The following is a 57,671-nucleotide window of genomic DNA, read 5'->3' as shown; positions in this document are numbered from 1 at the left end:
GCTGCATGTGACGTAATAAAGGCTGCCGTACGAATACTGTGTTTTTTAAAGCGTTCACTACAGCGAATGAAATAATCATACGGAAGACCAGTAAATTTTTGCGGATAGAAATTATGACAACCAATTAAAGCTGGTTTATTCGCCTGATGCGAAAGAATATTTTCTAAGTATGCAATATCGTTACTTACGTTTAGCTCAATTTTTAAGCCGTACGGATTATTCGTCATTTTTGCTTCTGTTAATCCGTCAAAACCTAAATCTAAACGAATACCATCTGCACCTAACTCTGCAAAGAATGATAGGTCGCTATAGCTAATACCAAGTTGATCAAATACTGCCGGAGCTACATCTAAAATAACTTCCATATTGTTATCTTTTGCATGATTAATAATTTCTTTAAATTCAGCTACAATTTCTTCTTTCGGACGATTCACAGATAATAGACATGTGAATATTCTTGAAAAACCGTGGCGTGCCGCTGCCGAAATGTATACCATATCTTTTTCTTTCGTTGAATGCTCTGGATAAAGTGAAATCCCTAATTTACGCTCCATGCTTTTGCATCTCCTTCACACGTTGTATTAATGCCATGCTCGTAAATCTATATTTTGCAGATAAACATGTTGCACATAAAATCGTTGGTACAATGATTACGTACGGTGATTGTAACCCTAACATTACATAGGCACCCATTGAACTACCGATAAATACAATTGATACGAGTAGTAACACTAATAAAGATTTACTTTGTACCCATTTTGAATAATGTGCAATACACTGCCCCGCTACGAATGTAATTAAGATGATAATGGCTCCGAGCATTCTGTTTTCTCCTCTCCTGCTAATTGTTGTTTCTCATACATTTTGAAGAATGGGTAGTAAATAACGAATGAGATAACAAAGTTAATAAGTACAAGTACACCAGCCATAATTGTCCAGTCTGTACTAATAATCGCTGCAATTGGTGCTAACATCGTAAATGGCAACTTCGCCATCATGAGCGGAATCATGCCTGAAACAACTGCGAAATATGATACTGTCGTTGTCACTAACGGTGTTATAACGAATGGAATAATTAAAATTGGGTTCATTACAATTGGTGCCCCGAAAATAATCGGTTCGTTAATATTGAATAAACCTGGCACGAATGATAATCTACCTAACTCTTTTAGGAATTTAGATTTAGAGAACATAAACATAATAACTAAAGCTAATGTTGAGCCTGATCCACCGATCCATACGAACCATTGAATAAATTGTTCTGTAAATAAGTTTGGTAATTGATGTGCATTTCCTGTAGCTGTGAATACTTCCATATTTTCAAGAATTGCTGAATCCCACATCGGACGAATAATTGGTCCTAAAATCGCAGGGCCATGTATACCGAATGACCAGAAGAACACGATTAAGAATACTGTTAATAAACCGCCGAATAAATTATTTCCTACTAATACTGATTTTAGTGGTGCGATTAAATATGTGATTGTTGTATTCACATCGAATTTTAAACCGTAACGAATACCCCAGAATAAAAGAATAACTACTAAAGTTGGGATTAATGCTGCAAACGAGTTTGCAACTGCTGGTGGTACACTGTCTGGTAATTTAATCGAGATATTATGCTTAATCATAAAGTGATAAATTTCTACTGCAATTAATGCTGTAACAATTGCGCCGAATAAAGACGTTGCACTTAATGTTCCTACTGAAATGTATCTTCCTGCATCAATAACACCTGGTACAGCTTTCGTAATTTGAATTGGTTCAACTGATGCTAGTAAAAAGGCGAGTACAGATAACAACCCTGCACTTAACTGATTGAGCTGATAAAAGTTTGCGAGTGAAGCTCCTACCCCAAATGCTGCGTATAACGCCATTAAACCTACTGTAAACCGGAATGGAATATCTAAAATATGGCGAAATGGTGCAATCCATTCCATATATGCATCAATTGGTAAATTTAAAAAGATAACGAAAAATGATCCGACAATCGTTAACGGCAATGTAGAAATAACTCCGTTTCGAATTGCTAATAAATGTCGTTGTCCTGCAATCTTTTGCGTTGTTGGCATAATCTTTTGTTCCATAAAACTCATAAAACCATTCATCAATACCCCTCCTCTTTCTCTTTACTACGCAAGAACAAAAAGTTATAACATTATAATGTTTATATTTAAAAAAATATAATTATGCTAAAACTAATTGTTCTGCTTGTTTCAGTACTTTTAAACCGTCACACATGCCATAATCTCTTTGTTCTATTATTGCAACCGGTATATCGTATGACTTCGCAAGAAACTGTACCGCTGTAAACAAATACTTCACTTGTGGTCCGATTAAAACAACATCAGCATTTTTTATTTCCAGTTTCACAAGTTCTGAATCAACTGCTTTAATTTTATAATCCTTCCCTTGTTTCTTTGCCTCTTCTTGCATTTTTCTTACAACCATACTCGTTGACATGCCTGCTGCACAACATAATAAAATGTACATCTTATACTGTCACTTTCTCTTCTACTCGTTTATGAAGAGTAATAAATTCTTCAGCAAGTTCTTTCACTGTAATTGCATTCATTAAATGATCTTGTGCATGTACTAACAGTAAACTGATTTCTGCATGATTTCCTCTTGCTTCTTCTTGAATTAAGTCTGTTTGAATGCGATGAGCTGCTGAAATCTCTTCACTAGCAAGTGTCATCTTTTCACTCGCATTCTCAAAATCTCCTTGTCTTGCAAAAGCAATTGCTTCAAGCGCCGCGCTTCTCGCATTGCCACCATGTAAAATTAACGCAAATGGAGTTTGCATATCAGTCATTTTAAATTCCCCCAAGCTATCTTTTTTCTATATTGTTATCTTATTATGAAAACGCATACAATTAAACATAAAAAACTTCCGTTGTGTAACGGAAGTTTTTATATACTTTTTCAAAACGATAGTAAAATCTCTTGAAATTCTTCAATCATTCCAGCCTTAGTTAATTTCTCTATCGTATGCTGACTAGACATAATATCATATAAAAAATCATAAAGCTTTTGTAAATCTTCATTATTATTGCGCTTTACACTAAATAAAATAATAACTTGTACTTTCTTATCTCCCCAGTCAACCGCTTTATTAAGTGTACAAAACATCAAAAATGTTTTCTCACTTAATAACTGCATCGGATGTGGAATTGCAACTAAATTCCCAACGGCTGTAGGAGATGTATTCTCTCTTTCCTTAACAGAATCATAAAATTTTTCTGGTACATAGTTTTTCTCAGCAGCTTTCTCACATAAAAATTGGATAACCTCTTCCTTCGTAGAAGCGCTATGATTTAAAAAGATCAAATCTTCCTTTATATACTGCTGCACACTAGTATTCACATGCGTAAACAACTGCTGACCGATTGACTTAATCTCTTTATCATCAAATATTGAGTTCACTTTTATAACAGGCACAGGCAAACCACTCGGTATATGAATCGTACTAATAATACAATCTATTTTCTCTTTATAAAGGTCTTCCACTTTCAATTGATAATAACCTGTAATCCCTACAATCTCTAATTTATCTCGGAACTGTGATAGAATTTTATATTTCAATAGCTGGGCGCTTCCTTGACCAGTCGCACAAACTAGTAAACATCTTTTCTTTTGATTCTGTTCCTGTAAACGACTCATCGCTCCCCCGAAGTGAGTCGCAATATAACCAATTTCACTTTCCGGAATCGATTCTCCCGTATAATCACCAATTATATCTCCAACGAGAACCGCAATTTCAAAAGCATACGGATAATTCTTTTTCACTTCTGCCAAAAGAGGATTTCTCGTATTTAACTTATACTTCAAACGGTTTAATAACGTTTTTAAATGAACACCAAATCCAAATAATAATTCTTCATCATAATAAAAAATAAGATTCCGTTCTTCCGCTACTTTAAAAAGAATATGTTGCATAAATGCATATAGATCTTTCCCTAATAGTTCTTCCACATTTTCATAACGATCTCTCGCTGTAACAGCAGTACTCAATAAATGCATCGTCACATATAAAACTTCTTCTTCTGGAAATGAAAGATGCAACTCTTTCTCTAAATCCCCTACAATCTCTTTCGCAATTGTATATTCTTTCTTTATTATGAGTTCTGATTGCTCCGTATTCAGTCCTTTCATATAATGTTGATCTTCACAACGCCTTATTGCAATTGCAATATGAATGACTAAATTATCAATTTCAATATCTGATAAATATATCGTTCCTCCCTCAATATACTTTAATATAACCGAACGGATAAGTGGGATATGAGGTAACGATAAATATGTATCCATCTGCTCAAATTGCTCATGAAACGGAGTATGGTCATAACGCGGTAAACCATATTGTGATAAACAAGAACGAATATGAAACTCCTCTCCCACAATACGTATACCATAATACGGTCTCTTTTCGATTTGTAATTGATAACGACCACATATATCTGTAACATCTTTCATAATTAAATTTACAGTCGATTTACTCACATAAATCTCCTCTGCTAACTGTGAAAGCTTCACATATCCCTCTGTCGTTACAATACGTTGCAGGATGTACGCTATCCTTTCTTCATAAGAAGTCGGGATCTTTTCAGTCTGTTTTTGAAATAGATCCACGCAAAACTCTTCAAACTTCTTCGTTTGTATAATTTCTAGTTCGTATCCAGTCCCTCTTTGCGATTCAATTTTCGCTCCGTTTTCTTCCAATATATCATTTAATAATTTTATATCTTTTTGAATCGTCTTCGTTGATACATGTAAACGGCTCGCTAAAAAAGCTCGATTTAACATCGATTTCTCTTCTAAAAACTCCTCTAAAATAGAAATTAATCGCTGATGCACTTTTGTCATAGCTCTTCCTCTCACAATTTATATATAAAAAGGAAAAAGCTGCTGAGGTCAGTAGTTTTTTCCTTTTTCATTTTATCTATTTCTTTAATGTAAATCCGAATTTATCCCATGCTTGTAAATAATCTAATAAGAAAATTTCTTCTTCCACAATTCGGCCAACTACATTTGTTTTTCCTGTATTCACCATATCTTTTAAAGCAATTTGTAATTCACCTTTATATTGACCATACTGTTCATTATCAATTAAAAGATCACCGCGTTTAATTTCGCGTGTATTATGCGGTTTGAACTCTTTTTTCTTATATTTCACACGACTTTGTGTCGAACGAATCATATATTCAGATACATCCCCGCGGTAAAAATGAGGCTCGTCTAATACGATAATTTTTTCTAGTTCTGTTGTTGTATCATATAATCCTATATCAAATGTTTGTTTCTCTTTATTTAATGCACCTAGTGCTTGTAATTCTTCTTCTGATGCATACGCGTTCGCAATAATAACATCATCAATTAATTCTGTCGCAAATAAATGCTTCGCTTGTGTTGTCATCGGTAATTCACGATGCTGCTCTAACGTACATAAGCCTTCTGTTACTGGCCAAGGTCCGTACGTTGCATCAAAGGATGAAATAAACGCAGCCGTTCTCATACCGTAATCTTTAAATTGTTTCGAGCATTTAATGAAATGATCGTATGATAATCCTGAATAACGATGCGGATAAAAATTATGGCAACCAATTAAATTTTCACGGTTTGGTCTATGGCTCATAATGTTATCTACATATTTCGTACCGTTACTCATATTAATTTCAATTTTTAAGCCGTATGGATTGTAAGTCATAATCGATTCTTCTAAACCAGAGAAACCGACATCTAAACGAATGCCGTACGCTCCTAACTCATGGAAGAACGATAAATCATTATATGAAATACCTAATTGTGTAAAGACAGACGGACTAATATCAACTAATACTTGGAACCCTAATGCATTTGCATGAGAGACTGTCTCTTTAAACTCTTCTATAATTTTCTCTTTTTCTCCATCTACAGACAATAAGCATGTGAATACACGAGTAAATCCGTATTTACTTGCTAATGTTAAATATTCCTTATCTTTCTCTACCGTTGAATGTTCTGGATAAATAGAAATACCTAATCGTCTCATATGTACACGCCTCTTTCTTCATTGTTTTGTAAACCTTTTCAAATGTATGTAGTGAAAAAGTATATATCCCCTTCTCATTCACTACTTTTTGAATCCGCTTTCTTTAAAGAAAAAACAATTTCTATCATTCATAACAACTACAAGTCTATACATCTATACTTTACAACTTTTTTTCATAGTTGTGTAGCTTTTACACAAATTTGTCAGTTTTTCCACCTCGAAAATTGTTATACGTTTTCAAGTCACCTTCCTTGACTGTTACATTGACCAATACATATACTCGAAAGAAAAGAGATAAAGTGAAACTTTAATCAGTGAGGGGGGTGTTCATCCCCCACTGATTATTAGTTGAACCGATCGGGCATTTACGGGCAGTTGATCTCCCACCTAACTTCTTTGCTCAAGCCGGATTTTGAGGTGGGAGTTTTACTGCCCGTTAATAGCGGGAAAATTTTATATAGGGGATGAATATATGGGAGAAGCAATACTCGTAAAACGAGAATCGTTATGGACGAAAGAGTTTGTCGCTTTAATTTTTGCAAACTTATGTATGTTTTTAGGGTTTCAAATGTTAATTCCTACTTTACCTGTTTATGTGAAAGAAATTGGCGGCACAAGTTCCAATATCGGATTTGTTGTAGGCATGTTTACCGTGGCGGCACTTTTTGTTAGACCGCTAACTGGAAATGCCTTGCAAAAATTTAATAAAAAAATCATTTTAATGATCGGTACTGCTATTTGTTTACTCGCTATGGGTAGTTATCTTTTCGCTTCAACCATCTTCCTATTGCTTGCCGTGCGAATTTTACACGGAGCTGGCTTTGGTATTACAACGACTACATATGGAACTGTCGTTTCAGATTTAATTCCGCAAGCTCGCCGTGGTGAAGGCATGGGATATTTCGGCCTTTCCGGAACGATTGCAATGGCACTCGGTCCACTTATCGGACTTTGGCTCATGCAAACATATAACTTCACGATTCTTTTTTTATGTGCACTTTCATGTACAATTGTTTCATTAATATTAACGAAACTACTTCAAATCAAAAAATCGCCGCAACCACTACAGCAAACATCTGGTACTTTTCTCGATGGATTTATTGAGCGCAAAGCTTTACTTCCTTCATTATTAATATTATGTATTACATTAATGTACGGCGGAATCGGGAGCTTTATTACATTATTTGCTACGGAAGTCGGAATTGCTGATATAAGCCTCTTCTTCTTATTTAATGCACTTGCAATCGCTGTCACTCGTCCGTTTTCTGGAAAGTTATACGATGCGAAAGGTCATGCATTCGTTATTATTCCAGGGGTTATCATTACGTTTACAGGTATTATTTTATTGTCGTATACAACTACCATTCCGAGTTTAATTATTGCAGCAGCATGCTACGGAAGTGGTTTTGGAGCGATTCAACCTGCACTACAAGCATGGATGATCGACCGAGTAGCACCGCACCGACGAGGAGTCGCAACAGCTACATTCTTCTCAGCATTTGACCTTGGAATTGGTGCGGGAGCGATTATTTTCGGATTCATTGCACATTTTACAAACTATGCGACTGTATACCGTTATTCTTCTCTATTACTTATTGCTTTTCTGTTCATTTACATTACAAGCTTACGAAAACAAAAGCAGAACGATAAAACAAACGAAAAAGCCGTTGGATAGTGTTAAATCGTTCTATTTCAAAGTAATTAAACTAAAACATCATATATATAAAAATGCAAAAGGCAGTGGATTCTCCAAAAATCACACTGCTTTTTGCATTGTATTGAAAGGTGAACCACCGTTCTATTTATTCATGTTGTTCGTATGCTATTAATATATACAACGAATTGGAGGAAATGTTGATGAAAGCAATAGTGTACACAAAATATGGTCCCCCCGACGTTCTTCAATTGAAAGAGGTAGAGAAACCTAGTCCTAAAGAAAACGAAATACTTGTAAAAATAAAAGCGACAACCGTAACAGCAGGAGATATTCGCTCAAGAAGTTTTACAGTTCCCTCTTCTGTTTGGCTACCTGCTCGCATTGCACTTGGTATTAAACAACCGAAAAAACAAATACTTGGAATGGAATTGGCTGGTGAAGTTGAATCAGTAGGAAAAGACGTTACTCGTTTTAAAATAGGAGATCAAGTTTTTGCTGCTACCCAAGCAAATTTCGGTTCTTATGCTGAGTACATTTGTATAGCTGAAGATGGACCAGTATGTATGAAACCCTCCAATATAACCTATGAAGAAGCCGCGGCCATTCCAATCGGGGCACGTACAGCCTTATTTTTCCTGAGGAAAGCTAATGTTCGAAGCGGCCAAAACGTTCTTATTTACGGAGCTTCTGGAAGTGTCGGAAGTTATGCAGTACAAATTTCCAAGTATTTCGGTGCAACAGTTACAGGTGTGTGCAGTACCTCCAATTTAGAATTGGTCAAATCTCTAGGAGCTGACGAAGTAATTGATTACACCACAAAAAAATTTTCTACTACAGACGAAACTTATGATGTTATTTTTGAAGCGGTAAACAGGAGCTCCTTTTCAGAGTGTATTAAAATATTAAAGGAAGATGGTACCTATATAAATATCGTTGAACCGTTACCAAGTGCCCAAATGCTCTGGACTAAATTGACAAGTCGCATGAAACTCATATTAAGTCAAAACGCACCTGAAACTTCCGAAGCATTAAATTTCCTTAAAGAACTTGTTGAGAACGGTAAAATAAAAGTGATCATTGATAGGCAATATACTTTTGAGGAAATTGTTGAAGCTCATATATATGTAGAAAAAGGACACAAAAAGGGAAATGTCGTCATAAATGTGAAACATAACGAACACTCCTAATAAAAGAAGAACACTATACATAGTTTTACAATACGAAGCACTCAAACTTTTTCAACATAAAAAAACAGGGCAAATTCATATGCGAATTGCTCTTTTTTATTGTTGCGAGCATCTCAAAAGAAAACAGTTTAAAATAATTTAATCGTTTTTTACTTTCATTAAATAAACCCATTTCAAACCTCCCCATTTCCCCTACATATTTTTCTAACTTTAATCAAAAAATATGTAAAGAACTATTAGTATAAATAAGGTGATCCTCTACTTAGCGCATCCAATTTGGATAGTTCACCTCTCCTATTTTTACTATCCAAGAATAGTGTGACAACTGTGACTTTTTTACAAACTGATTAGATATATCATCTAAAAAACCAATTAAATCCAGGTGTTTCTTTAAAGATTTGTAAACTTTTTATCACTTTGTAAATTTAGTGTAAATTTTACTAGCAAACCGTTTACAGTGCCTCAAGGTTTAGTTAATAATTACAGCGTACATGAAATTTAAGGAGTGGAATGCGTGGAATATAATGTTCAAGATATGATCTTCCAGTTCATTGGTGGATTAGGTATTTTCTTATTCGGGATTAAATACATGGGCGATGGACTGCAACAAGCAGCTGGTGATCGTCTTCGCGATATTTTAGATCGCTTTACAACAAACCCACTTATGGGTGTACTAGCAGGTATGTTAGTTACTGTATTAATCCAATCAAGTTCAGGAACAACCGCTTTAACAGTCGGACTTGTAAGTGCCGGATTTATGACATTAAGACAAGCAATCGGTGTTATTATGGGTGCGAATATCGGAACGACAGTTACTGCATTTATTATCGGAATTAAAATCGGAGAATATGCGCTCCCAGTTATGGCAGTTGGAGCGATTTTACTATTCTTCTTTAAAAATAAAAAAGTACATTCTGTAGGTCAAGTTGTATTCGGTTTTGGTATGTTATTCTTCGGTTTAGAATTAATGAGCGCAGGTATGAAACCTCTTCGCTCTTTAGAGTCATTCCAAGAGTTAATGGTTAGCATGAGTGACAATCCAATTTTAGGAATTATTGTCGGTACAGTGTTCACTTTAATTGTACAAAGCTCAAGCGCAACAATCGGTATTTTACAAGAACTATTCGGTCAAGGTGCTATTGATTTACAAGCTTCTCTTCCTGTATTGTTCGGTGATAACATCGGTACAACAATTACAGCAGTATTAGCAGCAATCGGTACTTCAATTGCCGCAAGACGTGCAGCATTAGTTCACGTTATCTTTAATATTATCGGTACCATTATCTTTACAATTTTATTGGTACCATTTACAAGTTTAATCCAATATTTCCAAACTTCATTAAACTTAAATCCAGAAATGACAATTGCATTTGCACATGGAACATTTAACGTAACAAATACAATCATTCAGTTCCCATTTATTGCAGTATTAGCATGGATCGTAACAAAAATCATTCGTGGTGAAGATTCATCTATTAACTTCAAACCACAACATTTAAATCCAATCTTTATTGAGCAATCTCCAGCTATCGCTTTAACTGAAGCTCAAAAAGAGGTTGTGCGTATGGCTGAATTTTCATTACACGGCTTAAAAGAAGCGAATCAATATTTAAATACACAAGACAAAAAGCACGAAAACATGGCTACTCAATTAGAAGGAGCTATTAACAATTTAGATAAAAAAATTACCGAGTATTTAGTTTTACTATCAGAAAAGCCGCTTTCACCTTCAGACTCTGAAAAACACTCCGTTTTAGCTGGTGTGGTTGGAGATATTGAACGTGTTGGTGATCATGTAGAAAACCTAGTAGAACTTGTAGATTTCCAAATTTCAAACCGCGTTTCACTATCAGACGAAGCACTAGCTGAACTAAATGAAATGCTTGAATTAACGATTTCAACATTACAAGACGCAGTCGAAGCTTTAACAAACTTCGATACTGAATTAGCTCAAACAGTTATTGCAAAAGAACGCAAAATCGACCAAATGGAACGTGTTCTTCGTAAACGTCACGTATTACGCCTAAACGAACGTAGCTGTTCAGGTGATGCAAGTATCATCTTCGTTGATATGGTAAGTAACTTAGAGCGTATCGGTGATCACGCTGTAAATATCGCTGATGGTGTTTTAGGTGAACAAGGTAAAATCAATTTAAAACAATCATTATAATAAAAAAGAGACGCTAACTTAAGCGTCTCTTTTTTCATTTCATATTTACAACCGTTCTTCCTTTTAACTTTCCTTGCAATATAAGTGTAAACTTTTCATCTAACTCTTCCAATGTACATTCTTCTGTATAAGATAGTAACTCATTATTTTCCCATTCACTTGCTAAGAGCGTCCACACATCTCTTCTCACATCCACTGGGCATTGCACAGAATCTATTCCTAAAAGACTTATGCCTCGCAAAATAAACGGATATACCGTTGTTTGTAATTCCTGCCCTGCCACATTACCGCATGTCGTTACACAACCACCATACTTTACCGTTTTTAAAGCGGTTTCTAGCATATGTCCACCTACAGTATCGATAACTCCAGCGTATATCCCTTTTAACATTGGTCTTCCTGATTCATCATTCAACTCCGTACGATGAATCACTTGTTTCGCTCCTAGACGTAGTAGCATCTCTTCCTCTTCCATTTTCCCTGTCGCTCCTACTACGTTAAATCCTAGCTTACTTAAAATACTAACAGCTACACTCCCTACGCCGCCTGTTGCACCCGTTACTAAAACATCTCCCATACTAGGCGTTATGCCTGCTCCAATAAGCTTATATACTGATAAAGCAGCTGTAAAACCTGCTGTCCCGTACATCATACTTTCCTTTAATGACATTCCCTCTGGTAAAGGGATGATCCAAGATGCTGGCACGCGAATATACTCTCCGAAACCACCAGAAGTATTCATACCTAAATCATATCCCGTTACAATAACTTGGTCTCCTACCTTAATGGTTTCATCTGCACTACTCACAACCACTCCTGCTGCATCAATCCCTGGCGTATGAGGATATGTTCTCGTAACACCTTTATTACCCGTGGCTGAAAGAGCATCTTTATAATTTAATGAAGAATAATGAACCTGTATTAATACGTCTCCCTCAGGTAAACTACTTACTTCTCTCTCTACAACGTTTCTTACAAACTGCTTACTTTCTGTTTCGTTCACAACGATTGCTCGGAATGATGTATGATTCATTATGCTCTCTCCTTTATCCGTAAATTTCTTCTTTATTATATAGAAGAAAGAAGTAAACCTACTCATTTCTTCTTGGCTATATTTCAACAAATCTTACTTCTCTATAACTTTCTCACAATACATGTTTTCATTTTCACTAAAACAACTTATACTTATTCTACATCTGAAAAATAAAATATAGAAATCTGACTTTTTATAAATAAATTGAATTTTTACGAAATGTAAATGATTTGTAATGTTTTTTTTCGCTAAATTTCATTATAATAAGTGGATATGAGTGTCGTATTTCAATTCAAATGAAGGAGTACAAGAAATGGAGCAAAACCCATCTTTGCAAGAAAATACACGCAGTAAACCGAAAAAAAGTAAGAAAAAAACAAAAATTATTATAAGCGTTATTCTATTCTTTTTAATAATAGGTGGCGGTTATACTTGGTTTTTAGTAAATAAAGCATCTTCTGCTGTTCGAAATGCCGCACACGATTTAGCGCGCGGTGATAAATCTGATTTACGTGATAAAGCTGTAAAACCTATCACAAATAACGTCTCCGTCTTAATCATGGGTGTTGATGAAAGCGATGTCCGCGGGAAAGAATATGGAGAAGCTATAAGAACGGATGCACTACTACTTGCAACGTTTAATAAAGATAGCAAAACTGTAAAACTATTAAGTATTCCACGAGATACATATACTTATATTCCAGTGGAAAAGAAAAAAGATAAAATTACACACGCTCATGCATACGGTTCTACTAAAAACGGAAAAGATGGTGGACCACAAGCAAGTATTGATGCAGTTGAAAAATTAATGAATGTTCCCGTTGATTACTTTGTAAAGTTTAACTTCAAGTCATTTATGAAAATTGTCGACGATTTAGGTGGTATTGAAGTCGATGTACCAGTTGAATTTACTGAACAAGATAGTAATGATACTGCTGATGCGATTCACCTGAAGAAAGGTGTTCAAAAGCTAAATAGTGAAGAAGCTCTTGCCCTTGCTAGAACGCGCCACATCGATAGTGATGCAATGCGTGGACAACGTCAACAACTCGTTATTGAAGCTATTTTAAAGAAACTAACAAGCGTTGGATCTGTAACAAAAGTTGGTAACATCATTGATGATATTAACGGACAATTCGTTACTAACTTAACATTCGATGATATGCTTTCATTCTACAAGTACGGATCGGACTCGGAAATTGAGAAATTACAAATTCAAGGTGAAGACTGCTATATGGAAAAAGGTGACGATACATGTAGCAAATCTGCTGGCGGCGGCCGAACGTATTACTACAATCCAGATAAAAAAGAATTAGCAACTGTTACAAACGAACTTCGTACTCACCTTGGATTACCTGCATATACAAAAACAGACTCTGATTCAAAGAAAACAAAAGAATCTAAGTCGGAAAATTCAAGTGAACGCGAATCAAGTAACAACGAATCTAAAAATAAGAATAAAAATAGCAGTGAAGAAACAGAAACATCGTCTAACGACAATGAATAAAAAAGAAGCAGTTCTCTATGGAGGTAGAGTACTGCTTCTTTTTATTTCTCCATAATTAAAAATCAGAACTTTCTAACTATCTTTTTTAATATTTTTAAATTATAATAAATAGTAGCAATCTATTCCAATTATCAGGGGGCTCATACATATGAAAGCTGCAGTAAAACACAACATCTCAGATTTTAAAGACTACTTAAAATCAAACGATATATTCATGGAAGAAAATATAGATGAAAATGATGGTTCTGTTCATTTTTCAGTAGGATTAGAGACAGAAGCTGGCGCAAAAATTCAACTTATCGCTGCTTTCCAAAACGAACATCCTACTGTAGATATATACTGCTTCAATGTTGCTCACGTACCTGATGCAACATCAACAAATGATATTTTGCATGTTATCAATGAATTAAACACATCTTATCGATTTGCAAAATTTACATTAAACAAGCAAAATGCAATTGATATTTCAGCATCTCTTGCATTCTCAGAACCAAACTTTAATCCAGCACTTGTCTTTGAACATACGAGAATGCTATATAAATTAGCAAATGACGAATATAAAAATTTAATGAAAGTTATTTGGGCATAAATAAAAGGATGGGCTGCAAGCAGCACCATCCTTTTATTTCGATATCATATCAATCCACATCTTAACAGCAGTGCCTACAATCAAAATCGATAACATATATTGCAATGCTTTTTGATTGATCCTCTTCCCAACTCGCGCTCCAAGCGGCGCAGCAAAGATACTTGCAACCGCAATAATAAGAGCTGGAATTACAACTACTTGACCAGTTATCACTTTTCCAGTCGTAATCCCTACTGAGGAAATAAACGTAATAGCGATAGATGTTGCTATTGTTGTACGTATCGGCAATTTTAAAATAACTAACATAATCGGTACTAATAAGAAAGAACCGCCAGCACCTATAATGCCTGATGCTCCGCCTACAATAAACGCTAGCAAACTTGCTAACCGTTTATTATATTTCACTTTATCACCATTATTTCGCTTCGGTACGAACATCATAATAGCAGCAATTGTTGCTAACGCTGCATAAGCAACATTGACCGTATGTTCCTCTAATACGTTAGCACCAAAACTCCCTATGAAACTTCCTATTAAAATACTAGCTCCCATATACACAACTAGCGTTTTATCCATATCATTACTTTTCCGATAAGCCCATGCACCTGCAAAAGTTGCAAAGAATACTTGCACCGCTGTAATACCACTCACTTCATGTGACGTATAACCAGTAAATCCTAGCAATACCGGAATGTATAGGATCATTGGATAATTAATAATCGCACCGCCAATTCCAACCATTCCTGATATAAACGATCCTATAAACCCAATTATAAAAAGTAATACGACTAAACTCACCTTATATCCCCCGCCTTCTAAAAAGAAGGTGATTTAAATGAATAAGTTTACATTCCCATCCGAAGCATCTGCTAAATAAGCTCCTACTCCTGCAAACTCTACCCCTTCCATAATCTCTTCCTCTTTTAACCCTAATAAATCTACCGTCATTTGACAAGCTACAAGTTTAATCCCCTGTTCTTTCGCTAAATCCATTAAATCTGGTAAAGGCATCGCATTATGTTTTTTCATAATACCTTTAATCATCTTTTGTCCCATACCGGCAAAATTCATTTTTGATAAGCCCATCTTATCTGCACCACGTGGCATCATTTTTCCAAATACTTTTTCTATGAAAGTTTTCTTTACTTTCACATGTTCATCTTTCCTTAAAGCATTTAATCCCCAAAAAGTATGAAAAATAGTCACCTCTTGATCATACGCCGCTGCACCATTTGCAATAATATAAGCAGCCATCGCCTTATCATAATCTCCGCTAAATAAAACAATTGTTGTTTTATTCTGTTGCTCCATGTTGTGCTCCCTCCAATTACCTATAGGGGTATTTTATTATTTATAAAAAGACTCAAATCATTTATCTCTGTACTATACGACTTTCCCTTCCCACGCTAACATACCACCTACCATATTGATTGCTTGAAAACCGTAGCTCTCTAAAAACTGAACTGCTCTTGCACTTCTTCCGCCAGAGCGACAAACGATAATATATTCTTTATGTTTATCCAACTCATGCATACGAAATTCTAATAGTCCTAGTGGAATATTACTTGCTTCTGGAATTTTCCCCTCGACTACTTCTTCTACTTCACGTACGTCTACGATATTTACTGCCTCTTTACGTAACAATTTTCCTTCTAATTCTTTTACTGTCATTTCTTTCATTTTAAATTGCCTCCTTACAAACCATTCATGCCACTCGAAACATTGATAACGTGCTGAAATCCTAATTTCTTTAATACTTTTGCTGCTTGCTTACTTCTCATCCCGCTCTGACAAATAACGATTACTTCCTTATTTTTATCTAACTGATTTGCCTTACTCACTAGCTCATTTAGCGGGATATTTTGAAATCCTTTCATATGATTTCCTCTATATTCACCTACTGTGCGAACATCGATAAATTGTTTCTCCTTTTTCCCCGCTATACTCTTTAATTCTTTTCCACTTATATTTTGAACATCTTTTACCGGTAAAAAACGTGAAATAACAAACACTGCAGCAAGTACAATGAAGAGCGTACTTAATATTGTATTCATATAACCAACCTCTCTACATTTATAAACATGCTACGCCTTCTTAATCCAAAACTTTAGCACATCAGCTTCTTCTACATGCTTTACGATGTCATGACCACCTTTATTTGCCCACGCTGGAATATCCTTAACTGACCCTTTATCTGTTACATGTACTTCTAACACTTCTCCAGTTTGTAAAGTATCCATCGCTTTCTTCGTTCTTACAATCGGCATTGGGCATGCTAAACCTTTCGCATCTAATACTTGTTTTACATTCATCATCTATTCCTCCATTTTTTATTTATTTTATTATTGATGAACTGCACAACGATTTGGACCAATTTCCATTTCACGTTCTTCATCCACACTCGGATGAATCTTACCCATATTCGTTTGACGAATTTCTTCGTAAGCATTCGGCTGAGGTGGTAAATTCTCCGTTACAACGTTACGAAACTCTCCCTCATCCTCAATATTTAGTCCTGCATTATACGCAAATAAATCTTTTAACTTTGCGCTCACAACACCATTCTCATCCATTTCACTTATTTTTGAATAATGAGCTGGTAACACGATTAATTGTTGAGATAATACTTTATATCGGTCATATAAAGTTTCTCGCAAATCACTCACCCAATCCTCAGCCTTTCCAGCAAGATCTGGACGCCCAATTGAATCTACAAATAAAATATCGCCTGATAATAAATAGAAATCATCTACAATAAATGATGTACTCCCAATCGTATGCCCCGGTGAGTATAATGCGTCAATTTCAATTTTAGTACCCCCCATCGTAATGACAGCTCCTTCAACGAGCGGCTTATATGAGAAAACAACTTCCTCCGCATCTTTTGGCGGTAACCAATACGTACCATCTACTTTTTCCGCTAACTTACGTCCTCCAGAAATGTGGTCTGCATGTAAATGTGTATCCATTACATTCGTAATCGTAACGCCATGCTCTTTCGCAAACTCTTCGTATGCTTCAATTGTTCTGACTGCATCAATAACTGCTGCCTCACCATTTGAAACGACCATATAAGATAAACAGCCTTTTCCAAGGCGGTTAAATTGATATATACTTCCTCCGCCCTGTACATCTCCTACTTTTAACGGCTTCACATATTCACTCCAAGCTTTCATACCGCCAGCTAAATAATAAATATTTTCTAATCCGGCCTCTGTTAATTGCTCTGCCACAAATATAGAAGACCCTTCTTTTGCACATACTACTAAAACATCTTTATCTTTAGGTAATTCACTTGCAATATGATCTACACCATCTAACAAATCAAAATATGGTTTATTTATAGAAGAAATTTGTTTCCCTTCAATTTTCCACTCTTCATAATCCGTCTCATTACGAACATCTAAAATAAACAACTCTCCAAATAAAACTTTCTCTGCGACATCTTTTGTATGCAACGGTTTAACACTCATCTAATTACCCCCTTAGGTATATTTTCATTTAAAAAATTTTACTTTTCCACATCCCCTTGCCACTCTAACATACCTGGAATGACATTTTTCACATTTAAATACCCTTTCTCTTTCAACATTTGGCAAGCTATATCACTACGGTTACCAGTTCGGCAAATAACATATATTTGTTTCATCTGATCTAATACTGCACTATCTAGTTCGCCTATTGGAACTGAAATAGCCGCTGGAATATGAACAAAGGCGAATTCCGCTGCTTCGCGAACATCTAATACAATACACTCTTCACCGCTTAATAATATATTTTGCAATTCCGCATTTGTAATTGTTTGAGGATATTTCACTACTTCATTCACTTCATGCTCGTGTGCTTTTCTAACGTAATGCATCAATAGATCTCCTTCGTGTTTCGTCCCGATATATTGATGACCTACTTTACTCGCCCAACTTTGTATATCTACAGTAGACCCTTTATCTGTTGCCTGAACTTCAATCACTTGCCCTGATGCGAGACTTTCCATCGCCTTCTTCGTCTTCACAATCGGCATCGGACAAGCCAATCCCTTACAGTCTAAACTCCTATTCACTTTTATACTCATAGTCGATTCCTCCATAACTCATATACATATACCAGTAGGGGTATATTAAAATGTTTTTGATAATCTGTCAACACTTACGTTTGACAGATTATCGGCTTTTTACAAGTAATTGAACAGCTTCTTTAATTAACTCTTCATTTGAACCATTACCACTTTCAAACTGTTCACGCAAACATTGCTCTAAATTTGTTCCAACAACAAGTCCAATTGTACGATCAAGTGCAGAACGAGATGCCGTTAACTGTGTAATAACCTCTCGGCAATCTTTTCCTTCTTCCATCATACGAAGTACACCACGAACTTGACCTTCAATACGTTTCAATCTATTTTTCATATCTTGATTATATTCCACTGTAGACCACCTCCGTATTTATAACTATATTATACATTACTTTGTAACTTTGTATAATAACATATACCCTAAAGGGTATATTGTAAAGCGTTTTATTTTTTTGAAACTTTCTAACGTATAGTGAAAATGCAAAAGTCACTGATTTTATTGACTTTTGCATTTCTCAACTACACTGCATTATTATCTTACTTCTTATAAACTCCTTGTAAAACTATAATCCATTTCTCCACCTAGTGCTGCAGCTGTATCACCAGTTTCTCTAAAATCATGTGTATATATTTTTTCAAATGAACCGAAATCTACTTGCTTATAAAATTCAAAACAAGGGAATCCATCATGCTCCCCTTGAATCTCAATACTACCATCCTTGTTCACACATACATGTAATACATAATCTACAGGAGGTGCATATATATTTAATGGATTACTTGCACTCGCACTCATTTTAAATTGCACACCATCAGGATTCCATACGATATTAGTGCACACAATATTTTCAGTACTCGCTTTTCCTGTTCTTTTATTCACAGAACCATCTGGATTCGTAACCTTCTCTGTCGTAATACCCGTGTTCGCATATGAAAACACTTCTTCTTTATAAAAATCCACTACTACCTCTTGCTCCACTCTAGAGCGCATAGTATTTACCGCATGTGGTGTAAATTCGCGTGAATCACCTTCGAATTGAATTATTTTTCCTGTTTCCATATCCTTCCTCGGTTCTGTCCAAGACATTGGAATAAATACGCTGCCTCTAACTTTTACGATATTAGTCATAAGAAACACCTCTATAATTCTAATTTTATATACTGCATTATTTAATAAAAAAACACCATTTCAGCCACATAATTAAAATCTTTCTCTTTTACGTTGGCTACTTCCTTCTTAAAAATGACGCTATATTTATAGCTAGATTTTCGTTTTAAAGCTATATTCCATTTCTCCAGCTAGTGCTGCTGGGGTATCATTCGTTTCTCTGAAATCATGTGTATATATTTTTTCAAATGAACGAAAGTCTATTTGTTTATAAAATTCATAGCAAGGGAAACCATCATGTAAACCTTCAATATGCACAATGCCACTTGTATTAACTCTTATAACCAAAAAATAATCTGCTGCGGGTGCCGCTGCATTTAACGGATTACTTGCACTTGCTCTCATTTCAAATGAAACTTCATCCTCGCCCCATACGATATTAGTACATACAATATTTTCTGTACTTGTTTCTCCTTTTTGATACTCAATTGAACCATCTGAATTTGTAATTTTCACAGTAACGATGCAAGCATCTACATATGTGAAAATTTCTCTTTTATAAAAATCAACAATCACTTCTTGTTCTAATCTTGAACGCTTTGTATTTACAGCGAATGGTGTAAATTCACGTGCATCTCCAGCGTATTCAAAAACTCTTCCTGTTGCAGCATCCTTAATAGGCTTCAGCAACGCATACGGTGCAAATACACTCCCTCTAATTTTTACGATATTAACCATGTGAAACCTCCGTTGATTCTATTTATATAAATCATTATTTGTACTATACAGGATATAGTCAATTTGATTGACTATATCCTGTATAGTACAATAGGTTTTATATATAGTCAACTTAATTGACTACAATTGTGGAGGTTATACATGAATCATCAAACATTTAACGAACTAGACCTTACTTCACTTTTATCATTATCTTTCAGTACATTAATTACTGAACTGCATGACAGATTAAGTGAATTGGGATTTGAAGATATTAGGCCAGCACACGGCTTTATGTTCAAACGTATCCTTCCTAATGGAGCAACCGGTATAGAATTGGCTGAGTATTTAGGAGTTTCTAAACAAGCTGTAAGTAAAATGATCGATTCTCTTGAAAATAGTGGTTATGTCACGCGCAAAAAGCATCCTACTGATAAAAGAGGTAAAATCATTATTTTAACCGAACGAGGTTTAGCTGTAATGAAAGCGAAAGAAGAAATAGTAGCTGAAATAGAGCAACGATGGATTGAAAACATAGGTACTGAACGAATGCAAATGCTCAAGGAAGATTTAACAACATTCGTTACTAAAGAAAATACAGAGAAATTATCATCAAATATACGACCTGTTTGGTAAGCAAAAACTCCATATAAAAACGAATCCATTTTGATCAGTCCCTTTCAAAATGGATTCGTTTTCTACAGTTTTATTAATAATTATTGCTTCTTTTAAATTTCATATCAAATATGCAAGAGTCTATATTTTACGCATTATATAATTCCATAGCTCTCTGCACGACTAATTCTGCCGTATTCTCCTCCGGTGGCATCAATAAATTCGTAACAGGCCCATATACAACAGGGTTTAGCTCTACTTCGTACCCACCATATGCAAACTCTTCTTTTGTCGGTAAATAACCAATATATCCATTCGTATATCCACCTAAAAAAGCTATTTCATTTTGAAGACGCTCTTTCACTTCTAAAGCTGTTTCTGAAAAAGGTTCCATCGGTATACCAAAGAACATACCATCATTAATTTGAAACAGTTGAACTTCTAAATCAATACGTAACTGCCGAATACCTTGCTTATATTTCTCTAAAATTATAGTAAGCCATTCATCCGTATTCACATCCCACTGCTTCTCAGCTAATTGAGCCATGCTTCGTATTTCATTAATTTCAGGAATATCTTTCAACTTCATTTGCATCGTACTTGAAACTGTTCTTAAACTTACAATTGGGCTATATGTAACTATTGGCAACATCGTTAATACATGTCTACTAAGCGTGTAAGCCATTTGTGTTAATGCTTCCCTTGAACCGCGATACTTTGCATTTACATTGCCAGCAGCACCTTGCACAATAATAACAGGACAGTTTACGATTTTCTCAAGAATCTCTCTCGTCATTCCCGGATAATCCGCCGATAGTACATCGCTATCACCTTTTAACACATTCGGATGTGCCGTACAAAATACTATAATCCCAGATAGCTCCTTCGTTTCAGCATTTCTTATGGCTAACATGCCAATTCGTTTATCTACAACACCCTCTATATTTGTTCCCATCTTCGCTCTTCCATCAGATGTTCTCTCTCTTCGGTTTACCCCAATATAACCTGTCGTAACACTCCAGCCAATTTCACATGGCCTCAAGTTGTTATTCGCAGTAACAGCACCGTGCACTACATTATTTACTAAAATCGTTTTATACGACTTTATTAAAGGATGATCACCGACTGTTTCCGGACCAGAGTGTGTATGTGTATAAACAACAGTTATTCGCTCAAATGATATATGAAGCTCTCTCGCTATTTGTTCACGAACCATATTTGTATCTTCTACTAACATTCCAATATTATCAATACTTATAAACACAGTTTTCGTCTCATCTTTTTCAAATACAAAAACTGTCCCATAAATACACTCTTCAATATTATTTATTCCTGTCTCTCTATGGTATCCGACAAAATCAATACCTACAGGCGGCGTAATATCCACCTTGCATACCCCTATTTTGCTCATTTGAATCGCTCCATTTCTCTATGTAACTCCCTTTTTCAAGAATAGCATATTTGACCTTGTTCCAAATAAAAAAGAACGGACATAGCATTCTATGTCCGTTCTTTTTATCACACATACTTCCGATGCACCATCTTCCCATCATAAGAAAACACAACGCCCTTACTCTCTACAATCGACTCCATATGCACCGTTCTTCCCCATAATTGATGAATATATGGCAGTACTTTTTCTAAGTATTTTAAATCGAGCTCAATTCCTTCGTAACTATGTTTAATGTACAACTCTCCGTTCTTTAAGTAGTCACCATCTTCTACTACTAAGTACGGGAAGCCACCATTTGTACGCATATTTACGAGCTGATCACGTACATGTTCCCACTCTTTATCTATTACTTTATATTCTTTTCCTTGGCGCTGGAATAAGTACATATCTTCTCTCATTACGAGGTCTTTATTTAAGTAGTTTCTTAAGAACGATACGTCCCACTCAATTTCACGTACTTCAAAAATTTTGTCTCGACCAGATCCTGGTTTTACACCGCGTCGCTTCATTTCTTCTGTCGGGTTATTGTAGCGTTCTTCAATATCTTCGAACATTTTAATACCGAGGTAGTATGGGTTAATGCTTGTTTTTGATGGTTGAACTACACCTGCATTAAGCTTTGCGAATTCAATCGCTTCAGAAGATGTTAAGTCCATTTCACGGAGTATGCGTTGATGCCAGTACGAAGCCCAACCTTCGTTCATGATCTTCGTTTCAAGCTGCGGCCAGAAATATAACATTTCCTCGCGCATCATCGTTAATATATCGCGCTGCCAATCTTCTAGCTCACGGCTATATTCTTCAATAAAGAGTAGTAAATCTTTCTCTGGTTGCGGCGGAATTTTCTTCTTTTTATGCATATTAGGTCGTTCTCTCTTTTTGTTTCGATCATCTAAATTCCATAAATCATCGTACTGTGATATCCTTTTCTTTTCTACATCCTCTTCTAAATCTTCAATACTCCACGCAAGTTTCGGACGCATAAGCGATGGATCAATATGCTCTTGAATAGCAAGTACGGCATCCAAAAATGTTTCTACTTCTGCCTTTCCATACTTATGCTCATATGCTTTCACACGTTCAGCTGTTGCAGACATACTTTCTACCATATCTCGCTTCGTATTTGAAAAACGAATATTATTTTTAAAGAAGTCGCAGTGTGCTAAAACGTGCGCTACAATTAATTTATTTTGAATTAACGAGTTCGTATCTAATAAAAAGGCATAACATGGATCAGAGTTAATAACGAGTTCGTATATTTTACTAAGACCTAAATCGTATTGTAATTTCATTCTGAAAAATTGTTTTCCAAAACTCCAATGTGAAAACCTCGTCGGCATCCCATATGCACCAAATGTATAAATAATTTCTGCTGGACATATTTCATAACGCATCGGATAAAAATCAAGCCCAAATCCAGTCGCAATTTCCGTAATTTCCGCAATCGCATATTGCAGTGCTTTATCGTCACTTGCTCTCATTATTTTCCCTCCTTACACTTTCCCTTAAGAAAGTGTATGATTGGAAACAAGCTTTCATGAGGATTGATTGCATAATAAAAAGACATCCTCATAAAAACGAGAATGTCTCATCTATTAACCTTCAATAATCTCCATCTTCTCCGTAATCGGTGTACGAGCTTTTCCTTCTGGTGCTTTATCGAAATAGCCAAGGTGAAGAATTCCAACGATGCGTTGACCTCTTGTTAAACCAAGTCCTTCTATAAATAATGGATTGTAGTTTAATCCGCCTGATTTCCAAACACAACCTAATCCGCGTTCCCAAGCAAGCAGTTGGAAGTTTTGCATAAATGCACATGTTGCAGCGTAATCTTCGTCGCGTTGAATTTGACGTGGATCTTCATTAATATAAACAACAATTTGTGCAGGCGTGCTTAAGAAACGATCTGATAAAATTTTGCCGCGTTTCGATCTTTCTTCTTCTGTGAAAGAGTTTAATACTGCATCTACTAATTTTTTGCGACCTTCTCCAATGTATAATTTACAATTCCATGGTTCACGGTGTTTATGATTCGGTGCCCACGTTGCGTCGTTTAATAGTTCAATTAATAACTCTTTATCTACAGCTTTATCTGTGAATGTACGTACAGAGCGTCTTTCTTTAATCACATTTGCGATGGAAGTATATGTAGTCATATTTTTCTCTCCCTTATTTTCATCTATATGTATACATTTGTTATTGATATTGATTTTCAATTTCGATTATACCTTAGTTTTTTACTATTAATCAATGTTTTATGTTGGAAAACTTCCAAAAACGTCATTTTATACTGTGAATAAAAAAACTTCATTTGTTCACAAGTATTTCACATTTTATGGAAATGATATGTGTACAGTTTTCCACATTATCCATCTAGGAGGAATTTATATGTACAAAAAAATCATAGTAAGTATGACTATGGCAGCATTATTATGTGGGATATCTACCTTCCCTACTTCTGCTTCCGCTACCACGCCAAAAGAAGTAACATTGCACCATCATCATAAGCCTATTTCAGAAGAAGAAATGCAGTCGCTCGAAAAGCTCGGCTATAACAAACATGAAATTTGGAAAGCTGCTCATATTGCAAAAATGAGTAAAAAAGAAATAAAAGACGTTTTAGCTTACTATAAACAAAATAAATCTTGGGAGAAAACAGCCCAGCATTTCGGTGTAGATCCAAGTAAGTTGAAAAAGCATCATATGAATAAAGAGACGAAAAAAGCACTGCTGCAAGAATTAGCAAATATGCAAAAAGCTACACCAGACGGACTCAAACAAAAAATGAAAGAATATAATATCGGATTACGTCAACTCACAGTATTAACAATCATCTCTCAAAAAAGTAATACCCCTCTCGATGATGTACTAAAAATGAAAAGAGATGGAATGGACATTAAGCAAATTGCAGAAAAACTAAACGTGAAAAAAGAAGATATACGAGCAGAAATGATTAAATTAGTGAAGTCTATTAAAGAAAAGAACACAAATTAACATGCCAAAAAGGAAGAGATATTTAATACTCTTCCTTTTCTTTATGAACTTTCAATTTTCAAGTATAAATTCCCGTCTTTCCCAAAAACTAACACAAGTAAATGATGTATGTCAGGGGTGAGAAAATGTTTCGTTTATCATCTAAAAAGAAGAAACAATCCGTTTGCTCTGTTCCAGAATTCATCCACACTATGAAAGAATCCAGCGATTTTTCCTCTTATAATGTCATAGAGGATGGGGCATTATGTTTGTTTTATTATAAATCCACAGTAGAATCACTTATTATCAATCGATTCATTTTAACACCTATCAAAAAAGAATTAGATCGCATTCAAAATATAAATGACATAGCAAATATCGTCACACTTGAGGAGATTATCATCAATCCTTCTATTGATGATATACGTGAAAAACTATTAGGTGGCCATGTACTCTTGCAGCTAAAAGTTGATTCCCAAACAGCCGAATATGCACTGATTCGTGCTGAAAGTTTAGCTTTAGGTACACGATTATATAACGACACAGAAAATGAATATAGTGTCATCGGTCCCAAAATTGGATTCGTTGAGAATATTGATACGAATATACATTTACTTCGCCGAAGCATTGTAACAGAGCAATTAGTTTTCAAGGAGCTTTCCGTTGGCTCTATTTCGAAAACAAAGATTGTAGTCGCTTATATGGCGGATATTACAAATGAACAGCATGTGAACACCGCAATGCAACGCCTACAAGATATTGATTTTGATTACCCTTTTGATGCAACTATGATTGAACAGTTTATTAGTGATAATAGTAACTCCCCATTCCCTGTTTTACTACCTACAGAGCGTTTAGATCGATCCGTTTATGCATTACTGAATGGAGGAGTCGTCATTTTAACAGACGGTTCACCATATGCATTAGCTGGACCCGCAACACTACTCGATTTCTTCGTCTCTCCAGAAGACTATTATTTACCATGGATAGCAGGGTCATTTCTTAGATTAGTTCGTTTTTTTGGAGCAGCATTCTCTCTATTTTCATCAGCTATTTATACAGCTGTATTAACGTATCACTATCAAATGATTCCAGCAGATTTACTCGGCCCTATTATTTATTCTAGAGCCAACGTACCATTTCCACCTGTTTTGGAGGCACTTTTTTTAGAAATTACAATCGAATTACTGCGCGAAGCTGGGGCGCGTTTACCGACTAAAGTCGGCCAAACGATTGGTATTGTTGGCGGCATTGTAATTGGGCAAGCATCTGTTGAGGCTGCTTTAACGAGCACCATCTTATTAATTGCTGTTGCGTTGTCTGCACTAGCTTCTTTTACAACACCAACAGTAAAAATGTCTTCTACTATCCGGATATTACGCTTCCCTCTCATCATTTTAGCTGGAGCATTTGGAGGTGTAGGGCTTATCGTCGGATTTGTATTCATATTGGCTCATTTAATTCGCTTAAAATCACTTGGATCACCTTATTTATTACCTTTATACCCATTTCGCGGGTTAGGTACAGCTGAAGGACTCCTTCGCCTTCCATTTAGTCAAACTGCAGGACGTGCTTCTTTTCTAAGACCAAAAAAGAAATGGCGCTATGATCCAAACAAAGCGAAAGAAAAACACGACGGTGAGGAAAAATGAAAAATATTTTATTCTGCTTTTTCATTATCATTTTAATTTTTCAATCTGGTTGTACAGAAGCAAATATAGTTGATACACAGCGAATGATTCACGTAGGTGGATTCGATATAATAAAAGATAAAAAATTTCGCGGGACAATTTTATATCCCGATTACACAAAAGGCGTACAATCTAAACCAGAAACTCAATCAACCCATGCAGGTACAATTGAAACTATATCTTCCCTTCTAAACGCCAAATCGCCACATACGATTGCCGTAGGTCAAATGCGTGTTGTCCTATTTGGAAAAGCATTTGGTGAACATGGACTTGGAGATGTTATTAACAATTTACAACGTGATCCTAACATTGGACGAGATGTACAACTAGCGCTTGTAGATGGTTCAGCAGAAGAATTACTTAAACATGTCAGAACAAATGGATCACTTTATCTATCTGATTTACTGGAGCAAAATATAAAAAACGAGACAATCCCGCGGACAGCTTTAAATATTTTTTTATATAACTTCTATTCATCTGGATGCGATCCATTTCTTCCTTACATTCAAGTATCAGAAGACAAATCTGCTTCCATTAAAGGACTAGCTTTTTTAAAAAAGGATAAAGTGGCTATGTATACAGATAAGAAAAGGTCTTTTTTATTTAAATTACTCATTAATCCAACGAAAAATGGGCGTTACGAAGTTCCGATACGTCAAGGTAAACATAAAGGATTGATTGCTACTCAAAACTTATCTGGAAAAAGTGTATGTTCTCTTTCACCAAACGGTGATATTCCGAAAGTTAACATACACTTAAAATTAAATGGACTCATAAAAAATGCTCCTAGTTGGCTTGATTTATCAAAGAGTGAAAATGTAACTTACGTAAAAAGACATGTAGAAAAAACACTTGAGAAGGATTTAAACGAATTAATACAAACATTCCAAGAAAAAAAAATCGATCCAATCGGTATACGTGAAGAAATTCGTAGTCATTCAAGAAAATGGAGCATGAAACAAATTCAAGATATGTATCCTAACGTAGACGTTGCTGTCAATGTAAAGATTAATGTCATACAATCTGGTATCGGAGAATAGTGAGGTGCTATCATGACTGGACAAGATAAAACACATACAGTTTCCCCGTATTTCACATTCCTTCTATTACACTCTCTTCAAATTGGAGTAGGGGTGTTAGGATACCAAAGGATTATTGCGCAATTTGCCGGTTATGACTCTTGGATTTCTCTTATTATCGCTGGTATTGCAACTCATATCGTATTATTTTGTATGCTGAAAATGTTAGAAAAAGATAATGATTTAATGAATATCCATACGACATGTTTCGGAAAGTGGATTGGAACATTTTTTTCCGTATGCTTTGCGGCATATCTTCTATTATTTTGCCTTACTGTTCTTCGTACATATATTGAAGTTATTCAAGTTTGGGTCTTTCCTACAATTAAACCGTGGAAATTAACTTTACTATTTTTACTTGTAGCTTATTACATAATTAGAGGCGGCTTTCGTTCTGTAACAGGAATATGTTTTTGGGGCGTCATAATACCGATTTTCGTCCTGTTCTTCTTAGTTTTCCCAATGAAATATGCGCATGTTCGTAACATCTTTCCAATTCTAACTCATTCACCTTTAGACATTTTAACTGCAGCGAAAGCATCTGCATTAGAATTTCTCGGATTTGAAGCAATCCTTGTTTTTTATCCATTTATTAAAAAAGGAAAATCGTTAAATAAATGGGCACATGGTGGTATTGCTTTTACGACGCTCCTCTACGTAATATTAGCCATCGTTTCCCTTATGTACTATAGCCAAGGGCAACTACATCATACAATTTGGCCAACCTTAACGATGCTAAAAATTATTAAGGTGCCTTTTATTCAAAGGTTTGAGTACATCATTATTTTCATATGGTATCTTATTATTTTACCTAATCTTTGTTTAACCATTTGGTCTTCTTGTTGCATTAGTAAAAAATCTTTTCACATACCTTTTAAAATCACACTGCCATTTTTTATCGCAGCTATCTTTATTTCGTCCTTATTTTTTACAAACCGTGAAAGTATCAACACATTAAATACAGTACTATCTCAAGCTGGCTTATATATTGTATACGCCTATATCCCAATTTTATTTCTATTTCATTCACTACGATGGCACTTCAAAAATCGTTCAAAAAAAGCTTCTCCCTAGGTGTTTTAGTCTGATACAATTTGATTAATACATTTGTAAAGGGGACAAGCGTATGAAGAAATATGTATTTTCTTTACTTGCAGTACTGAGTTTAATTCTTGCTGGTTGCGGAAGCACTAGTACAAATGAAAAGAAATCATCTGAATCAAAAGAAGAGCATGACCACGCATCGCATACTCAGCAAGCTGACATTCAAGAAAAAACAAAAGGAGTCGACACACTTCCTACCTTCCTAGACAAGCTTGATCCACAAATGAAAGATATCTACACTGTCGCTGGGCAAAATGCAGAGCTATTAGATTGGATTCCATGTTACTGCGGTTGTGGTGAGAGTGTAGGACATAAAAATAATAAAAACTGCTTTATTCGTGAAATTAAAAAGAATGGTGAAGTTGTTTGGGATTCCCACGCAACGACTTGTGTCAATTGCCTAGAAATCGCAGTTGAATCTGCTTCCATGAAACAAAAAGGAAAATCAACGCTGGAAATTCGCAACTATATTGACAATAAGTATAAAGAAGGATACGGAAAACCAACACCTACGCCAATGCCAAAAGCTTAAAAACGAGGATACACCTCGTTTTTTCTTTTCATTCACTTTTTTTCTTAACAAATTCTTTCAAGTGTATTTCTCCTTACTTGTCACACACTATATATAACTCCTCAGTAAGGAGGGTACACAGTGCAAACATATAACGACTATGACAAAGCTCTCTATTACACGTATAGCTGTAATTGGGATAAATTACTCGTTCTTATGGTTCAAACGAACGATCAACTATTTTCTAAGCGTATTGAACATTTTTTACACGCTTATCAATACAGTAAAGAAATGCCAGAAGTTGATAAACAATTGCAGCTCCTATTTCAATATATTGACCATGCATCCCAAAAGTCACATATAGAAGAAGTAGAGCAAATTCAAATGTAAAATATAGCGCTATTCTCTTCAGGAGAATGGCGCTTTTTTAAATATCGATATCAATAAAAGTTTTTCCTTATAAAACTTTTATTGATAAACATATTTTTTCTTTCTTTTCTGTGCCACTTCATACTATAATTTAGTATGTAACTATTATAAGAGAGGTATAAAATATGGGACGAGAAAAAAAGCAAGAATATGCTTTACTTACCGCGTGGGGAGCTTCTTTTATCGCTACACTAGGAAGTCTTTATTTTTCTGAAATCATGAAATTTGAGCCTTGTGTACTTTGTTGGTATCAACGTATTTTTATGTATCCATTCGTTTTATGGCTTGGTATAGCTGTAGCAAAGAAAGATTATCGCATCGCAAGTTATTCTTTACCAATTGCAAGTATTGGTGCTTGTATTTCTTTATATCACTACGCAATTCAAAAAGTCGCAGCATTTTCAGCTGCTGGAGCAGCTTGCGGACGTGTACCTTGCACCGGAGAATTCATAAACTGGTTTGGTTTTATTACAATCCCGTTTTTAGCACTTATCGGCTTTATTACAATCGCTGTTTGTAGTTTTATTGTAATAAAAAACAAATAAGGAGATGAAAAAATGAAAAAAATGCTTATATTTGGTGGTATTATTATCGCCTTGTTTGCAGCAATTTTCGCTGTCACACAAATGGAAGAAAAAAACGCTACTAGCCAAAAAATTGATAATGCTACTGATAGTAAGACAAATGGCCCTGACTACTATACAAACAAAATCTCTCTTTCAGATCTTCAAAAGAATTTAAAAGAGAACAAAGAAGAAACAGTATACTTTTATCAAACATCTTGCGTTCATTGTCAAAAGCTATCTCCTGTCGTAGTACCAATGGCTAAAGACTTGAACGTTGATATGAAAGTTATGGATATTGAAAAACTAGATGTTCCTTGGGATGAATATAAAATTAAAGGAACTCCAACAATCATTCACTTTAAAGATGGCAAAGAAGTAAGCCGTATTAGTGGTGAACAACCGGAAGACAAATTAAAAGAATGGCTTGAGCAAACGAAAAAATAACGAGAAAAGGAAACTCCTTCTACACATGAAATGGGCGTAAAATCCCAAACTAATGTATAAGGAGGGGGTTTTATGCCAGAAGTGAAATGTTCTGTTTCCAATTGCTCATTTTGGGGACAAGGTAACTTTTGTCAAGCAAGTGCAATCATTGTTCAACCAGATGCACAAGAATCTAGTTCGAATACAAATGATTCATATACAGGCGCAGTTTTAACAAACGAGACGCTAGAAAGTTCTGTGGCAACGAGTGTAGAAACTTGTTGTCATACTTTTAAGCCAAAATATTAAACAAAAAAAGCATACGATTACTCGTATGCTTTTTTACATTCCTCTCCAAAAATCATGCATGATAAAAAAGTACAAAATAACGAGAACAACTGTCCCACATAAGGTAATGCGCCGATATATACTCTTCTCTCCTTCTCTTGCTTTCACAAATGCCCAAATAAATCCGAAGAACAATATTAAATCAACATATGGAACATAAAAAGAAAAAACGAGAAACGCATACAAATACACGATAAATAAACAGGTCGTTACTAAGAAAATTTTAAAAGCAAATTCACTTTTCATAATGTAACCGCCCCCCTATCTGTACTGTATTATATTCAGTAAAATACAATAGTTGCAGTTAAACTCGAAGTAGAAATAAGCTACCGTCTATAATACGGTAGCCATTACGGAATATTATATTTCCGTTTATATATATTACTTAAAGTCGAAGTAGGAATTTGCTCATAACGAATTTTTTCTCCTGTTTCATCCACAATATACAAATTGTTTCCTATATAATATACTCCATCTTTTCGTTTTGAGTACACTGCATATCTTTCGTTCGGCAATACTGTTTTCACTTTCGTTAACTGCCCATTTGGTTCTTGCCAATATATATCGGCACGGTCTACTAACGTAAGTATACCAATTTGTTCTTCTTCTATTTTACGACCACTCCAACTCACAACGCGGTAACCAAGCTTATTCGCTTCATATTCGGGACTCGTATGAAAACGAGAAATGATTACTTTTGTCTGTAATTGGACTCGGTCATATAACCACTGTATATCCCTGTCATGCATGCGAATACAGCCATTTGATTCCCTACTTCCAATCGTCCATTCCCGATTTGTCCCATGAATCGCATATTCATTCTTATCTAGCCCAAGCCATCTCGTACCAAGAGGGTTATTCGGTGCACCCCCAGCTATTTTTTTCCGATGGTATTCTTTATTTTTATATTTAGTTATAATACAAAAATTACCTTCAGGCGTAGGCGTACGATCTCTTCCAGTTGTTACGGGGAATGTTTTTGTATAATTTCCATTTTCAAAAAAAGACAACTGGTTTGTCGTAAGATTCACTAATATTAAATGATCTGTATCAGCAAAAGCACTAACCGGTAGGATGAAAAATAATAGTATGACGAAACATAACTTTTTCATCTATAATCCCCCCTAGCGCTCACTATAATAAGTGGAATTAACTTTACTTTGCTCTTATAAATGAAAACTATCCATTTACAATAACGCCCCCATTTACATGTATCATTTGCCCGGTAACATAGGATGAATCCCCAGACGCTAAGTATACGTATGCTGGCGCTAGTTCATATGGTTGACCAGGTCTTTGCATCGGAACATTGCTCCCGAACTGAGAGACTTTCTTCTCATCAAAGCTCGATGGGATAAGTGGTGTCCAAATTGGTCCTGGCGCAACACCATTTACACGAATCCCTTTTTGCACTAACGATTGAGAAAGTGATCTTGTAAAAGCTACGATTGCTCCTTTCGTTGCGGAATAATCAATTAAAGTTTCATTTCCTTCATACGCAACGATAGACGCCGTATTTATAATGACATCCCCTTGCTTTAAATGAGAAAGTGCTGCTTTCGTAACGTGAAAATAAGAAAAAATGTTAATACGAAAAGTCTTTTCTAGCTGTTCTGCTGTAATATATTCTAGTCCTTGCTGCGGATATTGCTGCGCGACATTATTTACTAAAACATGTAAACTACCTAGCTGCCGGACAGTCTCTTGTACAATATCTTTACAATGCTGTTCATTACTTAAATCACCTGGCAACAATACACACTTTACACCTTCTTTCTCAACATATTGTTTCGTCTCATTTGCATCTCCCTCCTCATCTAAATACGCAATCGCAATATTTGCACCTTCTTTTGCAAAAGCAATGGAAACAGCTCGTCCAATTCCGCTATCTCCACCTGTAATTAATACATTCTTTCCTTTTAACTTTTCACTTCCTTTATAATTTGGATCTTCAAACTGCGGAAGTGGATTCATTAACGATTCAAGACCAGGCTGTTTATTTTGATGTTGCGCAGGCATTGTTACAAAGTTTTTTTGCTGTGGCATAGCTTCTTTCAACTCCTTTTCCTTATAATGCGCACAATAAAAACTGAAATTCACACATCATGTTACGATTAATATTCGAATTTAAGACACAAAATATGAATTGTTGTAAACTTTTTAAGTAAAACTATTGCAAAATAGTTAAAAAACGAATATTATATATAACTGTTGTGAAAATTATTCGTAAACAGAAAGGATGTTTATATGTTTAACCTTTCAAAACATAAAACTTCTATTAAAACTGAAATTATGGCAGGTATTATTACCTTCTTAACAATGGCATATATCATTGTGGTAAACCCTGTTATCCTTGGGGATGCAGGTGTTCCATTTGAACAAGCATTTACAGCAACAATTATCGCTGCTGTTGTCGGAACATTATTTATGGCGATCTTTACAAACTTACCAATCGCAATTGCACCAGGTATGGGATTAAATGCTTACTTCTCTTATTCTGTTGTAAAAGCTCATGAAGGCATGACTTTCGCAATTGCATTCTCTGCTGTATTCGTAGCAGGTATGATCTTAATTTTGTTATCATTCACTTCTTTCCGTACAAAATTAATGGAAGCAATTCCTGAAAACTTAAAACATGCAATTACTGCTGGTATCGGCCTTTTCATTGCCTTTATCGGTTTACGTTTAACAGGTATCGTTACAAAAAATGAAGCAAACTTAGTTGGACTTGGTGATCTTCACTCTGCTCCAGTTCTACTAGCATTAGCTGGACTTGGAATTACAATTGTCCTTATGTCTTTAAATGTAAATGGTGCACTATTTATCGGAATGCTATTAACTGGTATTATCGCTTTCTTCACAGGACAATTAACATTCTCAAACGGTGTTACATCAATGCCTGGATTACCAGAAGGAATTATCGTTTCAAATCCAATTACTGCTGTATCTGATGTAATTAACTACGGATTGTACGGCGTTGTATTTTCATTCTTCCTTGTTACATTATTCGATACAACAGGTACATTACTTGGCGTAGCTCAACAAGGTGGATTTATGAAAGACGGAAAGCTTCCAAAAGCTGGACGAGCTCTTCTATCTGACTCATTCTCAGCAACAATCGGTTCTATGTTCGGAACAACACCATCAACAGCTTACATTGAATCATCTGCTGGTGTTGCAGCTGGTGGTCGTACTGGTTTAACGACTGTTACAGTAGCTGTTCTATTCGCACTAGCAGCATTCTTCGGACCATTAGTAAGTGCTGTTTCTGGCGTATCAGCTATTACTGCACCATCATTAATTATCGTTGGTAGTCTTATGATGGGATCAGTTCGCCACATCGATTGGGACGCATTTGATGAAGCATTCCCAGCATTCTTAGTAATCTTAAGCATGCCACTTACATCAAGTATCGCAACAGGTATCGCACTTGGATTTATTTCATACCCACTTATGAAAGTGGCAAAAGGTAAATTCCGTTCTGTTCACCCACTTGTGTATGTATTCGGAATCTTGTTCGCTTATCAATTAATTTTCTTACCACATTAAAATCCCTCATAAAGAGGGATTTTTTTATACATAAAAAAGTAGCGCATCGAAATTCGATGCGCTACTTTCCTTTTGCAACAATCAAACGAGCTACTTTCAATGCAAGAAGTAAAAGACCGTTCACTATCGCTGTAATCCCTAAAAATGCCGCTATCATTAGCTCTCCCAAATTCATGGGATCCTAATTTATCCGAGGCACTTTCAATATATGTATAACTCCCATTTGAATTAATAAAAGAAATCGCTACTGAACAGCGGGATGCATTTTGATTCGTAGTAGTTTGGGCTCTATAAGATAATAGATTATCACTTTTATTAACGCTTAAAGTTGAGTAGAAGGCACTGGTTGAGATCACTGTTGCTAATAACACGAAAGTTGTAATTGTAAAAACTTTTCCCTTCATTAACAATCACCTCTTAAATGAATAATTTAGTGGTGCTACATCGTCATAGTATCGTTCAATCGAATGCTCCTCAATAAGAAAACCAGATGTTTTACAAACTCTTTAAACACTTAAACATTTATACATCTTTTTAAAAGCAATATAAAAAGGCTGCGGAGAAACTCTTCTCCACAGCCTAATACTTATTTTTGTAAAAACGACTGTAAATTTGCAAACTGTCTCTTTGCATCTTCATAGCCTTGCTCATATAGATTTTGTAGTTTTGCCGTATCTTTTTCCATACGATCTACTTGAAGCTGTACTTCTGGACGAATAACAAATAAGTTCCCAGCTTGCTCTTCTTTTTCAATGTAGTGAAGTGTTTCATTATATACTTCATAACGATTCAACATCGTATTAACAAGTTTCGGATATTTTTTATAAGCTTTCGCTGCCACCCATCCAAACTTTGATTTTTTCTTAGCATAACCTTGATTTCTCGTTAAAATAACGACTGATTTTTTAAATCCATCTTCTTGCGCTTTACGAACTGGAATCGGATCCGAAATCCCGCCATCTAATAACTGCTTACCACGGTAATTTACTACAGGTGCAATGAAAGGTAATGAACTAGATGCTTGTAATAAATTTAGTGCATCATCATTCGTTCCCTCTTTTTCAAAATAAACAGACTGTCCTGTTTCACAATCTGTTGTACCTACAAGGAAACGCTCTGGACTATTAAAATATGTTTCAAAGTCAAACGGGACATGTTTTTCTGGAATTTCATGAAAAATGAACTCCATATCAAACAATTGGCGTTTTCTCCATAAATTTTTATACGATAAATATTGTGGGTGTGATGCATAATCAATATTTACTGTTTTATTTCTATTTCTTTGTCTGGAAAGATACGACGCTGCATGACAAGCACCGGCTGATACACCAATTACATATGGAAAATATAAATCTTGTTCCATAAAATATTCTAATATCCCGCCCGTATATACACCACGCATACCGCCGCCTTCTAATACTAATCCCGTATTTTCAAGCATGTTATTCTCTCCTCTTTATATATTGACTCTTTAATTATTCACTATGTTAAGTATCTTTCTCTATTATATATGAGTTTTTTTAGAAATTATATTCAAAAGGCTTGAAATAAAGGAGTTTTTTCTTCCAATTATATTTCCAGATGTTTGGAGACATCCTTTATAAACCTTTGAATAAAATTTTGCTCTTCTTCCGTATATCCATCTAACAGTAGCAGCCACTTTTCTTCAGCTTGTTTATGCAATTTATCATGAGCTTTATATATTTCATTTCCGCTTTCCGTTAAGCGAAAGAAAATTTCTTTTTGATTATCTAACATTTGCATCTTCTCAACGAATTGCTTTTGAAACAACTTTGTACAAATTTTAGAGATTGCACCCTTTGTCATTCCCATTTCTGTCGTAATAGCAGTTACATTCATCAGAGCATTTTTTCCGATACACTCGATCACATGTAATTCAGATAAAGACATACCACTTATACCTGTCTCACGAAGAAACTTCTCATTTTGCCCTTTCGAATGTTCTTCTTTTTTATGCAAAAGTGTACGAATGTCCGAAAGTATTTCCATTTGTTTCATTGTACGTTCCAATCCGTTCGCCCCCTAAGTTTCCAAAGAAACAATTTAACTATATACCATTTTAAAATCATTTTTTCATATTTACAAGTGAGAAAATCATGTTAAAATAAATTTAGTTTCCCAGGAAACTAAATAACAAGGAGGTTAACATGATGAAAAAATCCAAACTACATTTCATTTTATATGTTGTCTGTATGAGTGCCTTACTCGGTTCCTTCGCTCAAAATATTTACACACCTATCTTGCCTATGATTCAAGCTTCTTTTCACACTTCTCTTTATCTAGTAAATTTAACAGTTTCACTATTCACATTCGTTCTTGCAATTATGCAGCTCATATACGGACCTTTAATTGATACAAAAGGGAGAAAATATGTCCTTATCCCTAGTTTAATCATTAGTACAATTGGTTCAATCGGATGTGCTTTTTCGGCGAACGTTTATTTTTTTCTATTTTTCAGGGCTGTTCAAGCTATAGGAATAGCAGCTATCCCTGTAGTTGCAGCAACGATTATTGGTGATTTATTTGAAGGAAAAGAACGCGGAGAAGCGATGAGCCTGTATCAAATGTTACTTGCTCTCGCACCTGCAATTGGCCCTCTTATAGGTGGTTATCTCGGCAGTATAAATGGCCATTTATACGTATTTTTATTTTTATCTACACTTGGCATTCTCTTATTAATTATAAACATTTCACTACTTCCAGAAACAAAACCAACTGTAATTAAGCAACCGCAAGCAAAAAAGAGTTACTGGTTTATCTTAAAAAATAAAACTGGATTTTCTATTAATCTTATTGGCTTCATTCAATTTTGTATTTACTTTTGCTTCCTCGTTTTTTTACCAAACATTTTAACAAATTCATTTCACTTAACTGCAAGTAAAATTGGTCTTATATTTGTACCGATGTCCCTTTCTATTATGTTAGGAAGTTATTGCTACAAGCTTTTGCAAAAATGCCTCACAACAAAGCAAGCTTTATTCATCACTAGTTTCTTCAATATTATATGTGTCACTTTATTCTCTTTCACATATAGCATCAATATCTCATTCATCATTATCGTTACATCTTTATACGGTTTTAGTATGGGACTTTCTATGCCAACTCACACTACTTTATTAACGGAAGAATTCGTACAAGAACGCGCAACAGCCATCGGTATGTATAACTTCATACGCTATCTCGGTATGAGCACAGGGCCACTTGTAGGTGGATTTCTTGTATTTAATCAAAATTACTTTTGGATTTTCTTCCTAGGTGCAATTACATTTCTATTTATCATTTTATGCGCAATGAAAATGCTACGTTTTCAGGCTGTACAAAAAGCAAAATAGAGACCTATAGATGGTCTCTATTCTAAACTCTTTGATCTGCAACGATATGAATATCAATATACTTCGTTTCTCTCATAATTTCATTTACAATTGAACCTTTTCGAATTTCTTCCCACCTTGTTCTTGCTGATTGTCCGAGTAAAATTTGCGTTACTTGTAGTCTTTTCGCGACTTCAATAATAACATCCGCTGGCTTTCTTCCTTTTGCCTCTTCTAAAACAAAACTCGCATCAAATTGATTCGTTAGCGACTTCCACTCTTCAATCGTTTGCTTTTTCCCTGCTGCAAGAGACTCTATATTTTCCCTTTCTACGTTTAAGACATACAATTCAGCGTTTAACCGATCCGCCATGCGCCATCCCCGTCTTATTAACTTCTCTGCTGTTGAACTGTATTGTACACAAACGAGAATTTTTTCTTTCACGCCAATCGGTTCTATAACGGTTTGACTAATTTTCTCGTCCATATCATCGGCAACTTCCCGAAGTGATAATTCTCTTAGTGCCCCTAAATTATTAAGCGTGAAGAAATTTTGTAAGCTTTGCTCTATTTTTTCTTCTTTATATATCTTCCCGTCTATTAATCTCTTCCTTAATACCTCGGGTGTTGCATCAACAAGTTGAATTTCATTTGCTTTTTGTAAAATAAAATCTGGAATACGTTCTCTTACTTTTACATTTGTAATTTGAGCTACAATGTCATGAACGCTTTCTAAATGTTGAATATTAAAAGCTGATAAGACGGATATACCGGCATCTAGCAATTCCTGTACATCCATATAACGTTTCTTATTTTTAGATCCAGGAATATTGCTATGCGCAAGTTCATCCACAACAACGACTTGCGGTGCACGTTTTATAATTCCTTCCACATCGAGTTCATAAAATACTTTCCCTTTATACTCTATTTCTTTTAAAGGAACTTTTTCTAAATCAGCAATTGCGTCTTCCGTCTCTTTTCTCCCGTGCGTTTCAATTAAACCAATTACAATATCCGTACCTTCCTTTTTCATCTCTCTGGCATCAAAGAGCATTTTATAACTTTTTCCTACTCCTGGAGCCGCTCCTACATATAACTTTAACTTCCCGCGGTTTTGCTGACGAATATATTCTAAATACTCTTCTGGTGTTCGCCTTTGAAAAGTTGGTTTATAGTCATCCGCATACAAAACACTCACAACCTTCCTTTCGAAACAACGCTACCTCAATCCGTTAGATTGAGGTAGCACTGTTACTATTTCAGTAGTTTCTGCAATTCTAAATTTAACTTTAAAACGTTTACGCGGTTCTCTCCAAATAAGCCAAGTGCAGCACCTTCCGTTTGATCTTTAATCAATTGACCTAATGTTTCTTTCGGAATTTTCGTTAATTTAGAGATACGATCCACCTGCACAGAAGCTGCCTGCGGACTAATATCAGGATCTAGCCCTGAACCTGAATTCGTCACTAGATCAATCGGCACTTCTGTTACCGGAACAGTTGGGTTTTGTTTCTTCCACTCTTCAACACTTTTCTCTACTCGTTTCTCTAAATCCGGATTAGATGGTGCATAGTTATTAGACCCTGATGCTTCTGCTTTATATTCAATACTAGAAACACGCCCATGAAAATAACGTGGATCTGTGAAATTTTGACCGATTAATGTAGAACCAATCACTTCGTTTTTATCATTATATATTAGACTTCCATCCGCATTATCCTTCATTACTGCTTGTGCAATACCAGTTACAATAAGCGGGTATACAAGGCCGCACAACACTAAAAATGTAAAAGTAATACGGATGATTGGTGATAGTATACTTTGTTTCTTCTCCATCTTTTTCCCCTCTTCCTTATATGAACAAGCCGACAATTATATCAATTACTTTAATTCCAATGAACGGTACAATCACTCCACCAAGCCCATAAATAAGTAGGTTTCGGCCCAATAGTGCATTCGAACTCATCGGTTTATATGCGATACCTTTCATCGCCAATGGAATAAGTAACGGAATAATAACAGCGTTAAATATTAATGCTGATAAAATCGCTGACAGCGGTGATGTTAATTTCATAATGTTTAATGCTTCCATTTGCGGAATCGCAAGTGTAAACATTGCTGGAATGATTGCAAAATATTTTGCAATATCGTTCGCAATACTAAACGTCGTTAACGCACCACGCGTCATTAACAATTGCTTACCAATCCCTACAACCTCAATAATTTTTGTCGGGTTCGAATCTAAATCAATCATATTCGCTGCTTCTTTCGCAGCTGTCGTACCACTATTCATCGCTAATCCAACGTCAGCCTGCGCTAATGCCGGCGCATCATTTGTACCATCACCCGTCATCGCTACAAGTTTCCCTTTATCTTGCTCTGCTTTAATAACCGCAATTTTATCTTCTGGCTTACACTCAGCAACAAACTCATCTACCCCTGCTTCTTTTGCAATCGTTGCTGCTGTTAACGGGTTATCACCTGTACACATAACCGTTTTAATCCCCATTTGGCGCAATTGTTCAAAACGCTCACGCATACCTGGCTTTACTGTATCCTTTAAATAAATTAAACCGTAAATACGATTATTCACTGCAACTACAAGTGGTGTCCCGCCCTCTTTGGAAATGGAATCTGCTTTTTGATTTACATCTTTCGGAATCGTTCCACCTTGTGACCTAACCCATTCAATTACGCTACCTACAGCACCTTTTCTCACTTTCGTTCCGTCCTGTAAATCAACACCACTCATTCTCGTTTCTGCTTTAAACGGAACAAATTCACCTTGTTCTGCAATTTCTCGATTATATGATATAGATTTCGTTTTTACATATTCTATAACTGATCGACCTTCTGGTGTTTCATCTAAGACTGAACTAATCGCAGCCCATTTCCCTACTTGCTCAATCGTCTCATTTCCTACAGGAAGCAATGTATGTGCCATTCGGTTCCCGAAAGTAATCGTACCTGTTTTATCTAAAATGATTGTATTAATATCACCCGCAGCTTCTACTGCTTTACCCGACATCGCTAACACATTGAACTTTGTCACCCGGTCCATCCCGGCAATACCAATTGCTGATAATAAACCACCAATTGTCGTTGGAATTAAACAAACTAACAACGCTACAAGTACAGCTGTATCAATTTGAAACCCTAAATAGTTTGTAAAAATCGGCAACGTCACAACAACGATTAAGAAAATAAGCGTTAAACTCGTTAATACTGTATTTAAGGCAATCTCATTCGGCGTTTTTTGACGAGCAGCTCCTTCTACTAACGAAATCATTTTATCAATAAATGATTCACCAGGATTACTCGTAATGACAATTGTAATCTCATCACTTACGACCATCGTTCCACCTGTCACGGAACAAAAATCACCGCCCGCTTCTTTTATTACAGGAGCCGATTCCCCTGTAATCGCAGATTCATCAACAGACGCTAATCCTTTTATGACTTCTCCATCACTCGGAATCATTTCTCCTTGTTTTACAATAACAACGTCATCTTTTCTCAGATCAGTTGCTGAAACTTGAACAATGTTTCCAGTTTCTTTTACAACATTTGCAAACACATCTTTCTTTGACTGTTTTAAAGAATCGGCTTGCGCTTTCCCCCGTCCTTCCGCTAACGCTTCTGCAAAGTTAGCAAATAAAACTGTAAATAATAGAATGAGAGAAACTGTTATATTAAACCATCCTGGTACACTACTAGAACGACTTGGAAGAAACGATAAAATGAACGTAATGATAAATCCAATTTCTACAACAAACATAATCGGATTCTTTATCATGACTTTCGGATTCAATTTCGCAAAGGATTGTTTCATCGCATGTTTCACGATATCACGATCCATCGTTTTCGCTTGTCTAACTTCATCTTCTACAGCATGTATTTGTGAATCATTTACTCTCTTTTCTTTTACTACTACCGGTCTCATCATTTACCCTCCATTACTTCAATGTAAGAAATTCTGCAATTGGGCCGAGTACTAACATCGGGAAGAATGTTAATGCACCGACAATTACAATTGTTCCGATGAAAATGCCGCCAAATAAACTATTATCCGTACGGAACGTTCCGACTGTTTCTGGTACTACCGTCTTTTCTTTCAATGAAGCTGCAACAGCTAGCATCGTAATTAAACTGAAATAGCGCCCTAAAAACATAACTAAGCCAGTTGTAATATTCCAAAACGGTGTATTATCCGCTAACCCTTCAAATCCAGATCCGTTATTCGCAGCTGACGATGTATATTCATATACCACTTGCGTTAAACCGTGGAAACCAGAATGAGAAATGGCATCCGTTCCTAAACTTGTTGAAAGAGCTAATGCTGAAAACCCTAAAATAAGCAGTGGATGAAATAGTATCGTTACCGCAATTAATTTCATTTCCTTACCTTCAATTTTCTTACCTAAAAACTCTGGTGTCCGTCCAACCATCAATCCAGATATAAAGACTGCGATAATCGCATACATAATAATGTTCACAAAACCTGCCCCAACTCCGCCATACACTGTATTTAACATCATATTTACGAGTGGTACTAACCCGCCAATTGGTGTTAACGTATCATGCATCGTATTAACGGCTCCTGTTTCAGCAGCTGTCGTCACTGTTGCGTATAGGGAAGAAAATACTGTTCCAAATCGTACTTCTTTTCCTTCTGTACTCCCTTGTACATGTTCGATGCCCATTCCATTTAACGCTGGATTCCCATGTAATTCAGATGTAGTAATCGTTATAAATCCTAGTAAAAACACCATGAATAGTGATACGAAAAGGATACGACCTTGTTTTTTATTTCCTACCATTCGTCCGTACGTAAATGGAAGTGCTGTTGGCAATAACATCATAAGCATCATTTGTAAAATATTACTCATTTGCCCTGGATTTTCAAAAGGGTGCGTAGAGTTTGCTCCGAAAAATCCACCGCCGTTATTTCCGAGTTCCTTAATGGACACGAATGATGCAACAGGCCCACGTAATATACTTTGCTTTGCCCCATCGATTGTTTGTGCTGTAACTGCACTGTCTAACGTTTGTGGTACGCCAAGTGCGACAAAGACTAGTGCCGCAATAAATGCGATAGGAAGAAATACTCTCGTTAGTGCTCTCGTAAAATCAACGAAAAAGTTACCGAGTTCCTTCCCAGCAAGCCCTCTTATAAACGCCATTACAAGTGCTAACGTCGTTGCTGGTGCTGCAAACATTAAAAATGTAATTCCGATTAATTGTGATAAATACGATAAACCATTTTCACCGCTATAATGCTGTAAGTTTGTATCAGCCATAAAACTAATTGCTGTATTAAAAGCAAGCGTAGGCTCCATCCCTTCAATGTGTGCTGGATTTAATGGCAATACTCCTTGTAGTCTGAAAATGAAATATACGACAACAATCATAAATCCATTTAATAAAACTAATGACAATGCGTACTGTTTCCACGTTTGATTGTATTCTTTTACACCCGTAATTTTAAAAATAAGTTTTTCAAAAGGCCCGAATACTTTATCTAACTTTTTACTACCTTGAAAGGCTTTCTCTAAATAAATCCCCATTGGCTTTGCCACAAGAATAAACAACAGCATGGTAATAACAACTGCGACCCAAATCATAATGAATGATTCCCCCTAATTAAAACTTTTCTGGATTTAATAATGCATACACTAAGTACACCGTAATTGCTGCAACAATAACCGATAAGGCAACCGTCATGATTGCTTCCCTTCTTTCACAACTTTATCTGACCAACTTGCAAGACTTACCATCGATGCGACTAACACAACAAAAATCCCGATCATTACAACATCTAACATAGCCATTCCTCTTTTCTGTAAAAATTTACCATTAATTTATCAAAAAAAGAACACTAAGCTCTACTTAGTGTTCGAAATGAACAACACAAAGTAAACCTCCTCTCTAAACGCTTACGAGGTTAGCTGTCGGATTCGGGCCTAAAGAGTAGCCCTACTTTCAAAACTGAAAGATTCACCCCAAGTGACGATGCACAAAATTGGTTCCCCCGCTCCATTTCTGGAACTCAGCGATTTTAGGTTTTTTTGGAAATTTTATGAATGATTTATGAGAGTAAATATACTCCTCTATATTTAACTTGTAAAGAGCTAAATTACTGAAAATAAGAAAATATCCATCTATTTAAACGCTTACATTGAGTGTTATTAATATTATTTCATCTGTTTTCTCGTCTTTTCTTTCTTTTTCACAAAAATAATCTTTTAAATACGAAATAAAAAGAGCGCATGACATGAAGTGCATAGCTTGTTGCACTTAGCATTCGCTCTTTTTTTTCACTATTTATTCTCCACGCAAAAATGCGCGCAAATTTCTCCCGCGAATATAAACTTGTGACAATTCTGCATGTAGCTGCTCATATTCGATAACATCTGTTTTTAAATATAAAGCGTCTTTCGATGGCAATATGATATAGGCCCTTGGAAAAATAGGATCAAGCACCACCAATTCTTGAACTCGCTCTACTGATACCGCCCAACGATTCGCTATATCTCCTAGTAACAACACCTTCATCTTTTTTCCCCCGCCCTATTCAAAAAATAAAAAAGAAATATTATTACAATTCGTAAACACGACAAATGTAGCTCCAATTTTTTCATAGAGCCTCGCTGGATATCGTTTATTCCTTGTAACAACAGTAATAGGTGCTTGAAAAGAAAAGCGAATGTGTTCTGTGAAGAAACTAATGATTGGAAGCTCATCCCCTAGTAAAATCACCTTCTTAATACACTCACAAATACTAGTAAAATCTTGTGCCTTACTACAGCTATAAGTCCAATCAAACCCACAATTCCTAACTTCAGCAGCTATCTCTTCATTTGCTGTAAAAATAATTAACTCATGTTGAAATGCTACTAAATCTCTTAAACTATTTACCTTGCTTTCTTCTCCAATACAAATAAGTGTTAATTCCATGTACCTCATCCTCCTTAGCATAAAAGAACTCAAACATAGATTGATATTCCCTTATACTAATCAGATTGATGAAGTGATGTATCCATCATGGCACCGTCCTCTCTCAAGACGCTTACGAAGTTAGCTGTCGGATTCGGGCTTTGAGAGTAGCCCTACTTTCAAAATTGAAAGATTCACCCCTAGTGACACTGCACAAATTGGTTCCTCCGCTCCTTATATTTGGACTCAGCGTATTACAAAAAATGTATTCTGGCTGATATATTACTCCTGTATTTGAAAAAAGTAAACAGAAAAAAAGCCAGTTATAAAACTGACTTTTCCTTTCTTTATGCTTGTGTTTTATTCAATTTATATGCAAAATGATTCGTCGGCCCATGACCACTTCCGATATTCAAAGGCTCTTCAATTGCTATACTAATAAATCGTTTCGCTTCTAGAACTGCCTCTTCAATTGAGTAGCCTTTCGCAAGTCCTGCTGTAACCGCTGAAGCAAATGTGCACCCGCTTCCGTGCGTTTGCTTTGAAGGAATCCGTTCACTTCTAAATTCGATAAATTGCTCACCATCAAAGAGTAAGTCAATTACTTCATTACCTTGATATTCTGCATGTCCACCCTTCATAAGCACGTATTTCGCACCTAGTTCATGCAGTACTTTCGCAGCTTCCTTACTATCTTCAACATTATGAATCTCCATCCCGGTTAACACTTCTGCCTCAGGAACATTCGGTGTTACAACGGTTGCTACTGGTAATAAATATTCTTTTAATGCTTGTACTGCTTCCTGTTGTAATAATGATGCACCGCCCTTAGCAATCATAACAGGATCTAGTACAATATTATTCCACCCAAACTTATTAATATGTTCTGCGACAATTTGAATAATTTCACTGCTAAATAACATTCCTAGTTTCACAGCATCTGGTGTTAAATCCGTACCAATTGAATTCAGCTGTTCCGTAATACCTTCTAACGGAACTGGATATACCCCTTGAACGCCAAGCGTATTTTGAGCAGTAATTGCCGTAATTGCCGTCATCCCATACACACCAAGCTCTTGGAAGGTTTTTAAATCTGCTTGAATGCCGGCACCACCTCCACTATCAGATCCTGCAATTGTTAAAGCTTTATTTACTTTCATCCCACTCATCCTTTTCTATCCAAAATAGCGATGATAAATTGTTTTTGCTTCGCTTATATCTTTCGTTCCATGTACAAGTACCCGGCCATCTTTAAAAGCAACTAATCTCTTTTCCTCCACAGAAAATGATATTAAATATGGATTTACATTCAAATTATTCACACGATCTTTCAGCAGCTCTTTATATCGTTCAAAATCCATTTCTTCTTTATGAGGTGGTCTAATTTGAACTGTATTTCTCCCGCACAAAACTGCTGTTTTCGATGTATTTTCTTTATTTAAATACGGGTATATCGCATTCTCTCCGCACGAAGGACAATTATGCTTACGAAGCTTTTGCACATTCATACATGAATATTCATTCTTCCATACATCAAACGACACAAGTCCATCTCGAAGCAATTCATAATCTTCCACTAACAGTTTAAGAGCTTCCGTTACTTGATGAGAAACGACGAGAGATACAGCAGGAGATATAATGCCCGCTGTATCACATGTCGCCCCGCCAAGCGGAATCGATTGTAATAGACAAGATAAACATGGCGTTTTACTAGGAAGAATTGTGTAAGAAAGGCCGTAACTCCCTACACAGGCTCCGTAAACCCATGGAACGGAATACTTTTGTGCTATATCATTCACAATAAAACGCGTTTCGAAATTATCAGTTGCATCAATAATTACATCAACATTTGTAACGAGTTCTTCTAATTCCTCAGCTGTTACATCTTGAACGAGAGCTTCTACTCTTACTTCACTATTAATTTCTTCTAGACGCTTCTTTGCCGCTACAGCCTTCGGTAGGTTATTCTCTACATCGCTCTCTGCATACAATTGTTGCCTTTGTAAATTACTCCAATCGACATAATCTCGGTCAACAATCGTTACTGTTCCAACACCTGCTCTTACAAACATCTCTGCATTTGCACTACCTAATGCACCTGCACCGATAATGAGTACATGCTTTTCTCTTATCTTTCGTTGCCCCTCTTCTCCAATTGGAGAAAATAATTCTTGGCGAGAATATCGATTATTCAACTACGCTCATTCCTTCTAAAGGACTACTTGCTGTTGCACAACGTTTACGTGCAATACGCCCCGCTTCAAATCCTAATCGTCCTGCTTCAATACTTAATTTCATTGCTTGTGCCATTTTTATTGGATCTTTTGCTCCCGATACAGCAGTATTTAATAACACGCCATCCGCTCCTAATTCCATTGCAAATGCCGCATCAGCTGGGCTACCGATACCAGCGTCAACGATAACTGGTACTGTCGCTTGTTCAATAATGAAGCTTAAGTTTAACGGATTTACAATACCAAGCCCTGAACCGATTGGTGATGCTCCTGGCATAATTGCATGCACACCTAGTTCTTGTAATTTACGTGCTAATACAACATCATCAGATGTATACGGAAGTACGATAAATCCTTCTTCTAGTAACATTTCAGATGCCTTTAACGTTTCTACTGGATCAGGTAATAACGTTCTATCATCACCGATAACTTCTACTTTGATCATATCGCAAAGCCCCGAAGCTTTTGCTAATTTTGCAATACGAACAGCTTCTTCAGCATTTTTTGCTCCAGCTGTATTCGGTAATAACGTATATTTTTTCACATCAAGTTTCTCTAATAAATTAGGCTGCTTTGCATCAAATATATCCATACGACGTACTGCGAACGTTAAAACCTCAGCCTCAGATACATCAATTGCCTTTTGCTGTACATCAAAATCAGGGAATTTCCCTGTTCCTAATAAAAGTCTAGAATGAAATGAAAATGGTCCAATGTTTAACATAATCAACCGCCTCCTACGAAAGTTACAATCTCAATTTGGTCTCCATCAAAAACAGATGTATCTGTATGATCATCTTTTTGTAAAATATCTTTATTACGCTCTACTACTACAATTCTGTTATCTAACTCTAAATGCGTAAGTAGCTCAGCCACTGTTTTCACACTCTCTGGCACTTCAAGTTGGTTACCATTAATTTTTAAATTCAAACTTCCATCCCCTTTCTAAACTATTTTAGAAAGCAATGAATCTAGCAAATGATTCGCCTGCTTTCCTTCTATTAAATCAGCCATATACTGACCAGAAACAGGACTTAATAAAATACCGTTTCGATAATGCCCAGTACAAGCGTATAAACCTTTTATTTCTTCATGCTCTCCCATATAAGGAGCTTCATGATTCGATTGTGGTCTTAACCCTGCCCATGCGCTTTCCCACTCTGCTTCTTTTAAAGCTGGCAATATTGTATACGCGCGCTCTAATATAGAAGTAATACTTTCTGGTTGCACGGTTTTATTAAACGTATGAGGCTTCATCGTTGCTCCAATTACGTAACGTCCGCCGCGCTTTGGTGCAATGTAAAATCTTTCTTGGAAAATAGGCGCCTTTAAAAGTGGTTTTCTACTTCTTACCGCTACTACTTCTCCTTTAACTGGATATGTACCCCATTCGTGGTGAAAATGCCCTAGTAACTTCGTGCTCCATGAACCACCCGCAATAACAACTTTCTCGCATGCTATAATACCTTCGCTCGTCACAATCCCAGTCACTTTATTGTTTTCAATACGAATATCAAACACTTCTGTCTGTTCATATATATCAGCACCCGAAATTGATGCGGAATGTGCGAATGCTTTCGTAAGCTCCGGTGCAATAACATGACCGTCTTTTGGATAATATACAGCACCTATAATTGAATCAGATAGAAACGGTTCTTTCTCTCGTAAACGATCTCCCGTTAGAAAGTAAGAATCTTCACCTGTTTTCTGCTGCCAATCCATAATGTGAAAAATTCTTTCCTTCTCATCTTCATTTTGGGCAATGCGATAAATGCCTTTCTCATCATACCCAATATCGATGCCTGTTTTTTCACGTAAAACTGCTGCAAGTTGTGGAAATATAGCACGGCTTTCTCTCGCAAGTTCAAATAGTGGGTTATATGCATCCCATTCTGCCTGAACCCCAAGTAAACCAGCGGCTGCTTTCGAGGCTTCAGATGCAATTCTTTGCTTCTCTATAATCGCTACTTTATGCCCTCTTTCTGCTAGAAAATGTGCAACTGAACTACCGATTACACCACCACCAATTATCGCTACATCATACTTCTTACACATGTTTTTCCGCCCACTTTCTTATTGATTCCTTATAAGATTTCGCTTTGCTATACGGGTTACTACTACTTATAATCCCAGACATAACAGCAATACCACTGACACCGTTAGTAAGAACATCCCCGATATTTTCCGTGGTAATTCCACCAATTGCTGTAATCGGTATGGATAAACACTTTGCAATGTCTGAAAGCTCTTCAAGCCCTCTCGCTGGTACACCTTTTTTACAATCTGTCGGAAATACATGACCATAGACGAGTGAATCCGCTCCATTCTTAAATGCATCGATCGCCTCTTCTAAAGAATGTACAGAATAGCCGACATGCAAATAAGAAAACTTTTCTTTCACTGACCTTACATTTGCGCTTCGATATCCTAGCTGCACGCGTGGAATGTTTAATAAAATAGCGATATCAATTCGATCATTTATCACTATTTTTGATGCCGGAAAGCCTTTCTTCAAAAGACTTTCCACACCTTCATACAAATCCTTCGTACTTTTCTCACGCTCACGAATATGCAAATAGTCAATCTCACTTTCAATTTGCATCGCTACATTCACTAACTCTTCGAATGACATGTGACCATTTGAGATTACATGAAGCTCATTTTTCATATTCATTCGCCTACTTTAAAATATTTTCGAAGAACTCATCGGCCGGAACGATTTCTTTCGTCATTCCTTTATCTTTCAGCCATTTATTTTGTTTCTCCCATGACTCTTTTGAATCTGATAAGAATGGTTCATCTTTCGTTTCCATCTTCTCTAATAAAATTTTCATACTCTCTTTTTCAACTTCTGGTACAAGTGGGAAGTTTTCTTTTTCTTGATGATTTAATAAAATATTTAATGCTTCATCTGGATTTTTCTTCATAAAATCATAGCCTTTTTTCGTACCACGTAAGAAGGCTTGTAACGCTTCTTTATCTTTTTTCAACGTTTTATCACCTGTTACAAATACAAGCTCATGATAATTCGGTACACCGTAATCGGCTGGATTAAAGTATGCTGGTTCATGACCTTCATGACGCATAACAGGTACTTCATGGTTAATGTATGCCCCTGTTACCGCATCCACTTTCTTCGTAATTAATGCCGGTACTAGATCAAAGCCAACATCGACTACTTTCACTGTATCTGGATTACCACCAGCTTCTTTTACCATCGTTTTTAAATACATCTCACTTAAAGGTGTTCCAGAATATCCAACTGTTTTCCCCTCTAAATCTTTTGGCGATTGAATGCCTGCTGATTTCAGCGATACAACATGATTTAATGGTGAACGTACGACAGCTCCAATTGATTTCACTGGAATTTGTTCATTTGCTTTTGCCATGACAACATCTGGCTGATAATATAAGCCAACCGTTACTTTTCCTGCAGCTGCTAAAGTTAATGGATCAGTCGGATTAGAAGGGAATTTAATATTCACCTTGACTCCTTCTTCTTTAAAGTATCCTTTTTCAATCGCCGCATAAATAAAGCTATGTACCGCATTTGGGTACCAATCAAGCATGACCGTTATTTCTTTTTCTTTTTTATTCTTATCTGACGCTGAATTACTAGAACATCCAGCGATCATTGCAACTAATAATGTCAACACAAAGATGCGTTTTAAAAATTTCATGAATACTTCCTCCAACTAATAAATTTCTTTTCTAATACTGAGATAAGTATGACGAAGAAAATAGCTAATAATGATAACAATACAATGGGTGCAAATACACCTGCTCCGTCTAACTGCGTCATCATTCTTTTACTGAAATATCCAAGCCCAGCTTGTGCACCGAGCCACTCACCGATTGCTGCCCCAATTACACTAAGCGGAACTGCAATTTTTAAAGCTGAGAAAAAATAAGGAAGAGCAGATGGTAACTTTAATTTAAGAAAAACATCTTTTTTCGTTGCCCCATACGTAACTAAGAGCTCCTCCCATTCTTTTTTCGTACTGCGTAGTCCATCATACGTATTGACCGCAATTGGGAAAAACGTAATTAAAACAGTAACAACAACCTTACTCCAGATCGTATATCCAAACCATAAAACGAAAAGCGGCGCAAGCGCTGTAATAGGAATCGTTTGTGAGGCAACTAATAATGGATAAAATGCTCTCTCCATCCAATTACTCACATTCATTAACATCGCTAGCCCTACCCCAAGTACGATAGAAATAGCCACCCCTATTAAAACGACCGATAAGGTTGCCGGCAAATGAACCGTAAATAATATATCTTTTAGTTTCCATATCTTCATCACAATTGCAGACGGTGACGGTAAAATGTACATTTCATCTACGATTCTTGCGCCTACTTCCCAAAAGGCAAGTAAAATACTAGAAAGTGTAAGGGCAGGTAATAGCTCCTTCAACCGGTTCATCATACGAGTACCTGCCTTTGTAACATACTAAGAAGCTCATCTTTAAGCGCTAACACTTCAGGCTTATATAAATCTTTTCTTGTTCGATTACGATCAAGCGGTACAACCCTCTCGGTTAAAGTAGTTATCGGTTGCTGCTCTACTACTAAAATTCGATTAGAAAGAAACAACGCTTCTTCCACATCATGAGTGATAAATAAAATTGTTTTTTCCCACTCTTTCCATTGTTCAAACAGCCATTCTTGCAAAGATGCCTTCGTTAAAGCGTCCAACGCGCTAAACGGTTCATCTAACAACAATATCTCCCCGCCTGTTAATAAAGTTCGAATAAAAGATACGCGTTGTCTCATACCACCAGATAAATCTTTCGGATATTTTGTCTCATACCCTTGTAAGCCAAATTTATGTAGCAGTTCCTTGGCCTTTATTTGTGCTTCTTTCTTCTGTACACCTTGACACTCTAGCGGCAGAGCAGCATTCTCAATAATCGTTCGCCACGGCAGGAGCATATCTTTTTGGGGCATATACCCTACAGGATGGCTCTTCGTTTCTGTCAGCTCTATCTGCCCAGTACTTACTTCTTCTAAACCTGTAATAAGGCGAAATAGAGTACTTTTCCCGCATCCACTCGGTCCGATAATACTTACAAACTCTTTATCTTGTATAGAAGCATTTAATTCATTGATGATTGGTTTCTCATCATAATGAAAAGAAACATTATGAAACTGTAGTATGTTCTTGCTCCTCAAATCCCCACATCTCCTTACGATAGGACATATCCCAGAATAAATATTCAAATCGACTGGAATATAGGAAAATCTCCTCTAATCGATCTAGCTCTTTTTCAGACTTTCCAACTGCCATTTCATTTAATAAATCGATTAACCAAATACAAAGGTTACCGTATTCTTCAGAACTATATCCTTGAATCCACTCACCAAAGAACTCATGATCTCTTGCTCCAGGAATATCATTTAAACGCTTTCCAATTTCCCAGTAGCTCCACATACATGGAAGAAGTGCTGCTATTAATTCCGCAAGTGTGCCATTTTGAGATACAGACATCATGTAATTTGTATAAGCTAAATTTTTAGCAGATGGCTTTGCAGACTCTATCTCTTCTATAGAAATTCCAAGTCTTTTTGCATACTGTTTATGGATTGTCATTTCTCCATTTAATATGCCATCAATTTGTTCAGCAAATTTCCCCATTACTTGTGGGTTCGTTGCTTTTACAACACCAATCGCATATAGCTTTGCATAATCTAACAAATATAAATAATCTTGAATAACGTAATACTGAAACTTATCTTTTTCTAACGTGCCATCCCCCATACCTACTACAAACGGATGATTATGACTCATCTCCCAAACTGGTTGTACAGTTTCTAATAATCTATCGCAAAATTTCATTTCTCTATCCCCTTTCGATTTATATATCTAAATAAAAAACCACTTCTAAATAAGAAGTGGTTACAGCAAATAAAATTATAATTTATTCGTTGCTCCACTTCCCTTCGCTAGTATTACCTAGATCAGGTGTTATAAGGGTTAAGGATTATTCCTCTCTCAGCACAACAAGCACCCCTAGTGGTTTCAATATGAAATTTTCAAACAAAAAAGCCCCGTTTCTATACGCAAAGAAACGGGGACTTATTATTAGTGTCCGAATTGCTTCCCTACGCTAGCATAATCTAGATCAGGTAATGAAAAGGATCAAAGGCTTACGGCCTACTCTCAGCTGGCAACACCAGCTCTCCTAGCAAACTATGAAATTATCACTGTCAGTATAACATCGTAATAAGACATCATCAACTGTTTTAATTTTCTCAATTGTCAACAAAATAACAAAACTATATAATACTTATATTCTATCTTAGAAATTATTATCCTAATTAATCGGATAAAAAGGAATCATTATCCTCAAAAAATTTATTTTTATATTGATTTCATATTACATTTATGTGAATACACCCACTATATTATATCTTTATACTATAATAAAATTACAACTATACAACTAGAGGAGGTCTCTATTATATGAATATGAAAGCTACTGCTTTAACAGCAACTACTGTCGCAATTGCCTCTTTACTTCCTTCTATGGGAGAAACAAATGTACAAACAGCCAACGCTGAACAATTATCTAATGTGAAAACTGGATATGTCAAAGTCGATCAAGTAGCCTTACATACAAAAGATAACGCAAATAGCTCATCAATTGATACAATTCGCTTTAATACGAAAGTGAACATACTTGAAACAACTAATGGCTGGTATAAAGTATCTGTTAATAATAAAGTAGGTTACGTACAAAAAGATGCTATTCTACTAAAAAACAAACTTCAATCTAATAATCAATACATCGTTAATGCCAATGCATTAAACGTTCGTTCTGAACCTAATTTAGAATCTTCAATTTTAGATGTATTACCAAATGGAAAATTCATTACCATTCAAGAAGAACAAGGCGAGTGGTATAAAATTTTACATAATGGCAAAACAGGTTACGTACAAAAAGCATTTGTGGCTAATGGTTCACAGCCTTTAGTAAAAGGCATCACAGTTCAAAATAATACGAAATACACAGTTGCAACACCTAAACTTAATGTACGTGGCAACGCTAGTACAAGTAGTGCACTACTTGGTTCATTACAAAATGGTACACAAATACAAGTAGTGGAAACTGTAGGAACTTGGTATAAAATTCGTTTTGGCACAGGATACGGATACGTAGCAAAACATTATGTGATGCAAAATCAATCACAAGCTCAAACGGCTCAACCTACTTCCATTCCAGCAGTTTTCAAATTCCCTACTCAAGGAAGAATTAGCTCAACCTTTGATATACGCTGGGAACAAATGCATTATGGTATAGATATTGCAGCTCAAGGTAATGTCTCTATCCAGGCGGCAGCTGCAGGTAAAGTTGTGAAATCATATTATTCAGCTAGCTATGGCAATGTTGTGTTCATCGCCCATCAAATAAACGGGAAATTATATACAACAGTCTATGCACACATGAAAGATCGCACTGTACAAGCTGGTGATCAAGTACAAGCTGGACAATTAGTAGGTCATATGGGAAACACAGGTCATTCATACGGGCAACATCTTCATTTTGAATTACACAATGGAGAATGGAATTTTGAAAAAACAAATGCAGTAAACCCACTGCCATATTTAGTTAGGTAAATTGTATGCAACGCAATATCAATATACCTCTCTTAATTGAATACTTCGCCTTTTTAGGTTTAATCTATTGTTTAATCATTTACAATACAAACACTGTATTTTTATCTATTATCATTGCTTTTGTTGCTTTAGAAATTATGATGGAATCCTTTCAAGTACAATTAAAACAAAAAATTGCCCATATATATAATGCCATCTTTCTATTAAGTGCCCTAATAACAAATATTATTAGTAATGGTTTTTATTTATCTACCGTATTTCCTGTATTCTTTATGGCTGTTTTATTATTCATAGCTAGATACATTCATGTCCCTACTAACAAAAAACACGAACAAAAAGCTTAGAAAGAGGAGACATTGTGTACCGATCTTTCAAAGATAATCCGCTAAAATATATATTGAATTTATACACAAAAATAAATACTTTTTTTGGTATACAAGGAAGCAATACGGCACAATTTCTCCTTTATGGAATTTTATTTCTCGTCTTAATTGCGTTCTCCTTGCTTTACTAATAAAAAAAAGGATCTCACATAAACTTGAGATCCTTTTTAATTTATATAAATTTTTTATATAGAAAATGCTCTTTATCCACAAGCATATTTTTCATAAATAAAGCTAAGATTATATTTTTTCTCTAAACTCATTCTTTGTTCATCATCACACCAATAGAACAGAATGTCATGAATCGTTGCATAACGCTTATTTTTAAGAAATAGTTTAAAGAATGATGGTAAACAATCATGTAATTGTATAAATATATAATTGCGTAATATTTCTTCTTTATATTCAATGCCCTTACAAATATACAGTAATTCTTCACAATAATATGCATGTTGCGGAACTTGAATCATTTCGAAAAATGGCACATATGATAATAACTTTCCGATAAAATGATCATATCGATCCATTATCCCTATCGTCATATGCTCCATCATTTCTTTCATTACATATAAATAATCATCTACATGAGTAGTTTTCAATGGGTCTAATCGATCTGAAATTTGAGAAAGTACAGCTCTTTGACAAGCTAACACCGCTTGACTAGGTCCATAATATGATAGGAAGTCTGTACACTTACGATATTTTCGTAATAAGTCATGTGTGTATAAGTCATACACAAACGTATTACAATACATCGCTAGACTCATCATATCACTATTTAATTGCTCTTTTGATAGTAATTTAGCTCTCTTACACATATAAAAGAATGTAAATTCCAATACTTCTTTATGAGATAATAGTTGTTTACAATCCGTTATACATTTCTCATTAAATTTAACCCTATCCCAAATTTCTACATCCCCATCAGTCAATTCACCCATACGATATTTAATAATTAAATAGTTTAAAGCAACCGCTTGCGTCAACAGATCCCACGTTTCATATTCCAATGAAGTGTGAACAAACTCAGCTAGTCCTTGAGTTATCATAAATGTATTTGCTTCTTCATACCAACCAATCTCTTGGCATAAGCGAAGAATACGTACTAGAGTTGGAATTTCATCTTTATGAAACTGCGGCAAATTCTTTACTTTATCCATTCCATATACGATAAATGCCGCTAAATTTTCTTCTTTATAAAATTCTTTTTCTTTCCACACTAATATAGTCCGTTCTTTCCCTTCACCTTTTGGATGACAAGGTACAAGCAAAGAAAATAATTCAGCGAAATTATTTGGTTCTATATATGTATCTGTAACCAAATTCCAATTTGGATCGCGCTGTACAGCCCTCATATAATTCCCCTTCCCTTTTGTCTACATAGGAAATATTAATCCATTATTACATCATTAACAATGAATATTGTTATATTCAAAATCTTTCATAATACTTATATCTATCAGTATATCATTTTTTCTCTTATTTAAAATTAGGAATGACAAATTTTAAAAAACTGTCGAAATTACTAACTGTATACTTATATTATATAATGTCTCAGATACATCATGCTAACATATTAGTTTAATCCATATATACTAGAATAATGCATCTGATTTTTATACGTAACTTATCCCACTAATGAACGACTCTCTTCATTCCGTATGCTCCGAGATTTCACTTAAAGCAAATCCAGCTTGATCATCTGCCGATTCTCTTATAGCTAAATCACCTAGTGCTAGCATCCCCACGAGTTGACCACTCTCAACTACTGGTAATCGTCTAATTTGATACTGTGCCATTAACTCTGTAGCTTTTTCAATAGAATCATCTGGAGAAACTGAAACAATGTTTGTTGTCATTACATTTGTAATTTTATTAGATCCAGGATGTTTCTCAGCAATCCCACGAACAACTAAATCTCGGTCCGTAACAAGCCCAACAACTTGCTCATTTTCAACAACTGGAATCAATCCAATCGATTCTTCTTTCATCTTTACAGCAGCCTCATATACATTGTCTAGCGGTGTACAATGTACAACATGAGTACTCATAAAATCTCTCACTCGTGTCATTTTTGTCTCCTCCTTTTTATACATACCATAGCTTTTCCTAAATCCCTTTATTTATTTCAGGAAAATCAGTTGATAAAGGAGGATTCCACAAAATAAAAAAGAGTCAGCAATATGCTGACTCTTTTTTTATGACCCGTACGGGATTCGAACCCGTGTTACCGCCGTGAAAGGGCGGTGTCTTAACCACTTGACCAACGGGCCATGGCTCCGCAGGTAGGACTCGAACCTACGACCGATCGGTTAACAGCCGATAGCTCTACCACTGAGCTACTGCGGAA

66 protein-coding genes, 2 tRNA genes and 4 riboswitches (1 of these 72 running past the window's edge) are annotated in these 57,671 nt (G+C 35.8%); of the genes, 19 read left to right on the top strand and 49 right to left on the bottom strand.

The features are described 5' to 3' along the window. The 7 genes from AC3WTA_RS24375 to AC3WTA_RS24345 form a co-directional block, all read right to left on the bottom strand. Nucleotides 1–554, bottom strand: partial view of a DUF871 domain-containing protein gene (locus AC3WTA_RS24375; RefSeq protein WP_000440074.1) — the 5' portion only. Its footprint begins 532 nt before the window's first position; the window shows 554 of its 1,086 coding nt (coding positions 1–554); the start codon lies at nt 552–554; its stop codon lies off the left edge, out of view. Beyond that, nucleotides 544–822 (bottom strand): hypothetical protein, encoded by a 279-nt coding sequence (locus AC3WTA_RS24370; RefSeq protein WP_000900036.1) that lies wholly within the window; start codon nt 820–822, stop codon nt 544–546. Before AC3WTA_RS24370 ends, AC3WTA_RS24375 begins: the two co-directional genes overlap by 11 nt. After that, nucleotides 798–2,108: a PTS sugar transporter subunit IIC gene (locus AC3WTA_RS24365; RefSeq protein ID WP_001013046.1), complete on the bottom strand. Its 1,311-nt coding sequence runs from the start codon at nt 2,106–2,108 to the stop codon at nt 798–800. The genes AC3WTA_RS24370 and AC3WTA_RS24365 overlap by 25 nt, the downstream gene beginning before the upstream one ends. 79 nt (nt 2,109–2,187) lie before the next feature. After that, nucleotides 2,188–2,493: a PTS sugar transporter subunit IIB gene (locus AC3WTA_RS24360; RefSeq protein ID WP_000275639.1), complete on the bottom strand. Its 306-nt coding sequence runs from the start codon at nt 2,491–2,493 to the stop codon at nt 2,188–2,190. 1 nt (nt 2,494) lies between these two features. Next, nucleotides 2,495–2,815, bottom strand: a complete 321-nt coding sequence (locus AC3WTA_RS24355; RefSeq protein ID WP_000131328.1) for a PTS lactose/cellobiose transporter subunit IIA — start codon at nt 2,813–2,815, stop codon at nt 2,495–2,497. Between the two features lie 110 nt (nt 2,816–2,925). Next, nucleotides 2,926–4,866, bottom strand: coding sequence for a BglG family transcription antiterminator (locus tag AC3WTA_RS24350; RefSeq protein WP_327965433.1), 1,941 nt, complete (start codon nt 4,864–4,866; stop codon nt 2,926–2,928). A gap of 76 nt (nt 4,867–4,942) precedes the next feature. After that, complete coding sequence (locus AC3WTA_RS24345) at nt 4,943–6,031, bottom strand: DUF871 domain-containing protein (protein ID WP_098656114.1); 1,089 nt, start codon at nt 6,029–6,031, stop codon at nt 4,943–4,945. Nucleotides 6,032–6,503: 472 nt separating this feature from the next. Between AC3WTA_RS24345 and AC3WTA_RS24340 the strand changes: the two genes are divergently transcribed. The 3 genes from AC3WTA_RS24340 (at nt 6,504) to AC3WTA_RS24330 (ending at nt 11,045) form a co-directional block, all read left to right on the top strand. Next, nucleotides 6,504–7,706, top strand: a complete 1,203-nt coding sequence (locus tag AC3WTA_RS24340; protein WP_070168423.1) for an MFS transporter — start codon at nt 6,504–6,506, stop codon at nt 7,704–7,706. A 182-nt stretch (nt 7,707–7,888) separates the two neighbouring features. Continuing rightward, the gene (locus AC3WTA_RS24335; RefSeq protein WP_492333052.1) at nt 7,889–8,875 is read left to right on the top strand and encodes an NAD(P)-dependent alcohol dehydrogenase; all 987 of its coding nucleotides are present in this window, start codon (nt 7,889–7,891) and stop codon (nt 8,873–8,875) included. A gap of 514 nt (nt 8,876–9,389) precedes the next feature. Then, nucleotides 9,390–11,045, top strand: a complete 1,656-nt coding sequence (locus AC3WTA_RS24330; RefSeq protein ID WP_000456277.1) for a Na/Pi cotransporter family protein — start codon at nt 9,390–9,392, stop codon at nt 11,043–11,045. A 34-nt stretch (nt 11,046–11,079) separates the two neighbouring features. Here AC3WTA_RS24330 and AC3WTA_RS24325 read toward each other — a convergent pair whose 3' ends face one another. Beyond that, nucleotides 11,080–12,078, bottom strand: coding sequence for a YhdH/YhfP family quinone oxidoreductase (locus AC3WTA_RS24325; protein WP_001016995.1), 999 nt, complete (start codon nt 12,076–12,078; stop codon nt 11,080–11,082). Between the two features lie 313 nt (nt 12,079–12,391). On the opposite strand from AC3WTA_RS24325, the gene AC3WTA_RS24320 reads away from it, so the two are divergent. Both AC3WTA_RS24320 and AC3WTA_RS24315 read left to right on the top strand, forming a co-directional pair. Beyond that, complete coding sequence (locus AC3WTA_RS24320; protein WP_000437422.1) at nt 12,392–13,585, top strand: LCP family protein; 1,194 nt, start codon at nt 12,392–12,394, stop codon at nt 13,583–13,585. A 148-nt stretch (nt 13,586–13,733) separates the two neighbouring features. Then, complete coding sequence (locus AC3WTA_RS24315; RefSeq protein WP_000642356.1) at nt 13,734–14,174, top strand: hypothetical protein; 441 nt, start codon at nt 13,734–13,736, stop codon at nt 14,172–14,174. Between the two features lie 33 nt (nt 14,175–14,207). Here AC3WTA_RS24315 and AC3WTA_RS24310 read toward each other — a convergent pair whose 3' ends face one another. The 10 genes from AC3WTA_RS24310 to AC3WTA_RS24265 form a co-directional block, all read right to left on the bottom strand. After that, nucleotides 14,208–14,972 (bottom strand): sulfite exporter TauE/SafE family protein, encoded by a 765-nt coding sequence (locus tag AC3WTA_RS24310; RefSeq protein WP_098656113.1) that lies wholly within the window; start codon nt 14,970–14,972, stop codon nt 14,208–14,210. Between the two features lie 33 nt (nt 14,973–15,005). After that, entirely contained in the window at nt 15,006–15,485 is a 480-nt protein-coding gene (locus AC3WTA_RS24305) for a DsrE/DsrF/DrsH-like family protein (RefSeq protein WP_000437754.1), read from the bottom strand. A 72-nt stretch (nt 15,486–15,557) separates the two neighbouring features. After that, nucleotides 15,558–15,854: a rhodanese-like domain-containing protein gene (locus tag AC3WTA_RS24300; protein ID WP_000661820.1), complete on the bottom strand. Its 297-nt coding sequence runs from the start codon at nt 15,852–15,854 to the stop codon at nt 15,558–15,560. Between the two features lie 14 nt (nt 15,855–15,868). Next, nucleotides 15,869–16,228, bottom strand: a complete 360-nt coding sequence (locus tag AC3WTA_RS24295; RefSeq protein ID WP_001092314.1) for a rhodanese-like domain-containing protein — start codon at nt 16,226–16,228, stop codon at nt 15,869–15,871. A gap of 30 nt (nt 16,229–16,258) precedes the next feature. Beyond that, nucleotides 16,259–16,489 (bottom strand): sulfurtransferase TusA family protein, encoded by a 231-nt coding sequence (locus tag AC3WTA_RS24290; RefSeq protein WP_002070570.1) that lies wholly within the window; start codon nt 16,487–16,489, stop codon nt 16,259–16,261. Nucleotides 16,490–16,516: 27 nt separating this feature from the next. Then, the gene (locus AC3WTA_RS24285; protein WP_492333051.1) at nt 16,517–17,647 is read right to left on the bottom strand and encodes an MBL fold metallo-hydrolase; all 1,131 of its coding nucleotides are present in this window, start codon (nt 17,645–17,647) and stop codon (nt 16,517–16,519) included. Between the two features lie 38 nt (nt 17,648–17,685). Then, nucleotides 17,686–18,261, bottom strand: a complete 576-nt coding sequence (locus AC3WTA_RS24280; protein ID WP_098656112.1) for a sulfurtransferase TusA family protein — start codon at nt 18,259–18,261, stop codon at nt 17,686–17,688. Nucleotides 18,262–18,334: 73 nt separating this feature from the next. After that, nucleotides 18,335–18,598 (bottom strand): metal-sensitive transcriptional regulator, encoded by a 264-nt coding sequence (locus AC3WTA_RS24275; RefSeq protein WP_000456206.1) that lies wholly within the window; start codon nt 18,596–18,598, stop codon nt 18,335–18,337. A 192-nt stretch (nt 18,599–18,790) separates the two neighbouring features. Then, complete coding sequence (locus tag AC3WTA_RS24270) at nt 18,791–19,375, bottom strand: DUF3238 domain-containing protein (protein ID WP_088107441.1); 585 nt, start codon at nt 19,373–19,375, stop codon at nt 18,791–18,793. A gap of 132 nt (nt 19,376–19,507) precedes the next feature. Continuing rightward, nucleotides 19,508–20,092, bottom strand: coding sequence for a DUF3238 domain-containing protein (locus AC3WTA_RS24265; protein ID WP_000247255.1), 585 nt, complete (start codon nt 20,090–20,092; stop codon nt 19,508–19,510). A 141-nt stretch (nt 20,093–20,233) separates the two neighbouring features. Here AC3WTA_RS24265 and AC3WTA_RS24260 point away from each other — a divergent pair, with 141 nt between their 5' ends. Beyond that, nucleotides 20,234–20,707, top strand: coding sequence for a MarR family winged helix-turn-helix transcriptional regulator (locus tag AC3WTA_RS24260; RefSeq protein WP_001016465.1), 474 nt, complete (start codon nt 20,234–20,236; stop codon nt 20,705–20,707). 127 nt (nt 20,708–20,834) lie between these two features. Here AC3WTA_RS24260 and AC3WTA_RS24255 read toward each other — a convergent pair whose 3' ends face one another. The 3 genes from AC3WTA_RS24255 to AC3WTA_RS24245 all read right to left on the bottom strand — a co-directional run bounded on the left by AC3WTA_RS24255 (nt 20,835) and on the right by AC3WTA_RS24245 (nt 24,295). Beyond that, entirely contained in the window at nt 20,835–22,097 is a 1,263-nt protein-coding gene (locus AC3WTA_RS24255; RefSeq protein WP_002096838.1) for a neutral/alkaline non-lysosomal ceramidase N-terminal domain-containing protein, read from the bottom strand. A gap of 107 nt (nt 22,098–22,204) precedes the next feature. Continuing rightward, nucleotides 22,205–23,620 carry a stage V sporulation protein SpoVR gene (gene spoVR / locus AC3WTA_RS24250; protein WP_001202706.1) on the bottom strand — a complete coding sequence of 472 codons (1,416 nt, stop codon included), beginning with the start codon at nt 23,618–23,620 and terminating at the stop codon, nt 22,205–22,207. Nucleotides 23,621–23,734: 114 nt separating this feature from the next. Continuing rightward, nucleotides 23,735–24,295 (bottom strand): nitroreductase family protein, encoded by a 561-nt coding sequence (locus tag AC3WTA_RS24245; RefSeq protein WP_097860157.1) that lies wholly within the window; start codon nt 24,293–24,295, stop codon nt 23,735–23,737. 232 nt (nt 24,296–24,527) lie between these two features. Between AC3WTA_RS24245 and AC3WTA_RS24240 the strand changes: the two genes are divergently transcribed. The 9 genes from AC3WTA_RS24240 to AC3WTA_RS24200 all read left to right on the top strand — a co-directional run bounded on the left by AC3WTA_RS24240 (nt 24,528) and on the right by AC3WTA_RS24200 (nt 31,224). Next, a complete protein-coding gene (locus AC3WTA_RS24240; RefSeq protein WP_000277000.1) occupies nt 24,528–25,133 on the top strand; it encodes a hypothetical protein in 606 nt (201 codons plus the stop codon). Between the two features lie 125 nt (nt 25,134–25,258). Further along, a complete protein-coding gene (locus tag AC3WTA_RS24235) occupies nt 25,259–26,764 on the top strand; it encodes a spore germination protein (protein WP_000489319.1) in 1,506 nt (501 codons plus the stop codon). Next, nucleotides 26,761–27,843, top strand: coding sequence for a spore germination protein GerYC (gerYC, locus tag AC3WTA_RS24230; protein ID WP_000789764.1), 1,083 nt, complete (start codon nt 26,761–26,763; stop codon nt 27,841–27,843). The genes AC3WTA_RS24235 and gerYC overlap by 4 nt, the downstream gene beginning before the upstream one ends. Nucleotides 27,844–27,855: 12 nt before the next feature. Then, nucleotides 27,856–28,956: a GerAB/ArcD/ProY family transporter gene (locus AC3WTA_RS24225; protein ID WP_000147538.1), complete on the top strand. Its 1,101-nt coding sequence runs from the start codon at nt 27,856–27,858 to the stop codon at nt 28,954–28,956. Between the two features lie 52 nt (nt 28,957–29,008). Continuing rightward, complete coding sequence (locus AC3WTA_RS24220) at nt 29,009–29,518, top strand: PCYCGC domain-containing protein (RefSeq protein ID WP_000761039.1); 510 nt, start codon at nt 29,009–29,011, stop codon at nt 29,516–29,518. Between the two features lie 120 nt (nt 29,519–29,638). Continuing rightward, nucleotides 29,639–29,887, top strand: a complete 249-nt coding sequence (locus tag AC3WTA_RS24215; protein ID WP_001195461.1) for a YhdB family protein — start codon at nt 29,639–29,641, stop codon at nt 29,885–29,887. A 164-nt stretch (nt 29,888–30,051) separates the two neighbouring features. Then, nucleotides 30,052–30,471, top strand: coding sequence for a disulfide formation protein C (locus AC3WTA_RS24210; protein WP_000532262.1), 420 nt, complete (start codon nt 30,052–30,054; stop codon nt 30,469–30,471). Nucleotides 30,472–30,483: 12 nt separating this feature from the next. Beyond that, on the top strand, nt 30,484–30,936 hold the full coding sequence (locus AC3WTA_RS24205; protein WP_000738443.1) for a thioredoxin family protein: 453 nt from the start codon (nt 30,484–30,486) through the stop codon (nt 30,934–30,936). A 72-nt stretch (nt 30,937–31,008) separates the two neighbouring features. Beyond that, entirely contained in the window at nt 31,009–31,224 is a 216-nt protein-coding gene (locus AC3WTA_RS24200) for a DUF1540 domain-containing protein (RefSeq protein ID WP_001115397.1), read from the top strand. A gap of 33 nt (nt 31,225–31,257) precedes the next feature. Here the strand turns inward: AC3WTA_RS24200 and AC3WTA_RS24195 are convergent, their stop codons facing one another. From AC3WTA_RS24195 to AC3WTA_RS24185, 3 genes are all read right to left on the bottom strand, one after another. Further along, nucleotides 31,258–31,509 (bottom strand): hypothetical protein, encoded by a 252-nt coding sequence (locus AC3WTA_RS24195; RefSeq protein ID WP_000834190.1) that lies wholly within the window; start codon nt 31,507–31,509, stop codon nt 31,258–31,260. A gap of 104 nt (nt 31,510–31,613) precedes the next feature. Then, nucleotides 31,614–32,375, bottom strand: coding sequence for a L,D-transpeptidase (locus tag AC3WTA_RS24190; protein WP_000732018.1), 762 nt, complete (start codon nt 32,373–32,375; stop codon nt 31,614–31,616). 67 nt (nt 32,376–32,442) lie between these two features. Then, on the bottom strand, nt 32,443–33,309 hold the full coding sequence (locus tag AC3WTA_RS24185; protein WP_001136293.1) for an SDR family oxidoreductase: 867 nt from the start codon (nt 33,307–33,309) through the stop codon (nt 32,443–32,445). Nucleotides 33,310–33,510: 201 nt separating this feature from the next. Between AC3WTA_RS24185 and AC3WTA_RS24180 the strand changes: the two genes are divergently transcribed. Then, nucleotides 33,511–34,812, top strand: coding sequence for an NCS2 family permease (locus AC3WTA_RS24180; protein ID WP_000482729.1), 1,302 nt, complete (start codon nt 33,511–33,513; stop codon nt 34,810–34,812). Here AC3WTA_RS24180 and AC3WTA_RS24175 read toward each other — a convergent pair. The 3 genes from AC3WTA_RS24175 to AC3WTA_RS24165 all read right to left on the bottom strand — a co-directional run bounded on the left by AC3WTA_RS24175 (nt 34,809) and on the right by AC3WTA_RS24165 (nt 36,831). Next, nucleotides 34,809–35,216 (bottom strand): hypothetical protein, encoded by a 408-nt coding sequence (locus tag AC3WTA_RS24175; protein WP_002096840.1) that lies wholly within the window; start codon nt 35,214–35,216, stop codon nt 34,809–34,811. The genes AC3WTA_RS24180 and AC3WTA_RS24175 overlap by 4 nt on opposite strands. 182 nt (nt 35,217–35,398) lie before the next feature. After that, a complete protein-coding gene (locus AC3WTA_RS24170) occupies nt 35,399–36,253 on the bottom strand; it encodes a patatin-like phospholipase family protein (protein WP_000892705.1) in 855 nt (284 codons plus the stop codon). 128 nt (nt 36,254–36,381) lie between these two features. Then, entirely contained in the window at nt 36,382–36,831 is a 450-nt protein-coding gene (locus AC3WTA_RS24165) for a MarR family transcriptional regulator (protein WP_371400099.1), read from the bottom strand. A 152-nt stretch (nt 36,832–36,983) separates the two neighbouring features. Here AC3WTA_RS24165 and AC3WTA_RS24160 point away from each other — a divergent pair, with 152 nt between their 5' ends. Beyond that, a complete protein-coding gene (locus AC3WTA_RS24160; RefSeq protein ID WP_000748684.1) occupies nt 36,984–38,165 on the top strand; it encodes an MFS transporter in 1,182 nt (393 codons plus the stop codon). A 22-nt stretch (nt 38,166–38,187) separates the two neighbouring features. On the opposite strand, the gene kdpDN is transcribed toward AC3WTA_RS24160, so the two are convergent. The 18 genes from kdpDN to tenA form a co-directional block, all read right to left on the bottom strand. After that, nucleotides 38,188–39,342, bottom strand: coding sequence for a KdpD-like non-kinase potassium sensor (gene kdpDN, locus AC3WTA_RS24155; RefSeq protein ID WP_002096843.1), 1,155 nt, complete (start codon nt 39,340–39,342; stop codon nt 38,188–38,190). 56 nt (nt 39,343–39,398) lie between these two features. Further along, nucleotides 39,399–39,980 (bottom strand): K(+)-transporting ATPase subunit C, encoded by a 582-nt coding sequence (kdpC, locus tag AC3WTA_RS24150; RefSeq protein WP_000412613.1) that lies wholly within the window; start codon nt 39,978–39,980, stop codon nt 39,399–39,401. A 16-nt stretch (nt 39,981–39,996) separates the two neighbouring features. Then, nucleotides 39,997–42,087, bottom strand: coding sequence for a potassium-transporting ATPase subunit KdpB (gene kdpB, locus AC3WTA_RS24145; protein ID WP_070168414.1), 2,091 nt, complete (start codon nt 42,085–42,087; stop codon nt 39,997–39,999). 13 nt (nt 42,088–42,100) lie between these two features. Next, nucleotides 42,101–43,768, bottom strand: coding sequence for a potassium-transporting ATPase subunit KdpA (gene kdpA, locus AC3WTA_RS24140; RefSeq protein ID WP_000638334.1), 1,668 nt, complete (start codon nt 43,766–43,768; stop codon nt 42,101–42,103). A gap of 19 nt (nt 43,769–43,787) precedes the next feature. After that, entirely contained in the window at nt 43,788–43,868 is an 81-nt protein-coding gene (gene kdpF / locus AC3WTA_RS24135; RefSeq protein ID WP_000214976.1) for a K(+)-transporting ATPase subunit F, read from the bottom strand. Beyond that, entirely contained in the window at nt 43,865–43,969 is a 105-nt protein-coding gene (locus tag AC3WTA_RS24130) for a SipW-dependent-type signal peptide-containing protein (protein WP_000887892.1), read from the bottom strand. The genes kdpF and AC3WTA_RS24130 overlap by 4 nt, the downstream gene beginning before the upstream one ends. Before the next feature lie 94 nt (nt 43,970–44,063). After that, nucleotides 44,064–44,209, bottom strand: a riboswitch (cyclic di-AMP (ydaO/yuaA leader). A gap of 259 nt (nt 44,210–44,468) precedes the next feature. After that, a complete protein-coding gene (locus tag AC3WTA_RS24125; protein ID WP_000866313.1) occupies nt 44,469–44,699 on the bottom strand; it encodes a hypothetical protein in 231 nt (76 codons plus the stop codon). Between the two features lie 15 nt (nt 44,700–44,714). Further along, nucleotides 44,715–45,101 (bottom strand): hypothetical protein, encoded by a 387-nt coding sequence (locus tag AC3WTA_RS24120; RefSeq protein ID WP_000424062.1) that lies wholly within the window; start codon nt 45,099–45,101, stop codon nt 44,715–44,717. A 93-nt stretch (nt 45,102–45,194) separates the two neighbouring features. Continuing rightward, nucleotides 45,195–45,342, bottom strand: a riboswitch (cyclic di-AMP (ydaO/yuaA leader). Nucleotides 45,343–45,427: 85 nt separating this feature from the next. Beyond that, nucleotides 45,428–46,249 (bottom strand): bifunctional hydroxymethylpyrimidine kinase/phosphomethylpyrimidine kinase, encoded by an 822-nt coding sequence (gene thiD, locus AC3WTA_RS24115; protein ID WP_098098299.1) that lies wholly within the window; start codon nt 46,247–46,249, stop codon nt 45,428–45,430. A gap of 6 nt (nt 46,250–46,255) precedes the next feature. Continuing rightward, nucleotides 46,256–47,275 (bottom strand): thiazole biosynthesis adenylyltransferase ThiF, encoded by a 1,020-nt coding sequence (thiF, locus tag AC3WTA_RS24110; RefSeq protein WP_492333050.1) that lies wholly within the window; start codon nt 47,273–47,275, stop codon nt 46,256–46,258. After that, complete coding sequence (gene thiG, locus AC3WTA_RS24105; RefSeq protein ID WP_000931995.1) at nt 47,268–48,038, bottom strand: thiazole synthase; 771 nt, start codon at nt 48,036–48,038, stop codon at nt 47,268–47,270. Before thiG ends, thiF begins: the two co-directional genes overlap by 8 nt. A 2-nt stretch (nt 48,039–48,040) precedes the next feature. Beyond that, the gene (gene thiS, locus AC3WTA_RS24100; RefSeq protein WP_001049510.1) at nt 48,041–48,244 is read right to left on the bottom strand and encodes a sulfur carrier protein ThiS; all 204 of its coding nucleotides are present in this window, start codon (nt 48,242–48,244) and stop codon (nt 48,041–48,043) included. A gap of 15 nt (nt 48,245–48,259) precedes the next feature. Further along, the gene (gene thiO, locus AC3WTA_RS24095) at nt 48,260–49,369 is read right to left on the bottom strand and encodes a glycine oxidase ThiO (protein WP_070168411.1); all 1,110 of its coding nucleotides are present in this window, start codon (nt 49,367–49,369) and stop codon (nt 48,260–48,262) included. Continuing rightward, nucleotides 49,362–49,982, bottom strand: coding sequence for a thiazole tautomerase TenI (gene tenI / locus AC3WTA_RS24090; RefSeq protein WP_000787175.1), 621 nt, complete (start codon nt 49,980–49,982; stop codon nt 49,362–49,364). Before tenI ends, thiO begins: the two co-directional genes overlap by 8 nt. A 10-nt stretch (nt 49,983–49,992) precedes the next feature. Next, nucleotides 49,993–50,994, bottom strand: a complete 1,002-nt coding sequence (locus tag AC3WTA_RS24085; RefSeq protein WP_000670442.1) for an ABC transporter substrate-binding protein — start codon at nt 50,992–50,994, stop codon at nt 49,993–49,995. Next, nucleotides 50,991–51,743: an ABC transporter permease gene (locus AC3WTA_RS24080; RefSeq protein ID WP_002096844.1), complete on the bottom strand. Its 753-nt coding sequence runs from the start codon at nt 51,741–51,743 to the stop codon at nt 50,991–50,993. Before AC3WTA_RS24080 ends, AC3WTA_RS24085 begins: the two co-directional genes overlap by 4 nt. Next, nucleotides 51,743–52,492: an ABC transporter ATP-binding protein gene (locus AC3WTA_RS24075; protein WP_001256820.1), complete on the bottom strand. Its 750-nt coding sequence runs from the start codon at nt 52,490–52,492 to the stop codon at nt 51,743–51,745. The genes AC3WTA_RS24080 and AC3WTA_RS24075 overlap by 1 nt, the downstream gene beginning before the upstream one ends. Beyond that, complete coding sequence (tenA, locus tag AC3WTA_RS24070; RefSeq protein WP_000666838.1) at nt 52,461–53,156, bottom strand: thiaminase II; 696 nt, start codon at nt 53,154–53,156, stop codon at nt 52,461–52,463. The genes AC3WTA_RS24075 and tenA overlap by 32 nt, the downstream gene beginning before the upstream one ends. 82 nt (nt 53,157–53,238) lie before the next feature. Beyond that, a riboswitch (TPP riboswitch) is annotated at nt 53,239–53,342 on the bottom strand. A 60-nt stretch (nt 53,343–53,402) separates the two neighbouring features. Further along, a riboswitch (TPP riboswitch) is annotated at nt 53,403–53,514 on the bottom strand. Between the two features lie 269 nt (nt 53,515–53,783). Between tenA and AC3WTA_RS24065 the strand changes: the two genes are divergently transcribed. Both AC3WTA_RS24065 and AC3WTA_RS24060 read left to right on the top strand, forming a co-directional pair. Beyond that, a complete protein-coding gene (locus tag AC3WTA_RS24065; RefSeq protein WP_001056049.1) occupies nt 53,784–54,938 on the top strand; it encodes an SH3 domain-containing protein in 1,155 nt (384 codons plus the stop codon). Nucleotides 54,939–54,943: 5 nt separating this feature from the next. Then, a complete protein-coding gene (locus tag AC3WTA_RS24060) occupies nt 54,944–55,282 on the top strand; it encodes a hypothetical protein (RefSeq protein WP_001189484.1) in 339 nt (112 codons plus the stop codon). 242 nt (nt 55,283–55,524) lie between these two features. Here AC3WTA_RS24060 and AC3WTA_RS24055 read toward each other — a convergent pair whose 3' ends face one another. The 4 genes from AC3WTA_RS24055 to AC3WTA_RS24040 form a co-directional block, all read right to left on the bottom strand. Continuing rightward, the gene (locus tag AC3WTA_RS24055; protein ID WP_001203049.1) at nt 55,525–56,676 is read right to left on the bottom strand and encodes a DUF3965 domain-containing protein; all 1,152 of its coding nucleotides are present in this window, start codon (nt 56,674–56,676) and stop codon (nt 55,525–55,527) included. 297 nt (nt 56,677–56,973) lie between these two features. Then, a complete protein-coding gene (locus AC3WTA_RS24050) occupies nt 56,974–57,393 on the bottom strand; it encodes a CBS domain-containing protein (protein ID WP_000199001.1) in 420 nt (139 codons plus the stop codon). 129 nt (nt 57,394–57,522) lie between these two features. Next, nucleotides 57,523–57,594: transfer RNA gene (locus AC3WTA_RS24045), tRNA-Glu, on the bottom strand. A gap of 1 nt (nt 57,595) precedes the next feature. Further along, nucleotides 57,596–57,670 (bottom strand) — tRNA-Asn (locus AC3WTA_RS24040). Nucleotide 57,671: the final 1 nt, after the last annotated feature.

This window comes from Bacillus sp. EB106-07-01-XG149 (assembly GCF_058791555.1).
The sequence above is the reverse complement of the archived record's forward strand: the minus strand, read 5'-3'. Positions and strand labels throughout refer to the sequence as shown.

Coding starts and splice junctions, on each gene's coding strand:
- AC3WTA_RS24345 (WP_098656114.1), bottom strand. CDS start 6,031: ATGAGACGATTAGGTATTTCTATTTATCCAGAACATTCAACGGTAGAG.
- thiG (WP_000931995.1), bottom strand. CDS start 48,038: ATGTTAAACATTGGACCATTTTCATTTCATTCTAGACTTTTATTAGGA.
- tenA (WP_000666838.1), bottom strand. CDS start 53,156: ATGAAATTTTGCGATAGATTATTAGAAACTGTACAACCAGTTTGGGAG.
- AC3WTA_RS24160 (WP_000748684.1), top strand. CDS start 36,984: ATGAAAAAATCCAAACTACATTTCATTTTATATGTTGTCTGTATGAGT.
- AC3WTA_RS24320 (WP_000437422.1), top strand. CDS start 12,392: ATGGAGCAAAACCCATCTTTGCAAGAAAATACACGCAGTAAACCGAAA.
- AC3WTA_RS24245 (WP_097860157.1), bottom strand. CDS start 24,295: ATGACTACATATACTTCCATCGCAAATGTGATTAAAGAAAGACGCTCT.
- AC3WTA_RS24210 (WP_000532262.1), top strand. CDS start 30,052: ATGGGACGAGAAAAAAAGCAAGAATATGCTTTACTTACCGCGTGGGGA.
- AC3WTA_RS24335 (WP_492333052.1), top strand. CDS start 7,889: ATGAAAGCAATAGTGTACACAAAATATGGTCCCCCCGACGTTCTTCAA.
- AC3WTA_RS24350 (WP_327965433.1), bottom strand. CDS start 4,866: ATGACAAAAGTGCATCAGCGATTAATTTCTATTTTAGAGGAGTTTTTA.
- AC3WTA_RS24085 (WP_000670442.1), bottom strand. CDS start 50,994: ATGAAATTTTTAAAACGCATCTTTGTGTTGACATTATTAGTTGCAATG.
- tenI (WP_000787175.1), bottom strand. CDS start 49,982: ATGAAAAATGAGCTTCATGTAATCTCAAATGGTCACATGTCATTCGAA.
- AC3WTA_RS24065 (WP_001056049.1), top strand. CDS start 53,784: ATGAATATGAAAGCTACTGCTTTAACAGCAACTACTGTCGCAATTGCC.
- AC3WTA_RS24200 (WP_001115397.1), top strand. CDS start 31,009: ATGCCAGAAGTGAAATGTTCTGTTTCCAATTGCTCATTTTGGGGACAA.
- AC3WTA_RS24360 (WP_000275639.1), bottom strand. CDS start 2,493: ATGTACATTTTATTATGTTGTGCAGCAGGCATGTCAACGAGTATGGTT.
- AC3WTA_RS24185 (WP_001136293.1), bottom strand. CDS start 33,309: ATGCCACAGCAAAAAAACTTTGTAACAATGCCTGCGCAACATCAAAAT.
- AC3WTA_RS24325 (WP_001016995.1), bottom strand. CDS start 12,078: ATGAATCATACATCATTCCGAGCAATCGTTGTGAACGAAACAGAAAGT.
- AC3WTA_RS24340 (WP_070168423.1), top strand. CDS start 6,504: ATGGGAGAAGCAATACTCGTAAAACGAGAATCGTTATGGACGAAAGAG.
- AC3WTA_RS24290 (WP_002070570.1), bottom strand. CDS start 16,489: ATGATGAATGTAAAACAAGTATTAGATGCGAAAGGTTTAGCATGCCCA.
- AC3WTA_RS24280 (WP_098656112.1), bottom strand. CDS start 18,261: ATGGAGGAATCGACTATGAGTATAAAAGTGAATAGGAGTTTAGACTGT.
- AC3WTA_RS24265 (WP_000247255.1), bottom strand. CDS start 20,092: ATGGTTAATATCGTAAAAATTAGAGGGAGTGTATTTGCACCGTATGCG.
- spoVR (WP_001202706.1), bottom strand. CDS start 23,620: ATGAGAGCAAGTGACGATAAAGCACTGCAATATGCGATTGCGGAAATT.
- kdpF (WP_000214976.1), bottom strand. CDS start 43,868: ATGACGGTTGCCTTATCGGTTATTGTTGCAGCAATTACGGTGTACTTA.
- thiO (WP_070168411.1), bottom strand. CDS start 49,369: ATGTGTAAGAAGTATGATGTAGCGATAATTGGTGGTGGTGTAATCGGT.
- AC3WTA_RS24165 (WP_371400099.1), bottom strand. CDS start 36,831: ATGAAACAAATGGAAATACTTTCGGACATTCGTACACTTTTGCATAAA.
- AC3WTA_RS24060 (WP_001189484.1), top strand. CDS start 54,944: ATGCAACGCAATATCAATATACCTCTCTTAATTGAATACTTCGCCTTT.
- AC3WTA_RS24300 (WP_000661820.1), bottom strand. CDS start 15,854: ATGAAAGAAATGACAGTAAAAGAATTAGAAGGAAAATTGTTACGTAAA.
- AC3WTA_RS24270 (WP_088107441.1), bottom strand. CDS start 19,375: ATGACTAATATCGTAAAAGTTAGAGGCAGCGTATTTATTCCAATGTCT.
- AC3WTA_RS24225 (WP_000147538.1), top strand. CDS start 27,856: ATGACTGGACAAGATAAAACACATACAGTTTCCCCGTATTTCACATTC.
- AC3WTA_RS24285 (WP_492333051.1), bottom strand. CDS start 17,647: ATGAGTGTTAAACCGTTGCATACAAAAGATGTCGCAGAGAAAGTTTTA.
- AC3WTA_RS24235 (WP_000489319.1), top strand. CDS start 25,259: ATGTTTCGTTTATCATCTAAAAAGAAGAAACAATCCGTTTGCTCTGTT.
- AC3WTA_RS24175 (WP_002096840.1), bottom strand. CDS start 35,216: ATGAAGGGAAAAGTTTTTACAATTACAACTTTCGTGTTATTAGCAACA.
- AC3WTA_RS24315 (WP_000642356.1), top strand. CDS start 13,734: ATGAAAGCTGCAGTAAAACACAACATCTCAGATTTTAAAGACTACTTA.
- AC3WTA_RS24295 (WP_001092314.1), bottom strand. CDS start 16,228: ATGAATACAATATTAAGTACGCTCTTCATTGTACTTGCTGCAGTGTTT.
- kdpB (WP_070168414.1), bottom strand. CDS start 42,087: ATGAGACCGGTAGTAGTAAAAGAAAAGAGAGTAAATGATTCACAAATA.
- thiD (WP_098098299.1), bottom strand. CDS start 46,249: ATGAGTGGGATGAAAGTAAATAAAGCTTTAACAATTGCAGGATCTGAT.
- AC3WTA_RS24180 (WP_000482729.1), top strand. CDS start 33,511: ATGTTTAACCTTTCAAAACATAAAACTTCTATTAAAACTGAAATTATG.
- AC3WTA_RS24220 (WP_000761039.1), top strand. CDS start 29,009: ATGAAGAAATATGTATTTTCTTTACTTGCAGTACTGAGTTTAATTCTT.
- AC3WTA_RS24195 (WP_000834190.1), bottom strand. CDS start 31,509: ATGAAAAGTGAATTTGCTTTTAAAATTTTCTTAGTAACGACCTGTTTA.
- AC3WTA_RS24260 (WP_001016465.1), top strand. CDS start 20,234: ATGAATCATCAAACATTTAACGAACTAGACCTTACTTCACTTTTATCA.
- AC3WTA_RS24170 (WP_000892705.1), bottom strand. CDS start 36,253: ATGCTTGAAAATACGGGATTAGTATTAGAAGGCGGCGGTATGCGTGGT.
- AC3WTA_RS24370 (WP_000900036.1), bottom strand. CDS start 822: ATGCTCGGAGCCATTATCATCTTAATTACATTCGTAGCGGGGCAGTGT.
- AC3WTA_RS24255 (WP_002096838.1), bottom strand. CDS start 22,097: ATGAGCAAAATAGGGGTATGCAAGGTGGATATTACGCCGCCTGTAGGT.
- AC3WTA_RS24050 (WP_000199001.1), bottom strand. CDS start 57,393: ATGACACGAGTGAGAGATTTTATGAGTACTCATGTTGTACATTGTACA.
- AC3WTA_RS24205 (WP_000738443.1), top strand. CDS start 30,484: ATGAAAAAAATGCTTATATTTGGTGGTATTATTATCGCCTTGTTTGCA.
- AC3WTA_RS24355 (WP_000131328.1), bottom strand. CDS start 2,815: ATGACTGATATGCAAACTCCATTTGCGTTAATTTTACATGGTGGCAAT.
- AC3WTA_RS24125 (WP_000866313.1), bottom strand. CDS start 44,699: ATGAAGGTGTTGTTACTAGGAGATATAGCGAATCGTTGGGCGGTATCA.
- AC3WTA_RS24130 (WP_000887892.1), bottom strand. CDS start 43,969: ATGTTAGATGTTGTAATGATCGGGATTTTTGTTGTGTTAGTCGCATCG.
- AC3WTA_RS24365 (WP_001013046.1), bottom strand. CDS start 2,108: ATGAATGGTTTTATGAGTTTTATGGAACAAAAGATTATGCCAACAACG.
- kdpA (WP_000638334.1), bottom strand. CDS start 43,768: ATGATTTGGGTCGCAGTTGTTATTACCATGCTGTTGTTTATTCTTGTG.
- AC3WTA_RS24190 (WP_000732018.1), bottom strand. CDS start 32,375: ATGAAAAAGTTATGTTTCGTCATACTATTATTTTTCATCCTACCGGTT.
- AC3WTA_RS24080 (WP_002096844.1), bottom strand. CDS start 51,743: ATGAACCGGTTGAAGGAGCTATTACCTGCCCTTACACTTTCTAGTATT.
- AC3WTA_RS24120 (WP_000424062.1), bottom strand. CDS start 45,101: ATGGAATTAACACTTATTTGTATTGGAGAAGAAAGCAAGGTAAATAGT.
- AC3WTA_RS24240 (WP_000277000.1), top strand. CDS start 24,528: ATGTACAAAAAAATCATAGTAAGTATGACTATGGCAGCATTATTATGT.
- kdpC (WP_000412613.1), bottom strand. CDS start 39,980: ATGGAGAAGAAACAAAGTATACTATCACCAATCATCCGTATTACTTTT.
- AC3WTA_RS24305 (WP_000437754.1), bottom strand. CDS start 15,485: ATGGAGCAACAGAATAAAACAACAATTGTTTTATTTAGCGGAGATTAT.
- AC3WTA_RS24055 (WP_001203049.1), bottom strand. CDS start 56,676: ATGAGGGCTGTACAGCGCGATCCAAATTGGAATTTGGTTACAGATACA.
- gerYC (WP_000789764.1), top strand. CDS start 26,761: ATGAAAAATATTTTATTCTGCTTTTTCATTATCATTTTAATTTTTCAA.